The following is a 57671-nucleotide window of genomic DNA, read 5'->3' as shown; positions in this document are numbered from 1 at the left end:
TAGATTTTGGGAGACAAATTTCAGCATTTCAATGAGTTTTGAAATTGGAGCTTATTAAATTTAATTCTGTGCTAATTTTTGTAGATTTTATTTTAAACGCAAAGAACACAAAGTTTTTTTATCTCATACTGCATATTTTTCGTGCGCAAAGGCGTTTCACTCAACAAAGGCCTCAAAGCTTATTTTTCAATAAATGAAGCTGGATATTTGTGTCATTAAGAACGGAACGCAGTGAAGTGAAGAATCTCTATTCTCAATAATTTAAACTTCCAGCTTCCAACACCCAACATCCAGCTTATCAAATAATTCTGTAAGCCGTATCATAATTTTGAATATAGTTCTCCAAAGGTTTTGGAAATGATCTTTCATGAGAATCTTCAACGTCGGTTACAATGTAATTGTTTTGAGCAATAAAACTTTCCCAAGCTGTTTCAGAATCAACCTCAACATTAAAAATTTCTATGCTTAAATTTTTATGGGTGAGTTTATGATTGACGGTTTTTATACTTTTAATAAATGGATTTAATTCATCAGAAATCACCAGTGGAAATTCAAATAGTTTCTTCCAGATAAAATCGTCTTTTCTTTGCTGAATTAAAAACTGTCCGTTTCGGTGAACGAAATAATATTGTAATTGTAAATCTTGTGCTTTTACTTTTTTTGTTTTAACAGGAAATTCTGAAGTTTTATTTAATGAAAAAGCCAGGCAATCATCATTTACAGGACATTCTCCACATAAAGGATTTTTTGGTTTGCAAATTTCCGAGCCTAAATCCATCATTGCCTGATTAAAATCGCCCACATTTTCAGGCATAATTAAAGCTGATAATTCTGAAAAATAATTGAAAGCTCTCGAATTTGAAATATCAAAATCATCGGCAAAAATTCGACTTAAAACTCTGTAGAAATTTCCGTCAACGGCAGGCATTTTTCCACCGAAACAAATACTTGAAACTGCAGCAGCAGTATATTTCCCGATTCCTTTTAGCTTTAAAATTTCTTCATAATCGGAAGGGAAAATTCCGTTGTAATCGTGAATAATTTGTTGCGAAGCTTTATGAATATTGATGGCACGGGAATAATATCCCAAACCTTTCCAATACAATAAAACCTCATCTTCAGGAGATTCTGCCAAGGTTTTCACATCGGGAAATCTTTCGATGAAATTATTGTAATGATTTAAACCCTGAGCAATTCTGGTTTGCTGAAAAACAATCTCACAAATCCAAATTTTATAAGGATCTTTGGTTTTTCTGAACGGTAAATCTCTCGCATTTTTATCATACCACTTTAACAGCTTATTCCCGATGTGAAGAAAGTTTGAGTTTTTTTTATTCTTTTCCAAAAAACCAATTCATTTAGTGAGGCAAAGATAAAATTATTTTTTTGCGTTATCAAGAAGATAAACAGGTGCACCTTTCAACCATTGATATTTGATTTGTTTCGTCTCTGCAATAGATTTATACCCTTTAAGCTTTTCTAAAAAAACATACACCGAATCATTTTTTTCTTTTTTAAGATTTAATTTCTGATTCGAAAGAAACCGATAAGGATACGAAATTACAGAATCTCTTTTACTGAATAACAAATCTCCCGAATTGATACTGTAGATGTAAATTGCTTTACCTCGACCTGAAGAACTGTCGGTAACAGAAATGTCTGAACTTGCCACAACCATATCACTGATTCCGTAAGCTTCATCTTCGGACATTACATAAGCTTGGGCAGTATCTCTTTTTTCATTTTTAAAAAGATCAATCTCATATTTTCGAGGTCGTTGATATTCTTTTTCACAACTAAAAACAGAAAAAAACAGAAAAGCTAATAAAATGTAAAACGTAAAATTTTTCATTAAACCGTTTTTAAAAATAATTAGAAATAAAAAACCGATGTTTTTGACGCACCGGTTTCTATGTTAAATATTAGGAGATTTAATCCTGGATATATTCTGCATCCCACTCGTTACCGTCATCGCCTTTATGACCGTCAAGCTTGATCACAAAACTTTTTGTAGGGAAATAAGGAGTCAGTCTGATATCTAGCCAAACTCTGTCTTTATTTACTTTATCCTGCTCGAAACGGACAATTTTGAATTTCTCGATTAATTTATCAGCTCCTTTGATACCGTCTAAGAAACTTACAATCTGTTTTCTCAAATCGTCTTCGTTTCTTGCATTCCAGTTTTCGAATGCTCTTCTGTTTAAGAAATCAAGTAAAACTTTAGTCACGTAATCGAATACACGAACTACAGAGTACGTCTGAAGACCGATGTTATCTCCGGTAAACAATGTTTTCGCAGAGAATGCCATGATTTTTCCGTATTCGTTGACCATAGGAACTAATCCCATTTTTTCTAACTGAGAAATTTCACTTTTTTTCAATTCAAATTTCACAGCGTCTACTTCGTTGATGTTACCATGTTTTTTACCGGCAGCAACTTGTGACATCAATGTTTTGTGAATTTTTCCTGCCAATGAAGTTGACGGTGGAAGTTCCACGTTTTCTTCTTCACCTACTTCTTCTGCTCTGCCACGACCAACTAACCAGTTACACGTCATAATTACATTACTTCTGTGCAATTCGCCACCTGTAAGATTTGCAGAGTGGAATAAATCTACTACGTCATCCGGTTTATCAAGATTGGCAAAATCGGTAACCATCATAACTTTGTTTTCGTTACAAATTTTAGCCCATTTTTCAACGACTTTATTTGATCCCAAATATCCCGGAATTGCTAAAATAGAATAGTTATCTCTTAAATCTAAACGGTCGTAATAGTTTTTAAACTCTTCTGCAATGGCATCAATAAAAATAGGATTATCTAAATCTGAAACCTGATCTAAACTTGCATTAACAATGCTTACGTTATCTACTTTGTCTAATTCTGTATTTTTATAAAACTGAGCTACAGTTCTGTAAGAAGTTTCTAATTGACGAACAGCATCAAGAGAATTTTTAAGATTTACTTTTAAATTCTGATCTGCTGCCTGTGCTTTATTTTTGCAGGTATCTGCCATTTTTTCGGCAGAATCATTACTATTTAAAAGCTCTACCCACAGATTAATTTTCTGTAAAAGCTCTTTTCTTTCATCGGTTTTATTACCATCATTCAAGAAAATTTCTTTTCTTGCTTTTCTGGTTGGGTTCATATTGGCAATTCCGTCTACAACAGATTCTATAAAGCCAAAACCTCCGATTTTATTTAATTCTTCAAGCGGATTTCCTTTCGGTCTTCCAGCCTGCTGCTGTTGATTATGTTGTTGGCCTTCTGCAGCCTGTAATTTACTATCCATAATATTTGTGTAGGTACTTTAGATTATTTTTCAAGTTCTTGTGCAACATCTTTTAATGCTTCAATAAAAGCAGCTCTGGTCTGCTCATTTTCCAACATATTGCGAAGAATCTTATTGGTTTTCAGCTGACGTACGATTTTATTGTACTGCTCCTGCTCCATGCTGAGCTTCTGAAGGTAATCTGATTTCTGAACAAGATTTTTGGGAGTAAAGTCTGCAAGATTCTGAAAACGGAATTCTTCTTCTACCACGCTTCCCTCCTCTGTTTCGTGCTGTACAGCGACAGAAGGCTGAAAATGTCTGAAAACATCATCTACGGTTTTTAATCCTGTAACAATTTCGGGAACATAAGATTCGTCGGTTGTAAGCTGGCTTACGATAAGAGATTTGTTCTCCTGGATTTCCTGAATAGCTTCATTAGCGTCGACTTTGACTTCGTTTCCGCCAACACCATAATTAAACATTGCCATATTATTATTATTTTGAGATTGTTGATTTTGGTTTGGATTAGCAAATTTTTGACCAATCCATTGTTTAAATTTATAAAAAAACTATAACATACAAAATTTTGTGAAGATTTTTATTAAAATAAATCAATTCAACCATGATAATCGAATGATTATTAATATGTTTTGGTGTCACCAATCTAGGAAAAATAAATAAAAAAACGCACCGAAATGATGCGTTTTAACAGTAGATTATAGTCGTAAAATTACCAGATTTTAATTCTCTCCGCCGGAGCTTTATACAATTTATCCCCTAGTTTTATATCGAATGCTTTCATAAAAGAATCCTGATTTACCAAAGGTCCAAAAGCTCTGAAATATCCCGGTGAATGCGGATCTGTTTTTACCTGATTCATCATATACTGGTCAGTAGATTTGGTTCTCCAAACTGTTGCCCAACTCATGAAAAATCTTTGATCCTGATTAAATCCGCTGATTAATCCCGGATTTCCTTTATCTTTTAAATACATTTGAAGTGCATCATAAGCAACCGCCACTCCACCTAAATCACCGATATTTTCTCCGCTTGTAAATTTTCCGTTTACAAAACTTCCTTTTACAGGTTCGTAAGCGTTGTATTGAGCTGCTAATTGTCCTACTTTTGCATCGAAGTTTTTACGATCCTGATCAGTCCACCAGTTATTTAAGTTTCCATCTCCATCGAATCTTGAACCACTGTCATCGAAACCGTGTGAAATTTCGTGACCGATAACCGCTCCAATCCCACCGAAATTTACCGCAGCATCAGCTTTTGGATTGTAAAATGGTGGCTGAAGAATTGCAGCCGGGAAAACAATTTCGTTATTTGAACCGCTATAATATGCATTTACGGTTTGTGGAGACATTCCCCACTCTGTTTTATCAACAGGTTTTCCTACTTTTTCTAAGCTTTTTTGGTATTGCCAAGCCGAAACATTCTGTAAGTTTGAATATAAAGTTGCTCCTTGAGCCGGAGATTCTACTTTTAATTTAGAATAATCTTTCCATTGGTCCGGATAAGCGATTTTTACTGTGAATTTAGACAGTTTTTCCTGAGCTTTTACTTTGGTTTCCGGAGACATCCAATCCATATCATTGATATGTTTTTTAAATGATTTTAAAATGTAATCAATATACATTTCCATCTGCTGTTTAGATTCCGGACTGAAATATTGATCTACGTATAATTTACCGAAAGCTTCACCCAAAACTCCGTTTACAAGCGCCAAACCTCTTTTGTTCATCGCTCTCTGCTCTTTCTGTCCCTGAAGATATTTAGAGTAAAAATCAAAACGGATGTTATCTAAATTATCTCCCAAATTACTTGCATTACCATTGATAATATGATATTTCAAATAATCTTTCAACAACGGAAGATTTTTCTGATTAATAAACTGATCCATATTTTGGTAATATTTAAGTTCACCAACGATTGCTTTATCGGTATTTACTCCTGCATCTTTCAGATATTGAGCAAGATTTACATTTTTCACCAAACCGGAAAGCTCAGTGACATTTTTAGGATTGTATCTTAAATTGGCATCTCTGTTTTGCTCTAAAGTCAATAGATAATTAGCCAATTGTTTTTCGAAATCAACTACATTTTTTGCAGCAACATCAGAGTTTTTATATCCTAAAACGACAAACAATTTAGCTACATAATTTTGATATTCTGCTAAAGTTTTTGTGTTGGCTTCGTTTACTTTTTGGTAATAATCTCTTCCTAAGCCAAGATCCGGACCGCCAAGATAAACTGCATTCATTTTAGAGTTTTTCATATCTGCGCTTACTCTCCAACCGTAGAATGAATTGTCGCCCAATTTAGTTGCCTCTAAAAGATATTTCTGAAGATCGTTTACATTTTTAATGGCATCAATTTTAGCTAAATCAGACTTGATGGGAGCAATTCCTGCAGCATTTCTTTTTTCAACATCCATAAAAGATGCATAAAGATTCTGAATTTTTTGTCCTTCAGAACCTTCTGCATATTTTTCGGTTAAAATTTTATTTAAAATATCAAGCGAAGCATCATCTACATTTTCTCTCAATGCATTGAAAGAGCCCCAACTTGCTTTATCAGAAGGAATCTGAGTTTCTTTTACCCAATTTCCGTTTACGTAACTGAAGAAATCATCCTGCGGACGAACGGTTTTATCCATATAAGATAAATTAATTCCATTTTCAGGATAAATAGTGAGTGAAGAATTCTCAACAACGATATTTGTGGGAGCTTTTTCTACGGTTGCTGCTGTATTTTTGGTGGTTCCACAAGAGTTTAAGAATACAATACCGGAAAACGCAAGTACTGCAATATTTAGCTTTTTCATTAAAATAATTTTGATGTGTAAAACAGTTTGATCAAATATAAGCATTTATGTTAAATCTTACTCTGAACAATTAATCAACAAGAAGAGATAAATGAGTACATTTACAAATAATTAGAATTAAAAAAACATTTGCATTGAAAAAATTAGTTTTATTAGTAATCACATTCACAATACAATCTATTTATTCACAATCTTCTCAAAACTCTACAATTAATAATGATGAAAAAGAATATCTGAGAAAATTTGTTTATCCCTTACAATCTTATGAACCAGAAATTGGCTTTAAAGAAGATTCTTTAGTTTTTAATAAATTCTTTTCGAATGCTAAAATTGTTGGTTTAGGAGAAGCATCGCATGGATCAAGTGAAATTTTTAAGGTAAAAGATAAATTAACCCGATATATTTTACAGAAAAATAATGGCGGAGTTTTTTCTATAGAAGCATCCATGCCGAATTCTATTTTACTTAATAAATATATTATCGATGGTAATAAAACAGGTAAAGAATATCTGATGAATATTAAATCGTGGATTTATCAGACCGATGAAATTCTAAGTATGGTAGAATGGATGAAAAAATACAATGATAAACATACTCAAAAAATACGGTTTACAGGATTTGACAATACCACTTATACAGGTTCGGCTGTTCAGCTTAAAATATTGATGAGTAAATATAAAATTCCGGATGATGATTTAATTGCTTTATTTAAAAGCCTCAACGATTTCAGCAAGCTTGAAAGAAATCAGCTTTCAGAAAAGAAAAATATTAAAAGTGAAGCTTTAAAAGAGCTGAATAAGATAAAAGCACTTTCTTCAAATATATCGGATGAAGAAGATAAGTCTTGGTTTTTACAACATATCACTCTTTTAGACCAACATCTTAATAATACCTATTTGGATAGAAATCGATATATGACAGATAATATTTTGTGGCTTATAAATAAGTATCCAGAATCGACTTTTGTTTTGTGGGCACATAATTCACATCTAAAGAAAACGGATGAAGAAACAGGAAAATTTCTAAAAGAGAAATTAAAGGATGACTATGTGAATTGCGGAACATTTTTCTACGAAGGTTTTCATTCTGTAGTTGACCTGAATGATGATGATATTAAGCCTAATTATTTAGAGAAAAATTCTAAAAATTCATTAGAAGAACTGTTAAACTCTTTTGAAGTACCTGTCTTTATTTTAGATTTAAAAAACATAAAAAAAGAAAATAATAAGCTTGCAAAGAAACTTTTAAACAAAATTGATTACCGTACAATAGGAGCTGCGAGACATAAAAAAGATTTCAAATCAGGGAATGTTTCAGAAGATTTTGATTATATTATTTTCATCAAAAAATCCACAGCATCTAAGTTGTTAGTCAAATAAAAAAACCGCTCATTTCTGAACGGTTTTGAATATTTTAAATACTGATTACCAGATTTTAATTCTGTCTTCTGGTTTTTTGTAAAGTTTATCACCAGGTTTCACATCAAATGCTTTGTAGAAAGCATCGACGTTTGTTAACGGACCGAAACTTCTGAAATATCCAGGAGAGTGCGGATCTGTTTTTACTTGATTTACCATATATTTTTCACTTGATAAAGTTCTCCAAACGGTTGCCCAGCTTAAGAAGAATCTCTGATCTTGAGTATAACCGCTTATTGATCCAGGGTTTCCTTTGTCTTTTAAATACATTTGCAATGCATCGTAAGCAATGTTTACACCCCCTAAATCTGCAATGTTTTCACCGTTTGTAAATGTACCGTTTACGAAAGTTCCTTTTACAGGCTCGTATTTATCATATTGAGAAGCTAAAGCTTTAGTTGCTTTTTCGAAGTTGGCTTTGTCTTCTGGAGTCCACCAGTCAACTAAATTACCTTCTGCATCAAATTGTGCACCTGAATCATCAAATCCATGGCTCATTTCGTGACCGATAACCGCACCGATTCCACCAAAATTTACCGCAGCATCAGCTTGAGGATTGAAGAAAGGAGGCTGAAGAATAGCAGCAGGGAAAACGATCTCGTTATATACCGGGTTGTAATAAGCGTTTACAGTTTGTGGAGTCATTCCCCATTCTGTTTTATCAACCGGTTTTCCGATTTTTGCTAAATCTTTATTATACTGCCATTCACCAATATTTTGAAGATTTTGATATAAATTTCCGCCTTTAGATTCAGGAGTAATTACCAATTTAGAATAATCTTTCCATGTATCAGGATAAGCAACTTTTACTGTAAATTTATTCAATTTAGCCATTGCTTTTTCCTTTGTTGTTGCAGACATCCACGTTAAACCGTTGATGTGAACAGCAAAACTTTTCTTTAGGTAATCGATCAACTCAACCATCTGAGCTTTTGCTGAAGCCGGGAAATATTTCTCTACATATAATTTACCGAAAGCCTCTCCTAAAGAACCGTTGATCAACTCATACCCTCTTTTGTTTAATGCTCTCTGCTCTTGCTGACCTCTTAAATACTTACCGTAGAAAGCGAATTTCATATCGCCTAATTTTTCACTTAAATAAGAAGCACTTCCGCTAATCATGTGGAATTTCAAATAATCTTTGATAACAGAAAGATTTTTTTCATTTACCAATTGATCGAAGTTTTTGTAATATCCTAATTCACCGATGATTACTTTGTCTGTATTTACACCAACTTTTTTAAGATAAGCAGGAAGATCTACATTTTTAACCAAAGCTTTCAGTTCAGCCATTGTTTTCGGATTATACTGAAGCGTATTGTCACGGCTTTGCTCATTTGTCAATAAATGTTTTGCAATGCTTTTTTCGTAGTCTACAATTCCTTTTGCAGCTGCATCAGCATTTTTGTAACCCAATTCTTTCAGCATAGAAGCTACATACTTTTCGTATTCTGCAAGAGCTTCAGTATTTTTTGCATCTACTTTCTGATAGTAATCTCTACCCATTCCTAATGAAGCGTCACCAAGGTAAACCGCATTCATATTAGAATCTTTAAGATCTGCATAAACACCCCATCCGTAGAAATTATTTTCTCCTTCTTTGGTTACAGAAGCTAAATAATTCTGTAAATCTGTAAGGTTTTTAATTGCATCAATTTTGCTGATGTTTTCCTGAATAGGCTTGATTCCGTCTGCATTTCTCTTAGTCATATTCATGTAAGAAGCGTACAAATCCTGGATTTTCTTACCTTCACTTCCTTCTGCGAATTTATCTTTCAGAAGAGAGTTTAAGATCGTCATTGAATTGTTGTCGGTATCATCTGCCAATTTGTTGAAACTTCCCCAAGTTGGTTTATCTGAAGGAATTTTAGCAGTTTTCATCCAGGTTCCGCTCACGTAATTGTAAAAATCATCTTGCGGACGAACAGATTTATCCATCAAACTGATGTCTAAACCTTTATCAGTAGTAATTGTTTTGGTAGATTTAGTCTGAGCGCTCAATGTATTTTGTGAACAAACTCCAGCTAATAAAAACAAAGAAAGTGTTAATTTTTTCATTGTAATAATAATTTACACAATAGGTATATTTAATTTAAATTTTGTTACGGTAAAGTTAATTTATTTTGTGAATTGGTTTTTCGAAAAATAATGTGAGATATTTTTAAACGAAAATTCGCAGAGTTTTTTTGGGATTACTAAGACTTAGAAAACGGAGACGTTAAGAACTTTTGAAAAATTTTCGTTAAGAAATTACCACTGTTTGAGCACGGGATATATTTTGCTAAGAAAAACCAATAATGTTACCGTGCGAGTTTTGGAAATTTTAGAAAATTATTCGAAAGTTTAGTAGAGTTTTCAGTCTTGATTTTTTGGTACTTTTGCATCAAGGCAAAAGTACATAATAGAAAAAATTCAGCATTTTAAAAGTTTTCATCAAAGATCATATTTATTGATTAATTAAAATCCCCACCAAATCCTGAATGATCTTCTGAGAAACAAAATAAATAAAATCTTGTCTGTCTAAATGTGGCATATACAATTTAAAAGTTTGAGATTGATTTTTCACTTTTATCGTGTAATAAACCAATCCTACTTCTTTCCCGTCTTCCCCTTTTCCGGGACCTGCAACACCTGTTGTAGAAAGAGAAATATCTGTTTTGAATAAATTTTGGCAACCTTCTGCCATTTCGCGTGCAACTTCTTCGCTTACCACCGTAAAACGTTCAATAATCCCTTCTGAAACGCCAAGAATATCTATCTTTTTCTGCGTTGCATAAGTTACTACTCCACCAATAAAATATTTGGAACTTCCCGGGTTTGATGTAATTAAAATAGACAATTCTCCGCCTGTACAACTTTCAGCCGTTGAAATAGTTAATTTTCTTTCGCTTAAAATTTCACCTAAAATTTTCTCTATTTTATCTTCAGAAGTTGCAATGATATTTTCTCCGATAATCGGAAATAATTTTTGAATTTCATTTTCCAGTTGAGCCTGAAGCATATTTTCATCTGCTCCAGTTGCTGTCAATCTCAGTTTCACTCTCGTTCCAACAGGAAGATAAGACAAGGCAAGGTTTTCCGGCAAAGCTAGCTCCCAGTTTTCAATCTGATCAGCTAAAATACTTTCGGGAATTCCAACAACGGAAACAATTCTTGTAGAAATATGATTAAGATTAAATTTATCTTTTAAATAAGGAATAATCTGGTCTTTTATCAAAGGTTTTACTTCGTAAGGAACGCCGGGTAAACTGAAAGAAACTTTTCCATCTTTTTCCATCATCATACAAGGTGCCGTTCCGAAATGATTTTGAAAAACTGTAGATTTTGTAGGCACAAAAGCCTGTTCGCGGTTTCTTTCTAAAATTTCTATTCGTCCGCGTCTTTCCATGTAGGCTTTAAGATGTTCGAAAGTAGCTTCATCCAAAGCAATTTCATCATCAAAAAATTCAGCTAAAGCTTTTTTAGTCTTATCATCTCTTGTTGGGCCCAAACCTCCTGTAGTAATCACTAAATCGCCCATTTCAAAAGCTGATTTTAATGTGCTTTTTATGGTTTCTATTTCGTCTGAAATGGTAATAATCTGAGAAACTTTGATTCCTATATTTTTAAGTTCGGTAGCAATAAAATTTGAATTGGTATCAACTGTATTTCCTGAAAGAATTTCGTCACCAATGGTAATAAGGACTGCGTTTTGCATGCGTTTAATTTTGAATAAATTCCATACAAATGACGTGAAAATCTCTGTAGTGAACAAAAGAAAATGATTTTTTATATCTTTGATTTATTGGGTGATATTTTTTAACCGCAAAAGAGGCAAAAGATGTTGCTCAAATTTCAGATTTTCAAAAGCTAACAAAACCGATCTTACATTTTGTAAACTTTTGTAATTCTATTTTCAAATATTTCTTTTGATGCTTTTGTGGTAAAAAGAAATTTATTTTATACAACTACAATATAGGATATGACTAAATATGATGATGCTTCATGGCATTATAGCGAAGATTTCCCAGAAGGGATTCCCGAAAAAAACAGCGCTACTCACACCGGAATGTTCTTGAACTGGTGTATTAACAATGATTTAGTTTCGGAAGAATTTAAAGAAGATGCTGGAGAAGAAATCGAAAAATTAAAAAGAAGAGAAATCACCGGAGCAGATTTTGTCATCGAATCAATGGACGGAAAATTTTCTGAATATGATCTGAATGATCTGGGTAACAGTTTTGCCAAAGATTATTATGCTGACGAAACCGATTTTGCTGATAAATTCAGTTCTTTTGCCACCGATTATATCAACATTTTTGACACCTTAGCCGAAGAAAATGATTTTGAATATGAAACTTTTTATCATATTGAAGATACCTACGAAAATTATGACCTGATGAAGCAGATTATCGATCATCGTTTTCAAGAATGGAAAGAGTATAGGAATTTGAATTAAAAGTTTTGCACTAAAAAACGTAACGGGTTTTAAAAACCCGTTACGTTTGAATTTTTCAATTCTGTTAAAATCGATCCATCGATTCGATTTTCGCAATAACTAATCATGCTTTACCCAAATTAGATCATCCGTATTATAACCTAATTTCTGGGCTTTTACTAAAAATCTTTCTTTGATGCTATTTGGAATTTCTTTGTTTCGGGATAAAATCCAGATGTATTTTGTGCTGTTTCCTACGACCAGAGCATTTTGATAATCATCATCAATATCAATCACATTATAACCTGCCCAAATCGGTTTAAAAAAGGAAACTTTCAGTCTCGCTTCAGATTGATCGTTTACGAATCTTGCTTCTCCAATAGATTCTTTCCATTCTTTTTTTACATAATCGTAGCCTCGGTTTTGCACTTTGATTGTTCCGTCTGGATTGAGTGAATAATTGGCTGTCACATTATCCATATTTTTCTCAAATTTATAGTCGAAACGGGCAATTTCGTACCATCTTCCAAGGTATTTTTCTGAATTAAAATTTTTGATCGCTGTTGCGCCTTTTGGAATACCTACCGAACAGGAATTGAACATTAAAAATCCTATAATACCTAAAGAAACGGGAATGGCTATTTTGTGTAAGGTTTTCATAATACTAGATTTTGTGTATGATGAAAAATTCAAAAATGATGCCTTAATCAAATTTGAACATTGGATGATAATTTCAATTTTAAAAAATTTCATCCTTGAATAATTCTTTTTTAACCGTTAAGGTTTATTAAGAAGTTGAGAGTAATTAAGTTGAGCTTCGCTGTAAGAAGTGATTCATATAAAAATCTATTTGATTTTTCTTAATTAAACTTAACTCCTAAAATCTTCTTAATGGTTTAAGCAACTTTTGATTTTAAAAATTTTATGAAAAAACCTTTAAAAACTGGTCTTTAAAGCTTCCAGAAACTTCAATCTCAGAATTGTCTGATAAAGTTGCCGTGCCGCTTTTATGATAAGATTTTACAAAAAGGGTATTGATAATGTGTGATCGGTGAACTCTTACGAAAGGATTTTCAAGCAAGTCATCAAAGTGCTTTAAAAATCTGCAAACCATTTTTTTTGAACCGTCTGTAAGATATACCTGCGTGAAATTTCCATCTGCCTGAAGTCTTACAATATCTTCCGTTTTTACGACATCAAAACCTTGTAAAGTCGGGAGAATCAGCTGTTGTTTTTCTGGTTTTAATTTTAAATTTTCGAGAAGAATTTTGTTTCGGTTGAGTTCGTCCTTCTTTTCAATACTTTCTGCGACTTTATTCACTGCCAAGATCAATTCCTGAATGTCTATTGGTTTTAAAATATAATAACTCGCAGATTTGTTTAAAGCCTGCAGGGAATATTGCGAGAATGCTGTGATAAAAATAGTTTCGTAGGAAAATTCTTTGGTCGCTTCCAAAACGTCAAATGCATTTCCAAATGGCATCTCGACATCGAGAAAAACAAGTTGAGGTTGCTTTTCGGCAATTAAAGGTACGGCTTCTTTGATGTTTTCTGCCTCTCCTAAAATCTCAATTTGCGGACAGTATTTTGTGAGATAATTCCTCAGAACTTCTCTTGCAATTTTTTCGTCGTCTACGATTACTGATTTTATTTTCATCTTTTTAGATTAAAATTAAGTTGAGGTTAGCTGTTTATTAATTTGAATGAAACTTCAACAAAAACACCCGGTTCTTCTTTTTTATCAATGATTTTACATTCAATGTTTTGTTTATACAAATCATTCAGCAAAGCAATTCTTTCTAGTGTATTTTTCATTCCGCGACCTTTTCGGGATTTTTGGTGTTCGGTTTTCTGTTTTTTACTTTCTTCAATTCCTATTCCGTTGTCTTCGATGATGATTTTTAAGTTTTCACCAGATTTTTCAAAGTTTAATTTTAGAAACCCCTTTGTTGTTCTATACCTCAAGCCATGCCAAACCGCGTTTTCCAAAAAAGGCTGTATCAACATTCCCGGAACTTTTAAACTTTGAGTATTTAAACTTTCATCAACTTTAATTTCGTAATCAAATTTATCGGCAAAACGCGTTTTTTCTAAAGCAAGATAATTTTGGAGCAAATCTAATTCCTGCTGAAACGGAATAAAATCTTCACTTGAATTTTCCATTACGCCACGCATTAATTTTGAAAATTTGGTTAAATATTGATTGGCTTCAAGCTCATTATTGGTTGCAATAAAATGATTGACAGAATTTAAACTGTTGAAAATAAAATGCGGATTCATCTCACGACGCAACGATTGCAATGCAATTTTTTTGTTTTTGATCTGAACTTTTTTTAAGGTTCTGAAAATGAAAATTATTAAACCTATCAACAAAATTAAAGCACCGATTAAGCTGTAATTAAAAATATTTTTCTTGCGAATCAACTCGTCTTTCAGCTCTTTCTCTTTCATAAGCTGCGAAATTCTTTGTTCGGTATCTTCAAGAATTTTATTATCAACCAAACTTCTGTCTTTGGACACCAAATCTGGTAGTTTTCCAAGAAAATCACGATAAAGTTGTATGGAAGCACGAGTGTTTTCAGAAATATTGTAAAGACTGTCGAGTTTTTTTACGCTTTTCTGTGCTTCAAGAGTGTGACCTTTCTGTAAAGCAATATCATAAGCATTTTTAAATAACACAATTGCTTCTTTCGGATCATTTTTTTTAATATATATTTCTGCCAATTCCTGAATCTGCTCTACTTTTTTCTGAGAATTTTCTTTTACAAAATTTTCTTTTAAAACAGATTTTTTTGCTTCTATCGCTTTGTCAAAATCTTTATTGTCGACATAAAAATCGGTCAATTTTTGATTAATTGCCAAAGCCTGTTGTGGCGCCTGTTCTTTTGAAATTTGATAAGCCGTATTCAGGTTTTCTTCAGCTTTCGGAATATTTTTATTTTCAATATTCACATCTGCCATTTGGCTGTAACTTGCAGCAAGATCTTCTTTATTATTTTCTTTTTCATTGATCTGAATATTGCTCAAAATAGCATCAGCTTTATTTTCCGGAGTGGGAGAAGAAAGTCTTGAAGCATCATTCGCATTCAAACTCCTTTTTGACTTAGAATATCCAATTTTTGAGGCCTTTTGGTAATTACTTTGCGCAGATTTCAGCTTATTTTGATTTTCCTGAGATTGCGCCAGTTTTCGGATTACTTTTTCCAGATTTTGCTTGTCATTCAGCTTTTCGTAAATATTTTTAGATTTTAGAAAATACTCTTCACTTTTAGAAAAATTCCTGTTGTTAAAGAATGTTTCACCAATATTGTAGTAAGATTCGGCTTCTGCAGATTCGTTTTTTGTATCAACGGCTTTTTTCAGTTTTGAGGTTTCGGCTACAACTTCCTGCGTTTCTTTACTTTGCGAATAAAGATTACCCACAGAAAACAGCACAAAAACAAACGCAAAAAGCTTTATAAATTTCATAAAACAAAGATATACATATATATAGTTTACCCAAAAACTATTCACCAAGTGAAAAGCAAGATTCACCAAGTTGACTTTAAATTACTATGAAAACACGATTAAGTTTGTGATATAATTTAAACTTAATTCTCATGAAAAATTTATCCTATTTAGTTCATTTTGCTTTGGTATTTTCAAGTTGTCAGTTTTTTTCTCAGACCAAATTAATATCCTACAAAAGCCACAGCGGAAATATGGAATATTTTGAAAAAAGTATTGTGGAAAATAGTTTTAACACTAATTATTCTAATCTTGGAATGGCTCCACAAAGGTTTGTAACCAATTCAAAATTGGATAGCGTCATTATCATTGATGATAAAAAAAGCGTAATTGTTACCTCGAACTACTGTAAAATTAGGGGAAATGCAAATCCTGAAAAATGGAAACCTGGAAGAGATACCGTTTACAACCATCCTGTTTTTTCTGATGACAATATCGATAATGTAAAAAAAGTACTTAAAAGTGAGTACAACTTTCAAAATGATATTGATAGTACTGTTTTTCTAAAATACGACAAGAAAACGAAAGAATACAAACCTATTACCTCTAAAAAAGTAATTAAAACTGCCGAACTAAAGAGTTTTAAATCAAAAGAGGAAATATTGTATTTATTGGTTTTAAGTATCGCTGTGTTTGCGTCAGTTTTTATTTATAGAAAAAATAGTTAAAAGTATTTTTGTGAAATTTAAATCAATATTTTTTAGAAAGGTTACTGTTTTTTGCGGTTTTTTTTTTCTGCAGTTCATTCTATTTTTCCCGTTGAGTTTTTTAAACGATTTCCAGTTAAAAATTACGGATTTTATTTTTGGAGATTTTACTGGTTTTATTTTAGAATTTTTCTTCAATAAAAAGAATAGCAGAATAGATTACAGTTCAGATAGTTATTCGATGTTAGTTTTAATTATTGTTTTACTTCTTACATCGTTAATTTTTAGTTTTGTGATAAAGAAAAAATGGACGAAACATTTCTTATTAATAACAGAATATGTCTGCGTAATTTACATTTCTGTTATTCTTATAAAATACGGTGTTGATAAAATTTTTAAAGCTCAATTTCCCACACCTGAACCGAATATTCTGTTTACAAGATTCGGAAATTTAGACAAAGATATTTTATTCTGGAGTACGATTGGAACGTCTAAAATTTATAATATCATCATGGGTTCAATTGAATTTTTTTCAGGAGCTTTGTTGTTATTCAAACGCAGTCGGTTTTTAGGATCATTATTGGCGATCATTAGTTTTAGTCAAATATTGATCATCAATATCAGTTTTGATATTTCTGTAAAATTATTTTCACTGATTTTACTTTTAATGAGCTTGTTTTTGGTCAGAAAAAGCGGATGGGAATTTATTTTGAAGATCATTAGTCTACCGAAAAAAACTTTTTTTGACCAAACTTCATTTTTACCATATAAAACCTTTATTAAAATTCTGATTTTAGGAACTATATTTATAAAAATCGGAATACCATATTTCAATAATGATTTTGATGCAGAAAATAAAGATAATTCATTCAATTTAACGGGAGTTTATCAAGTAACTTCTTCCAAAAGTCCTTATCAATATTTATTCTTTCATAAAGACCAATATCTGATTTTAATGGAAAAATCTTCGGAAAAGATGACTTCTTTTCATTATGATATTTCTTTTGATAATCAAATTATCCTTCAAGATGAACAATATCGCATCTCCAAACATTTTTTTGTGAGAAATAAGAAAGACAACACCATTATTTTTTCTTTTGATCATCAAAAGATTCATGCTAAAGCTATTCAACACAATAAAATGAATGCACTGCAGGATAGATTTCATTTTTTGGTTGATTGAGCTTTCTTCCACCAAGTGAAAAGCTCAGTTCACCAAGTTTCCAAAATTTCAGTTTCAAATCGTGGTAATTTTACTTTAGAAATTTAAAATAAACAATATGAAATTTAAACACCTTTTATTAGTAGGAATCTTTGCAGCAGGAAGTTTGATGAATGCGCAGGAAGTAAAGAAAAATGCAATTGAAGTAACGGGAGTTGCCGAAATGGAAGTAGAACCGGATGAGATCATCTTTAGCATCGGTATAAAAGCCGATAACAAAAATCAATTGGCAGACAGTGAAAAACTTTTATTTGAAACACTGAAAAACAACGGTGTAAAAAATGAAGACATTAAATTTAAATCGATGTACCAGAATTTATATTCGAAAACAACGAAGTTTACCAAGAGTTTTCAATTTAAAGTAAATGCGAAAACCAATGTGAGTAAGCTTTTCGAAGATTTAAACCAAAAATGGGTAAGCAATCTGAATATTGCTGAAATTAAAAACACAAAGATTGCAGATTTCAGAAAAACGGTTAAAATCAATGCACTAAAAGCGGCGAAAGAGAAAGCAGATTATCTTTTGGGAAGCATCAACAAAAAGACGGGAGACGCAATTGAGATTACAGAAATTGAAGATTACATGAGCGATTCTATTATGCCCGTTGCTTACAGAAGCAAAATGGCGAATGTACAGTTGGAAGCAGCCGACCAAAGTATGGATTATTCGTTCGACAACATCGAAAATATCAAGCTGAAATACAGCATCAAAACAAAATACGAAATTCTTTAGTTTTTTAAGAGACAGTCAGAAATGGCTGTCTTTTTTTGTTTAAAAAACTTCCACCAAGTGAAAACCTCAGTTCACCAAGTCTTCAGATTTTCGGTGTCTAATCAAAGTAATTTTACTGTAGAACTTTAAAACAATAAACAATGCGACACTCTATTTTAATACTCATTTTTATGGTTTCGTTTTTTAAATCTCAGGAAATAAAAAAAGAGATCGACGTAAAACAAGCGACTGTATTTTTGCAAGGCGCGAAAGTTTTCGGAAGTACAAACGTTACGCTTCAAAAAGGAAGAAATACTGTGAAAATTATTAACCTTCCCAATGATTTGGATGAAAATACATATAAAATCAATCTTGAAAAAAACACTACCCTTTTATCAATCACTCCGCAAAGCAATTATCTAAAAAATGATGAATTGACCGATGTCGAAAAAAAACTGGATGATGAAAGAAAAAAAATTCAGAGACAGGTTAATTTATTGAATATTCAAATTAAAAATCTGACGGGCGAACAAAATATCATTAATGATAATCTTAAAGTTTCAACCAACGATAAATCGACTCCGCAAGAACAGTTGATAAAACTGACTGAATTTTACAGAAAAAGAATGCTGGAAATCGATAATCAGGTTTTTCTTCTGACTGAACAAAAAACTACGCTTGATGAAAGCATTGCTAAAATCAACAAGCAATTTTCTGAAGAACAGACTCATAAAACGCAAAACAGAAAAGAATTAATTCTTGAAATTCTTGCCGAAAATGAAATGAATCTGAATCTTGGACTAAGTTATATCGTTTCAAATGCAGGTTGGGTTCCTTCTTACGATTTGAGAGCTTTGTCAACTAAAAAGCCTTTAGAAATTGTCTACAAAGGAAAAATCTACCAGAAAACAGGACAAGACTGGAACAATGTGAAACTTTTCGTGTCTACTTACAGACCTTCCTACAACCAAAACAGACCCATTTTATCGCCATTGTACGTCGCAGAATATACGGCTTACAATAATGAGGATGTAAAAGTAGGTTATATGCAAAAAGCGAAAGCAGAAATGTCGAATTCTTATCAGATGAGAGCAGAAATTGCTGCACCAAGTCAGATTCCTGTTGCGACAGTTTCGGATAATCAGATGAATGTTTTGTATGAATTGAATTACAATCAAACCATCGTAAGTCAGGAAAAAGAACAATATGTGATTTTAGATAAGAAAAATGTCGAAGCTAATTATAAATATCATACGGTTCCAAAACTAAACAATCAGGTTTTCTTGATGGCTTTTGTGAAAAACTGGCAAAATTTAAATCTTATTTCAGGTGAAGCGAATATTTATTTTGAAGATAACTATATCGGAAAAGCCAATATCACAAGCAATTATGTGAAAGATGAATTCCCGATTTCTCTTGGTGTTGATGAAAGAATTGTGGCAAAACGTACCAAACTTGAAGATAAAACGGCTCAAAAATCCTTCAACTCTAATAAATGGGAAACAGAATCTTACGAAATATTCATCAGAAATAACACGAAAGAAAATATCGAACTGGAAGTTTTAGACCAAATTCCATTAAGTGAAAATCAGAAAATCACAGTGAAAACTTTAAACATTGGAGACGGAAATTTTGATGACAAAACAGGAAGTATTCTTTGGAACAGAAAAATCAACAGCGGAGCTTCAGAAAAAATCAATTTCTCTTATGAAGTAAAATATCCGAAGGAAATGCAAATTCAGTATTACAGTAGGTAGTTACGAGGTTCGAGATGCGTGATACGAGATTTATGATTCGAGGTTTTAGATACGGGTTAAACAATTTGAAACTCAATGTTCATGACTCAAATAATTAACCCCAGTAACCCGAAAGAAGTAAGTTGTTTTATCGCATCCCGCATCCCACAACTCGTAACTCGTAACTCGTAACTCATAACAAAATAAAAAATCATTAAAAACATACAATATGAACACTTTAAAAGTTTTAACAGTAACAGCAAGCGTATTCGCTTTTTTGAGTGCAGGTAAAATTTCAGACAATCGTTGTAGCAGCAAAGCCAACGAGAGAGAAATTGTAGAAAGCAACATTTCAAATCAACCGCAAATTTCGGTTTCAAAAGACAATAAAATTCAGGTTGCTTTGCTTTTGGATACTTCCAACAGTATGGATGGTTTAATAGATCAGGCAAAATCAAGACTCTGGAATATCGTCAATACGTTGACAACTTTGAAATATAACGGACAAGCGCCACAAGTAGAAATTGCTCTTTATGAATACGGAAATGATGGTTTAAAAGATGAAAATTACATCAGACAAGTTACTCCGTTGACGCAAGATCTGGATTTGGTTTCAGAAAAACTTTTCGCTCTCAGAACCAATGGCGGAAATGAATATTGCGGAGCTGTCATTCGTGATGCATCAGCTAATTTGAAATGGGACGGAAACGAGAAAAGCATGAAACTGATTTACATCGCCGGAAATGAACCTTTTGACCAAGGAAGAATCAGTTATAAAGATGTTATTTCTAAAGCTAAAACCAAAAACATTTACATGAATACGATCTTCTGTGGAAGCCGTGAAGAAGGTATTCAGTCGCATTGGCAAAACGGAGCAACTTTAGGAGACGGAAAATATTTTAATATCGACAGCGACCAAAAAGTAATCTACATTGAAACGCCTTATGATGTGAAAATTTCGCAGTACAATTCTAAATTGAATGACACTTACATCTCTTACGGACGACGTGGTTCTGAAATGAAAAACAAGCAAACTACTCAAGATTCAAATGCAGAAATGCAATCGGCTTCGAATGCTGTTGAAAGAGCAGTAAGTAAATCGAAGAAAAATGCTTACAAAAATGACCATTGGGATTTGGTAGATAAAGTTGAAAAAGACAAAAGCTACATTTCATCAATAAAAGAGGAGGAATTACCTTCTGAATTAAAAGGAAAAAGTAAAGATGAAATTCAAAAAATTGTGGCTCAGAAATCTGAGGACCGAGATAAAATTCAAAAAGAAATTGAAGTTTTAGCGAAAAAAAGACAGGAGTTTATCGATATAGAAACCAAAAAACGTGGAAATTCTGAAGGTGATGATTTGGGAAAAGCTATTGAAAAATCTATTGTAGAATTGGCAAAAAAGAACGGATATAGTTTTTAGTTTTGGGATTCGAGTTCCGAGATGCGGGGTACAAGATTCGGGTTTGAAATTATTTTTTATTTATTGATGTTCGGAAGTCCCAAAGGGACGACTTAGTAAAGGATAGGATAAAATCCTATCAACAAAAATATTACGTTTTTTTATCAGTTTTTTAAAATTAGGAAAGGAATTAGTCTCAAACACCAGTTCCGTGAAACAATGATGTGAACGTTAGTATTGTTTATTTTGTTTCGAGCTCGGTTTTGCCGAGCTTGAAACTTTTAAATCATTTTAAAATTATCTTCCAAATTTAAAATATTCAGAAAGCGGATGTGTTTCATTTTTCATAAAAGCAGACGCCATTTCCATTCCGGTAACAGAAAAAGTAATTCCGTTTCCACCAAATCCTAAAACAAAATACGAGTTTTTAAAACCTTCATGAGCTCCGATGTATGGAAGTCCATCTTTTGTTTCACCAAAAGTTCCTGCCCACACAAAATCGGTGTAAAAATGATAATCAGGTTTTATTCTTTTTAGATTTTTCAGAATTTCTTTTTCTTTTTTATTTAATAAAGAGTCGCGTTTTTCGGGATTAGAAAAATCTTCGTCTCCACCACCGATTAGTAGTCTTTCGTCGTCTGTAGATCGCATATAAATGTAGGGATTATCGGTATTCCAAACGAGAGTGTGTTCTATATTTTTAAATTTATCGGTATCAATTTCAGAAACTATGGCAAAGGTACTTTTAAGATCTACGAAATGTTCTTTTATCATTGTTGAACTTTCATAACCTACACAATAAATGATTTTTTTCGCTTTAATATTAAAACCATCCATCGTTAATGCCAAATTATGATCTCGTAAATATTTCACCGATTTCATTTCTGTTTTATCAAAAACTTTTAAGCCTTTATTGACGTTAAATCTCAGCAATTCGTGAGCAAATTTAAACGCATCAATACTTGCGCCTTGTTTAGATAAAATTCCACCATATGTATTTTGAAATCCGAACTTTTCCTCAATATCTTCGCTTCCGAGCCATGTCACATCAAATCCGGCTTTTCTTCGGGCTTCATATTCCTTTTCCAGCCAAATCGCATCTTTCTTTTTCGACGCAAAATATAAAGACTGCTTTCTCTTAAAACCAGATCGGGCTTTTATTTCTTTTGTCAGTTTTTCCAGATCATCTATAGATTTCGAACAAGCTTTGTAACTTTCTACCGCACCTTTTTCACCAATCATTTCAATCAATTCGTACAGCGGAGTATCAATTTCATACTGCAACATTGAGGTTGTCGCTGAAGTGCTTCCGTTACATATTTCACGTTTATCAATTAAAATAGTTTGGTATCCGTCTTTTATCATTTGGTGAGCAATAAGACTTCCTGTAATTCCGCCGCCAATAATAAGAACATCGCATTCTTCATCAGATTTCAGGGAAGGATAGGAAGATATTAAACCATTTTTTAAAAGCCAGAAAGGTTCGTTAGATTTCAAGTCCATAGTTTTATTTTCAAAATCTCAGCAATAATTGAGCCTTAAATGTACCTATTCATTAATTATGGTTTAATTATTGATAAAATAAAATCACCAAAACCACTTAAAATATAAATTATGATAACAATACTTAATGATGCTCCGGAAAATGTAGCAGCTTTCAATGCAACTGGTGAAGTAACCAAAGAAGATTTTGAGAATCTTGTCATTCCTTACGTGAAGAATAAAGTAGAACAATTTGATGAATTAAATTACCTCCTTTATCTGGATACCGATTTAAGCAATTTTACGATGGGAGCCTGGCTTCAGGATGCTCTTTTAGGTATAAAAAATATTACGAAATGGAACAGAGCTGCCATTGTAACAGATGAGGAAGGAGTTCAGAATTTTACAGATATTTTTAGTGTTTTGATGCCCGGAGAATTTAAATCTTTTCCAAAAGAAAATCTCTACAATGCTTTGTATTGGTGTCAAAACGGAAATGAAGTTCATAAATAATTAACAAAAAAGAGAAGCAATTGCTTCTCTTTTTTTATTGGTCACAGGTAGCACATTCTACCGCTATTTCTTTTTCTTCTCCATCTGATGAACGGTACAGATAAAAATAAACAATACTAATAATTAACCCAATCACGGTCATCCCAACTCCTACAAGCGAAGGATAATTGTAAGACAAACCGTGTTCTAAAGGAATTCCGCCCAAGAAAGCACCCATTGCATTTGCAATATTAAATGCAGCCTGCATAAAAGCAGCAGCCATCATTTCACTTTTTGGAGCTGCTTTCATCATCATGATATTAATTGGTGCTGCAACCGACATTGATAAAGCTCCGCAAATAAAGGTTAACACCAACGAAATACTTTGATATTGAGAAAGGAAAAATACTCCAGCCAATGAAGTCATCATTAAAAACAATAATAACGAACAGGTTTTTTCCGGACCTAATCTGTCTGAAAGAAAACCTCCTGCTAAATTTCCAACAACCATTCCTGCACCTGCAAGAATCATCACATAAGCCATATAGCCACTTTCAATTTTTGAAACCACCGTCATTAAAGGGGTAATGTAGCTAAACCAAGTAAATAATCCGCCAAAACCAATTGCCGTAATCATTAAAACCAACCACGATTGTTTCCCTTTCAAAAATTTTAATTCTTCCAAGAAATGACTATCTTCCTTTTTTTCCATTGCAGGAAGCCAAAGTTTTAAAGCTAATAAAGTGGCAATCCCAATCACAGCAACAATTGCAAAATACCAACGCCAGTGAAATTCATGTCCGATGTAAGTTACCAAAGGAACCATCGCCAAATTGGCAACCGTTAATCCAGTAAACATTAATGAAATGTATAATGCTTCCTTCCCTTTTCCTGCCATTCTTGATGCAACCACAGTTCCTACTCCGAAGAATGCACCGTGTGGCAAACCAGACATAAATCTGATAATCAGCATCGAATTATAATCGGGTGCAATAGCAGATAATGCATTGAAAATTGTGAAAATCACCATCAAAGCAAGCAATACTTTTTTAGGGGGAAATTTTACGGAATATCCGATCAAAATAGGTGCTCCAATTACAACTCCTAAAGCATACGCCGCAATTAAATGACCAGCTTGTGGAATGGTAATCTGTAGTGTTTTTGCAATATCGGGAAGCAATCCCATAATTGTAAATTCTGTAGTTCCGATTGCCAAACCACCGATTGCCAAAGGCAAAATTCTTTTATCAAACATCATTAATCAATAATTATTTAAAGCAATATTTCCATTGCTTCTTTTAAAAGCACAAAAGTAATTATAATTGGAAAGAAAATGTTGAAAGGTTTGATATAAATTTTATATCATCACTATAATTAAATCAACTTAAACAATCTTTGAATCAAAAAAATCGCCTCAAAAATTGAAGCGATTTATATTTTAATGAATATGTTTTTCTGCGTGGTAAGAACTTCTCACCAAAGGCGAACTTTCAACGTGTCTGAAACCTAAACTTCTTGCAAAATCTCCGTATTCATCAAACTCTTCAGGCGTGATAAATTTCTTTACTGGGAGATGTTTTTTTGTAGGCTGTAAGTATTGTCCCATTGTAATAACGTCAACATTCGCATTTCTGATGTCTTCAATCGTTTGGAAAACCTCATCTTTCTCTTCACCTAAACCAAGCATTAATCCAGTTTTTGTTCTGTTTTGTCCGGCTTCTTTTAAGTATCTTAAAACTTCAAGACTTCTTTCATATTTCGCCTGAATTCTCACTTCTCTTGTCAAACGTTTTACCGTTTCCATGTTGTGAGAAATTACTTCCGGTGCAACATCTACCAATCTGTCTAAGTGTTTTGTAAGACCTTGAAAATCCGGTATCAAAGTTTCCATTGTCGTTCCCGGAGAAATTCTTCTTACTGCATTTACAGTTTCACCCCAAAGAATAGAACCCATATCTTTTAAATCGTCACGGTCAACAGAAGTTAAAACAGCGTGTTTGATCTTCATTAATTTAATTGAACGGGCTACTTTTTCAGGTTCATCCCAGTTTACATCCATTGGTTTTCCGGTTTTTACACCGCAAAATCCACAACTTCTTGTACAGATATTTCCTAAAATCATGAAAGTTGCCGTTCCTTCTCCCCAGCATTCACCCATATTTGGGCAGCTTCCACTTTGGCAAATTGTATTTAATTTATATTTATCAACCAAAGTTCTCAATTCTCTGTAATTCTTTCCGGTAGGAAGTTTTACACGAATCCATTTTGGTTTTTGAACGGTAGTATCTTGAACTAAATTCTCCATTTATCTCTCAAATTGAGGGTCAAAGTTAGTGATTTTTTTATCGACTTCATCTACGATGCAAATTGATGGAAATGATAATTTATTTTACCTCGAATACAATTACTAATGAGTGAATATTTTATTCTTTGCCACGAATGAAATAATTTCACTGCAACTTATAACAAATAATTCGTGTATTCGCGGCACAAAATATTAGTTGATAAAACTAATTATCCTCAAATTCATTATTTTTCAACAACTCAGCTAAAACTTTTTTCGCTCTCATTACACGAACTTTCGTGTTGGCAACAGAGATTCCAAGCTCTTCGGCGATTTCTTTAATGCTTTTTTCTTCAAAAAATCTCAATCTGATAATATCCTGATAATTGGCATCTAAAGATTCAATTGTTTTGATGATTTTCTTTTGTTCTTCCTCAGAAATCATCAACTCTTCCGGAGATTTTGCATAATGATTTTTTACTTCATCCAGATTTTCGGTAGGATCTTGATTTTCACGACTTTTTCTACGCCAAAAATCAATAATTGTATTTTGAGCAATGGTCAAAATCCAGGTTTTAAACTGAAAATGAGGATCGTACAAATCCAATTTCGATAAAACTTTTGAAAAAACATTTACCGTAATTTCATCTGCATCATTTTCGTCATGCACCTTCTTCATCACAAAAGAAAAAACATCCAACCAAAAAACATTGATCAGTTTAGTTTGTGCTTTCTGGTCTTTTTCCTTTGCTTTTTGGATGAGAGGAAATAATTGCTCGTCTTTCATTATTAACAAATATAATTGAATTTTATTTAAAATTCAATATTCAAGGTTTAAAGTTCAATGTTTAAGATTTGATTTTGAATAAAAGAAATTCTCTCTTTTAAAACTGACAACATTGAACACGAAACTCGAAACCCGAAACTCAAGTGATTTTCTTATCTTTGCGTATTAAATTTTAAACTGAAAAAAATAATGAACTCTTTTATTGAAGAACTGAAATGGCGCGGTCTTTTTGCCGATATGATGCCCGGAACAGATGAACAACTGAATAAGGAAATGACAACTGCCTATATCGGTTTTGATCCTACTGCAGATTCTTTACATATCGGAAGTCTTATTCAGATTAAAATTCTGGCTCATTTTCAGCAGCATGGTCATAAACCTATCGCTTTGGTAGGTGGCGCAACAGGAATGATTGGTGACCCTTCAGGTAAATCTGCAGAGAGAAATCTTTTGGATGAAGCAACGCTTTTACATTATGTTGACTGTTTGCAAAACCAACTTTCCAGATTTTTAAATTTTGATGGAAATGAAACCAACAAAGCCGAATTGGTCAACAATTACGACTGGATGAAAAATATTTCTTTCCTTGATTTTGCTAAAAATGTTGGAAAAAACATCACGGTCAACTACATGATGGCAAAAGATTCTGTAAAGAAAAGACTTTCAGGAGAAGCTGGTGTTGACGGAATGAGTTTTACAGAATTCACTTATCAATTAATCCAAGGTTTTGATTTTCTACATTTATATCAGAATAATGGTGTAAAACTTCAGATGGGAGGTTCTGACCAATGGGGAAATATCACAACAGGTACAGAATTGATCCGTAGAAAAGCTCAGGGAGAAGCATTTGCTTTAACAGTTCCTTTGATTACAAAAGCTGACGGTTCTAAATTTGGAAAATCTGAAAGCGGAGAAAATTATTGGTTAGATAAAAAGAAAACTTCACCTTATAAATTCTATCAATTTTGGTTGAATGCAACCGATGATGATGCTGAAAGATTCATTAAATTCTATACTTTTTTAGGAAAAGAAGAAATTGAAGCTTTAATTGAAGAACATAAAACAGCTCCTCACGAAAGAAAACTTCAGAAAAAACTGGCTGAAGAAGTTACCGTTTGGGTTCATGGAAGAGAAGAATACGAAAGAGCTTTAAAAGCTTCAGAAATTCTGTTTGGAAAATCTACTGCAGAAGATTTAGTCAGTCTCGATGAAGAAATTTTCTTAGAAATTTTTGACGGAGTTCCTCAGAAAGAAGTGGCTAAAGCGGATGTTTTAGGAATTAACATTGTTGATTTACTTTCAGAAAAATCAGGTTTCCTGAAATCTAAAAGTGAGGCTACAAGAGAATTGAAAGGAAATTCAATTTCCGTAAACAAAGAAAAAGTAAACGACGTTTATACGGCAAACGAAACAGATTTGATTGACGGCAAATTCTTATTACTGCAAAAAGGAAAGAAAAGTTATTTTATTGTAAAAGTGATTTAATCGTAGAACCTATTTAAATTTAATATTAATTCTTTAACATTAAGAAATTAAGACCATTAGCTTAAAAACTTAATCAAAATCAATATATTGATTTCTTAACATCATTTAGCTTAATGAACTAAAAACCTTAATGTTAAAAATAGAATAAACAAAGTTTATTTAAATTAAGAAAATTAAGATAAAGAAAATAATCCGACTCATTTTTTGAGGCGGATTATTTTTTTATAAAAGTGGATAGTTTTTAAAATGTATAACTTGTAGAAGCCGATAAGGTCATTCCGCTCGAGACACTTTCTTTTTTAAGCTGACCATCTACCCAAATCTGGACTTTCAAAGTAGATGCAGCATCAACTCCTGTTGCATTTACCACAACATTGGTATTATAAACTACGCCTTCTGCAGTGAGTTCCGGGCTACTCCATGTTGTTCCGCTCAAACCAGTTACAGTGATAGGGTTTCCGTCGATTCCGTAAACGGCTTTACTGATATTAACTCCGGATGAACCTTCTGCCTTGAAAATTATTTTTTGAGTTTTAACATCTTCAGAAGCATCATCATCTTTGCGACAAGATTCAACAAAACTCAAAACCATTACTGTCATTACAGCGACAAATAATCCTTTACATACACAGCTCAATTTTATTTTTTTCATAAATTTATTTTGTTAATAGTACTCAGAATCTCTTGATTTAGCAGTAGCAAAGATAATATAGATTCAAAAATACTGTCAATCCTCAAATTTAAAAAAAATATCCTACCCTATTTTAGATATTTTTCAATTCTATTTTCATAAACCGACTTCGTTAATTTCCATAGAAAGGATAATGATTTATTCTGTCAAAAAAAGTCCGATTCAGAACTGAACCGGACTTTTTTTCATCATTAGTTTATATTTAGAATGTGTGACTTGCTGAAGCTGATAAATACTGTCCGCTTGAAGTTCCTTCTTTTTTAAGTTCACCATCTACCCAGATCTGAACCTTCAAAGTAGATGAAGCACTCGCTCCTACCGCATTTACAGCAACATTTGCGCTCATTGCTCCTGCTTCAGTAGTGATTTCCGGGCTTGACCATGTTGTTCCGCTTAAACTGGTTGCAGTAGTAGGATTTCCATCAATACCGTAAACAGCGATCTCAATATTGCTTCCTGCAGATGCTTCTGCTTTGAAAACTACTTTATGCGTTTTGTTGGTTCCGGGAATATTGTCGTCGTCATCATTGCTGCACGATGTTACAAAGCCAAGAACCAACGCCACCATCACCATTACAAATGAGCCTTTCAATACTTTTTTCAATTTCATTTTTTTCATAATTTCTCTTGTTAAATATTACTGTTAATTTTTATTTGTAATCTTTCTGATTTAGTACCTGCAAAGCTATGACTGTCTGAAAAGGCAGTCAATCCTTAGAATTAAGGAAAATATTCTACCTAATTTTAGGTATTTTTCAGTTCTTAATTTTTCACTAAATTGTGGAGTTTTATTTTCAATAATGAAATTGATATAATGAAGAACCACCTCATCACTATTTGTATATTTTTATTTACTTATGTACAATCGCAGCAACTCATTCCACTGAATGAGAAAAGCTATTCAGACAGTCTGAAAACTGTTGTAAACAGCAAGGTTGACAACAATGCGAAAGCGAATTCATATTTCTTATTATCCAACTTTTACAGAAATACAGACTCTCTTTTAAGTAAAAACTATTTAGAAAAAGGGAAAGCTTTAAGTGCAAAAACACCTTTAAATACAGCAAAATATCATTATTATGAAGGTTGGCATTTTTTAGAAAGCAATAAAGATAAAGCAGCAGCCTCATTTCAAAAAGCCATACAGGAATTTTCTAAAATTAAAACCGAAGAAGCGGATTTTTATATCGCTTCATCGTGGTACAACTATGGCGTTACCCAGAAAAACAAAGAAGGCTACCCTTTTTTGGTGAAAATTTTGGTTGAAAAATGCATTCCTCAGATTGAAAAATATAAGAATCATAAAACTTTAGGACAATTCTATTCTCAGCTTGCTATCATTCTTACCTATAACGCCGAATTTCCAAAAGCCTTTGAATACAATACAAAAGCAATTAAAATATTAGAAAAAAATGCACCTCATTCTCCGGAATTGTTTTTTGCATACCTCAACACCGCAAGCAATTTTTGTTATCAGGCAAAAGGTGATGAAGCCAAAAAATATTTAGACAAAGCAGAAAAACTTATTCAGCCTTATCCGGAATCTTCTTCCAATGCTTCTTTCTATTATGGAAAAACGCTTTACTTTATTACTAAACAGAAAAATGAAGAAGCACTTCCAATGATTGAAAAAGGTTTGATTTATGCTAAAAAGTCTAACCAAAATCTGTTAACGCAAATGTTTTACATGAATAAATATGATATTTTAAGGAAACAGAATAAACTGAATGAAGCGAAAAATGTTCTGGAAAATATCTTATCCGAAAAGACACTCATCATTGATGCCAACAACAGAAAAGCTTTTTACAACCAGCTTTCGAGCCTTAATGAACAAATGGGAAATCTGAAAGAAGCTTTGGTCTGGGAAAAGAAATATTCAAAATTAAACGACAGCTTAAGCTCTGAAAATGTAAAGCTCGAGCTCAATACATTGGAAACAAAATTCAGAACTGCAGAAAAGCAAAAAGAAATTGCCAACCTGAATACCGAAAAAGCACAAAAAGAACTGGAGATCAATAAGAAAAATCAGTATTTATGGTTATTGATTTTTGCATCATTATTCCTTCTTATTTTAATTATTTCGATTTATTTCTACACTAAAAAATTAGCCAAAGAAAAAGAGATTAACCATTCTCAGAAGTTGAAAGAAATCGCACAACAGGAAGAATTGAAAATAACAAAAGCAATTCTTGAAGGTGAGGAAAAAGAAAGAGAAAGAGTGGGAAAAGACCTTCACGACGGACTTGGAGGAATGCTTGCCGGAGTGAAAATAAATTTTTCAGCGTGGGCTTCACAAAATTTAGAACAAGAAAAAAAACAAAACTTCAACGGAATTTTAAATCAATTGGATCATTCGGTGACCGAGCTTAGAAATATTGCCAGAAATCTGATGCCCGAATCTCTTTTGAAATTTGGTTTAGAAACCGCTTTAAAAGACTTGGCTGAATTCTACACCAGAAAAGATTTACATATTGACTTTCAGCCTATTGATATTAATACCAATCTTCCTTTGGCGGTACAGATCAATATTTTCAGGATCGTACAGGAAATTCTGGCTAATGCCGTAAAACATTCCGAAGCTGAAAACATTCTGCTACAATGCTCTCAATCGAAAGAAGTATTTTTAATTACCATTGAAGATGATGGCAAAGGTTTTTCACAAGATCCTTCACCAACCAAAAGTATGGGACTTCATAATCTCAAAACCCGAGTAGATTATTTAAAAGGAAAAATGGAAATCAATTCTGATGATGAAGGAACGGCAATTAATATAGAACTCAACACCCATGCAATCTCATAAAATCAACATCGTCATTGTAGATGACCATCCTATCGTTATCGAAGGGCTGAAGATCATGTTATCTGACAAGCCTTTTTTTCATATTGCAAAAACGTTTACCAACGGTGGTGAGGTCATTCAGTTTATTACATCTAATGAAGTGGATATTATTCTTCTCGATATTTCTCTGCCCGACATCAGCGGAATTCAGTTATGTGAAGAAATTAAAAAAATTTCTCCGAATACGTCGGTCATTATGTTCAGCAATCGTTCTGAAAGAAGCATTATCATGCAGTGTATACAAAACGGAGCCAGCGGTTATTTGTTGAAAAATGTTTCTCTGGAAGAATTGATGGAATGTTTTCACGGCGCACTTTCCGGCAATATTGTTTTCTGTAACGAAACCAAAAACATCATCAGTAAACCTTCACCACAGGAATTAACCACTACTCCACGCTTAACAAAACGCGAAAAACAGATTCTACAGTTTTTAGCCAAAGGAAAAACAAGCAATGAGATCGCTGATGAACTTTTTTTAAGCCCTTTAACTGTTGATACCCACCGTAAAAATATACTTCAGAAATTTGGTGCTAAAAATTCGGCTGAGTTGGTGAATATGGCGATACAGCAGAATATGATCTTGGAATAAAAAAACCTCTGAGATTTTCAGAGGTTTTAGTTTATATTTTAGTGCATTGCTTCACTCAAATCTATTTTTTCTTTGCTTTTCCGTTCTCTGATAAATAGAATAAACGGAATACAGATCAGGAATGCTACCCCAAGATAAAGGAAAACATCCATGTAAGATAAAACGGTTGCCTGTTTGGTGACAGTCATATCCAAAACTTTGTAAGCGGCATTCATCGCTGCATCAGGAGTCATCCCTTTAGCTATAAAATTAGCTTTTAGACCGGCCAATCGCTGTTGAACATCAAAGCTGTCTCCATCTAAATGCGAAATTAAATTCAGCCTGTATTTCTGACTGGCGTTTGCAATAAATGTTGTAATCGCTGCAATTCCAAAAGAACCACCAAGCTGTCTCATCATTCCTGTAAAAGCTGCTCCCTGCCCAATTTCCTGACCTTTCAATGTGCTTAATGATAAAGATGTGATTGGAATAAACAATAAACCAAGTCCCATTCCTCGTACAATCAGCATCCAGAAAAAGGCTTCTTTACTCGTATCTGGTGTCAGAATTTTGTATCCCCAGAAACTGTAAACAAAGAAGATAAATAATCCCAGGGAAACCAAAATCTGCTGTTTTGCACCTTTTGAAAGCAATCTTCCGATAATCGGCATCATGAAAGCTGTTGTAAGCGCCGCCGGAATCATTAATGCTCCTGACTGAAGCGCCGTCCAACCCAAAATACTCTGCGTATATAAAGGAACGATAAACGTTGAACCATATAAACCGAATCCTAATACGAAGGACATCACGGTTCCGATCCTCAGATTTCCGTTCTTTAAAACCCGGAGCTCCACAATCGGATATTTAAAGGTGAGCTCTCGCCAGAGGAATAATATAAATCCTAAAACAGCTGTTGTGGTGAAGGTTACAATCATTCCGCTTTCAAACCAGTCTTCTTCATGGCCTCTTTCCAAAATAAACTGCAGAGATCCTACGGTTACTGCCAATAAAGCAATTCCGAGCCAGTCGACGTCTGAAGCTTTTCTTTTTTCGGAGAATTTCGGGCTTTTTACAAACTGTAAAGTCATTAACGTCGCTGCAATCCCGATTGGAATATTGATGTAAAAAATATACGGCCAACTGTAATTATCAACGATATAACCTCCCAAAGGCGGACCTAAAGTAGGACCAATAATTACTCCCAAACCGTAAATTGCCTGCGCCATACTACGTTTTTCAACAGGATAAGATTCGGTAATAATGGTTTGCGAGGTTACGAGCAATGCTCCACCGCCAATTCCCTGACATAATCTGAAGAACACCAGTTCCCAAATATTTTCGGCATTTCCGCATAAAAATGAAAATACAGTAAATATAATAATGGAAGCTGCGAAATAATTTCTTCTTCCGAACTGCTGTGAAAGCCAGCTCGTCATAGGTACAATGATTACGTTACCAATAGCATATGCTGTGATTACCCAACCCACTTCAGAAAGTGTGGCACCCATGTTTCCCTTCATTTCGTTGAGGGCAACATTTACAATCGTGGAATCCACAATTTCTAGCAAAGCACAAAGAATCGCTGTAATCGTGATGATTACTCTTCGGGCTCCATATTCTACTAATGAATCTTGCATTGATTTTTTAATGTGTTTTAAAGAACGTTGAGGTTAAGATTTAGCTTGAGAATAAAACATTTCTAAAGCTTAAAATCATTACTCCTCATCTTTAAGAATTATAAAAAGTGAATTGTCAATAGTTTATCAACTTCATGGCCAACTTTACTACTTCATTTCCAATCTGTCATCAGTCATCATCAAAACCTTCATCAATCTTCGTGCATCTAATTCTTCAACATTCATAATTGACTTGCTTCCGCAAAACTGACAATTCACTTAACTAACTTTTTCAATATTATTTTAAAGAAACCTCTGCTTTCACATTCATCCCTGTTCTTAATCTTTTTGCAATGTTTGGATCAAGTTTTACAAAATCGATTTTTATAGGAAGTCTTTGTACAACTTTTACAAAGTTTCCGCTTGCGTTATCCGGAGGCAAAATAGAGAATGTAGATCCTGTTGCCGGAGAGAAAGAGCTTACTACTCCTTCAAATTCTATATCAGGAAAAGCATCAATTTCTATTTTCACTTTTTGTCCTTCAACCATTTTAGCAACCTGAGTTTCTTTAAAATTGGCAATTACCCATTTCTGATCATTTTTAACCAAGCTAAATAACTGTGCACCTGCCTGTAAAAACTGACCTGTCTGGATAGGAACTTTCCCAACAAAACCATCTTCCGGAGCTGTAATTACTGTATAGGAAAGATTTAATTTTGCACTTTCCACATCTACTTCTCTTTGCTTCGCAACCGATCCTGCAACTGAAATCTGTTGAGAACTAGCTTCCGTTTGAGAAGAAGCGATTCCTGTTTGTTGTGCAATCTGATTTCTTGTATCTACTAAAACCTGCAATTGTTTATCTGCAGACTGTTTTGCAGCTAGAGCCTGTTCGTACTGCTGTTCTGTAATCGAGTGATCTTTTACAAGAACTGAATATCTTTTTAAATCCTGAGAAGTTTTCCAAACGTTTACTTTTGCTGCTTCAATTTGTGCATTTGCTGTTGCTACAGCAGCCTGAGAGCTATTTATATTCTTTGAAGTTGCATTAGTAGAAGACTTTGCAGAAGAAATATTGCTTTGTGCAGTTGACAAAGCTGCCTGAGCTTGTTCTAAAGCCATTTTCTGATCTTTATTATCTAAAATAACCAGTGTATCACCTTTTTTTACAAACTGATTGTCTTTTACTTTTACTTCTGCTACATATCCTGAGATTTTAGAAATTACAGGATTCATGTTAGAAGCGATCTGAGCATCATCCGTTTCTTCGTGAAACTGACCATACGTGTAAGATCTGTAACCGAAAATTCCGCCACCGATTACTACTACCGCTAATATTATTGGGAAAACTAAACTTTTTTTCTTTTTTGGTTCAGTTGCTTGAGTATTGTTATTTTCCATTTTGGATATTGTTCTGTTTTTATTTAATTGTTAAAGTTCCTGTAGTCTGCAATAGTTTTCTGTAAGCCAATGCAGCATCTGCTTTTGCATTAATAACGCCTACGTTTGCAGCAATCTGAGCTGCATCAGCATCCAATAATTCAGTCATCGTTGCAAGACCGTTATCATATTTATTTTTTGTAATTCTGTAATTTTCGTTAGCTTGTACCGCTGCTTTTTCGAAAACTGTAATTCTTTTTTTAGAATAATCTGAATTTTGATATTCTCTGTTGACATCTAATTTAATATTGTCATTCAACAGTTCGTTGGTTGCAGACAATTGCATTTCTCTGGCTTTTGATTGCTTCAAAGCTGAATTTTCTTTCCAAAGATTTGATAAGTTGTAAGAAATTCCTACTCCAACATTTACGGCATTGTAAATCGTTAAAAATTTCGGAATATCTGCCGCTACATAACCTCCTGTAAATGCAATAGAAGGAAGGTTTTCAGCTTTTGCAGATTTCGTTCCCAATTCTGCAGCTTTTCTTTGCTGATCTAAAGCTTGAAGATCTTTACGGTTTTCTCTCGCTTCATTCAGATAAAAATCAACAGGTTTTACATCATCAGATTCGTCTAAATAGTTTTGATCAACTTCGATCTCCGTAGTTTCCGGAAGACCAAGAAGCAAATCCATATTGATATTGGCAATGTTGTAATTGTTTTTAGCTTCTAATAATTGCAGTTCTATATTTGAAGTCTGTAGGTTTGCTTTTAAACGGTCGTTTCTAGCAATCACTCCGTTATTTTCAAGCTTAAGAAAAGTTTCGTCTCTTTTTTGAGAAGCGGTAAGATTTTCTTCTAAAACTTTAATCGATTGGTTGGCTTTAAACAAATTATTATAAGCCTGAGCAACGTTATAGGCAATTGCAATTTTATCATTTTCGGTACTCAATTTTGATGCTTCCACCAAATATTTTGCGGACTGAATTCCGTATTTTATTCTTCCACCGCTGTAAATAGGTACGCTAAGATTTGCCGAACCATAGGCAACCTGATGTACTTCCGGTCCGCCTGCTGCAGAAACTCCGGGAAGTTTCAGATCGATGTTTGGTTTTATCGGAAGATACATATAACTCCCCGAAACTTTCAACTCCGGAAGCTGTCTGTTTTTTGCTTCCAAAAGATCGGCTGTAGCTTCTTCTATTTTGGCAGCATCTATTTTTAAATTTTTACTGTTCTGGATTCCCAACTGTACCGCCTCATCAAGACTTAACTGTTTTTTCTCCTGAGCATTGGTGTACATCATTCCTACGAAAAGGGACAGTACAATAGCTGAGTTATTTATTCTCTTCATAACCTAAAAGGTCTTTTAGTATATATTTAATATGTTCTTTGAGTTCTGAATAATATTTTTCCTCAAAAGCCTCCTCATCTTCAGTATTATTAAGAAATTCTTTATACATTCCTTTGGCATTTGATGCGTAAAACAATGTTCCGCTTACCGTAGAATGTAATAAATAGATGGGTGGGTTTTTGGTAAAAATTCCTTTTTGGATTCCGCTTTCCAGAATTTTAGAATACATGGAAATGAAACTCATTTTTGTTTCCTTTAAAAATTCCACAATCTGAGGGTTTTCTGTATGAAGCTGCTCTCTCTGCATTATTCTGTAAAAGCATTTGTGATGTCTTACTCTTCCTGCAAACTGATCTACAATTCTTTCAATCTTTTCCCATTCATTGATGTCTGTTCTTTCTAAAAGGTCTTTAGAAAAAAACTGTCCTTCATTCATTCTGTACTCCACCAATTTCTCATAAAGCTTTTCTTTAGAACCGAAATAATAAGAAATCATTGAAATATTTACATTGGCAGCTTTAGAAATCTCTCTAGTAGAAGTTCCCTGAAAACCATTTTCCGCAAATAGTTTTTCTGCAGCGAATAATATATTTTCTTCTTTTGAAATCATCTTTAGTAATTTTCGGGTGCAAATGTACAACGCTTTTTTGTTAAAATCAAACGATTGATTGATTTTTTAATTTATTTTTAATTTTCTTTAAGGAAAACCGTTCAATTATGTTAATAAAAAAACGCTTTCAATTTCTTGAAAACGTCTATAATACTCTATTACAAAGCAATTATGTATTTTTATGAATATATCTTGATAATTTAATTCCTAAATCTGTCCATACAATTTTAGGATTTCCGTTTCTTGTTAAATGTAAATCGGCTGTATTTATTTCTTCTAAAATGTTAATAATATTTGCCCCACTGATGAATTTTGAAAAACCTGTCCAGTTGAAACCATTGGCATCAATCTTTTTATACACTAATTCTTCCGACTGATAATTTTGCAACAAAGCCAATCTGAAAATTTCTGAGGCATAGTTGAGAAAGTTTTTTTGCTTTTCTCTGTTCCAACCTGCAATTTCTTTTGCCCAAATAATGATATTTTTAAGATATTCCGGTTTCTTTTTCACCATAAAGGCATCACGAACCCACTGAACAAAAAGTTTCTCAAACTCAGGATTTTTATCTTGAGAACTTAAAAATTTTACGGCATCATTGAGGTTTCCTTGTGACTGATGCACAACCTCCTTCCCTTTTTCAGTTGAAACATTAAATTTATTTTTCAAATAAGCTTCCAAATCTTCATCATTGATTCTGGGAACTTCAATTAGCTGCGTTCTTGATAAAATCGTTGGTAAAATATCGTCACTGCTTTCTGCCGTTAAAAGAATAATTGTTTTTGCTGGCGGTTCTTCCAAAAATTTAAGAAACTTGTTGGATGCCGCTGTATTCATTTTATCAGCACGCCAAACGATGAGAATTTTGGTTCCGCCTTCAAAACTTTTTAAAGCAAATTTTTGATTTTGCTCATCGATTTCATCTGCAGAAATAAAGAATTGTTTGTTCTCAGATTCCAGAACGGCGGTCCAATCGTCAAAACTCGCATAAGGAAAATCTAAGATCATTTCTCTGAATTCCTCAAATTTATTTTTACTTAATGAGTTTCTGTTATCAGTAAAAACAGGAAAGCTGAAATGTAAATCTAAATGATTGAGATGTTCTACTTTTGAAGCAGCATGTTCGTTCTCACCTTTCAATATTTCTTTTGCATAAGCTAAAACCAAAGGCATTGTTCCGTAGCCTTCTTTTCCTATGAAAAGCTGGGCGTGGCTTACTCTGTTTTCGGTGATGCTTTCTTGAAGAAGTTTTTTAAGGTTTTCTTGTCCGGCGATGTTTTCCCAATTCATGTTTCAAAGATAAGAGTTTTGTCGGAAAAGGATTGTTTGTTTTAAGCTGATAATTTGTAGCCGAAATTATATTTTTGTAATTTTAGCATGAAAAAAATAAAAAAAACAAACACAAAATGAAGGAAAAAAAAATATCAAAGATAAAGAACATCATCACAAAAAATTTAAGCAAAAAGAAGATTTTATTACTTTTTATTCTGACAAATATTGTATACGCAATCATGCTAACAATAACAATTCCCAAAGTATTGGTTTATGCAAATGGGATGAAAATTTTAGATATGATTCCTGAAGGGTATAATAAGGATTACATTAATTTTTTGTTTAGCACATTAGGAACGGAAGGAAGAGATGCTTATTTATTTAAACAAATTCCATTAGATTTAATTTATCCTAGTTTATTTGGTATAACATATTGTTTATTATATGTATTCATAATAACAAAACTCAACAAACAAGACACTCCATTATTTTATCTTTGTTTAATCCCAATTTTTGCAGGTATGTTTGATTATTTGGAGAATTTTGGAATAATCATCTTACTAAACAGCTATCCAAATATTAGCATAACAATATCAAAATTAACAAGTTTTTTTTCAGTTGCCAAAAGTGCATTAACTCTAATATATTTTGCCATAATATCAATTACTTTAATAGCTCTTTTAATTAAATTTATAATTTCAAAAAATAAAAAAAGCAATCGGTAAATAACATTTTATATTATGAATTCACTTTTCTCAAAAAAATACGATATTATTAGCCTTAACAAACTTTAACCTCAGTAAATTTTTACAATTCATTAATATTTAAGATATTTGCGCATTATTTTAAAAATCTAGAATGAAAAAAATTTTTGTACTATCATTCATTTCAGTGGGGTACTTCCTTAACGCGCAAAGTTTGAGCAACTCGCCTTATGCAACTTACGGAATTGGTGATGTAAAATATGATAATACGATTGAAACTTCCTCTATGGGAGGGATCTCAACTGCTTTTATAAGTGATTTCAGCAGTAATTTTAACTTCGGAAACCCTGCTAATAACAGTAATTTTGAGTTAACGAGTATTAAACTTGAAGCTACTAACGAAAACAATTACTTCAAAACTGATTATAATAATACGAAGTCTACCAAACATTCTACGTATTTATCTAATATATCTATCGCTTTTCCTATTTCATCAAAAATAAAAATGGGATTCCTTTATCAACCATACAGTTCTAAGAGCTATGAAGTACTTCATACTGAAACGATCGCTGATGGAACTGTTTATGGAAATAAATTCAAAGGTAGCGGAACTTTAAATACGGCTCAATTAGCTTTATCTTATAAAATAAATTCTCAATTTGCTGTAGGAGCAAGAGCCAATTATTATTTTGGTAATCTTTATGATTTAAATGAATTTTCAACTTCTACTGCAGAACTGATAAATGGCTACGAAACCAAAAACAGCATTAAAAACTTCAACTTTACATTAGGTACAAGCTATCAAAGTATAAATACACGTACCGATCGTAAATTGACCATTGGTGCAACTGCTACATTTGGTAATACAAGTAATATGACGACTAATTACATTAATAGTACTTATTATTACAGTGATGTTGATGTAAAAGGTGGGGAAACAATTATTGACCAAAAGAATACAAGCTCAAACAACCTACTTCCTCTTCAGGCTTCTGTCGGTGTAGGATACGGAAGCGAAAACCATTGGTTCCTTTCAGGGCAGATTGATTATAAAAAAGGAGAATCTATCAACTATTTCGGTAATACTTTTGATTACCAAGATTCTTACAGAATTTCTGCCGGAGGTTGGTATTTACCAAACTACAACAACTTCAGAAGCTACTTCTCAAGAGTTGTTTATCGTTATGGAGCTTTCTATGAAAAAGGAAGCCTTGAAATTGCAGGAAACAGCATTAATAAATTTGGTATATCGGGAGGGGTAATGCTACCATTCAAAAACAGCAGTATCACAAGAATGAGCGGTCTTGAAATTGGTATAGAATTAGGAAAAAGAGGAACGCTTAAAAACAATCTGATTAATCAAAATTTTGTTAATCTGAAAGTTGGTTTCAATTTTGCTGACAGATGGTTTAGAAAACAGCTTTACAACTAAGAATGAATTTTATTTCAAACATAAATTTTAAAAATATAGCATACCTTTTTAGTTGTGCTATATTTTTTATATTCACATCCTGCGAAGAAGACCTCACAAAACCAAAAGGAGGTGACGAAAAAAATTTTCCATCGCAGATTATTCACAATGCAAAGATTATACAGAGAGATTCTGGTTTTATTACACTAAAAGCAACGGCTCCGATTATTGAGAAATACGAGTTGATCGACAGCCCGTATACTGTTGCCAAAAAAGGAATGAAAATAGAATTTTTCGATAAAAAAAATCCTAAAAAACCGGGAAACATTACTGCAAAATATGCAAAAATGTACGACTATAAAAAATTCTACGAAGCAAGAGGTGATGTAAGAATTCTTACAAGTGAAGGACAAAGGTTTGCTACGCAAAGTGTTTTTTGGGATCAGAAAAAAAACAGAATCTATACAAGAGATACTGTTTATGCAACAATGGAAGATGGTTCTACGATGGTACATGCAAACGGAATGACTGCTAAAGATGATTTCTCAGAATATAAATTTTTCAACAATTCCGGGGATCTTGATGTAAGCAAAGCTAAAATTGCACAACCAAGACCTTAAACAATGACTGTTTATAAAGCAATAGGATTAATGTCGGGAACCAGTTTAGATGGTTTAGATATTTGCTTTGCAAAATTTTGGAAAGAAAATTCTTCTTGGAAATTTGAAATCATCAAAGCTGAAACGATTCCTTACCCTAAAGTTTTAGAAGAACAGCTTAGAAATTCTATTCACTTATCTTCACAGGATTTATTAACCCTACATTCAGAATATGGATTTTATTTAGGTGAAATCACCAAAGATTTCATTATGAAAAATCAGCTTTCAGATATTGATTTGATTGCTTCTCATGGTCACACTGTTTTTCATCAGCCTCAAAGAAAATTTACCCTTCAGATTGGTGACGGAAGAGCTATAAAATTACAAACTCAAATTCCAGTCATTTACGATTTTCGGTCTCAGGATGTTTTATTAGGCGGAAACGGAGCGCCTTTGGTTCCGATTGGTGACGAACTTTTGTTTTCGGATTACGATGCCTGTCTTAATTTAGGTGGATTTTCGAATATCTCTTTTAAAATTAATGACGATAGAATCGCTTTTGATATTGCTCCGGTAAATATTGTTTTAAATAAATTAGTTCAGGAGTTTGGTCAAGATTACGATGAAAACGGTGATTTAGCAAGAAAAGGAAATATTAATCCTCAATTATTAGAACAGCTGAATTCATTGGAGTTCTATGCTCAATCTCACCCAAAATCGTTGGGAATTGAATGGTGCAATGCAAATGTATTCCCTTTATTTTCAGGGATTGAAAATTTAGATGTTTTAGCGACTTTTACAGAACACGCTGCCGAACAAATTTCTAAAATCTTCAATATTCATCAGTTTAATAAAGTACTTTTTACAGGAGGTGGAACTTACAATCAATTTCTGATCGAAAAAATAAAACAAAAAACAAATACGGAAATCATGATTCCCGAAAAACAGATTATTGATTTTAAAGAAGCTTTAATCTTTGCTTTTATGGGCGTTCTCAGGTTAAATAACGAAAACAATGTTCTTGCTTCTGCTACAGGAAGTTCACACAATCACAGTTCCGGAATTATCGCATAAAAAAACCTTCATTTCTGAAGGTTTTCGTTTTATTTATAAGCTTCTATTTTATCGGTCAAAGTATTTATGAAATTCTGAAGCGGTTTTTCAACCATCATTTTGATAAAAGGATTAAATTTCCCTTCAAAAAGCATCTGTACTTCAGTCTGATTTTCGTTCAAAGGCTTCAAAGTTGCTGTAAGGGCAAAGTCTAAACTTGAGCTAGCCGATTTCAAAACAGCTTTTTCATCTGTAACTTCATCTATTTTGAGTGCAATTTCAGGCATTCCTTGAAGTCCGAATTTAAAGCCATCTTCTCTGGTTTCAAACTTTTGAAGACCATCCGGCATAAATTCTTTATAATTTTCAGGAGATTTCAGCAACTCAGATAAATCTTTAGATGATTTATTGACAATAATTTTTCGTCCTTCTAAATTCATTTTTTATTTTTGTATTTAAATTCTTACAAATGTATAAAGTTTTTGTGAACGAAAAAAAATTATTGATATCTAAGAACCCTGAAAACTTAGAGAAAGTCTTAAATTACGAAAGTTTCACAACTTTAGAAATTGCCCTTGATCTTTTGCAGAATACATCGACTTCCGAGCTGAATGTGTATGGCGAACAGATTGATGAGATCTGGAAAGAATTTAAAAAACTTTTCAGAATTATTGAGGCTGCAGGAGGAATTGTAAATAAGCCAAACGGAGATACCCTTTTCATCAGAAGATTAGGGAAATGGGATCTTCCGAAAGGCAAGATGGAAAAAGGTGAATCTCGTGAAGAATCTGCGATAAGAGAAATTGAGGAAGAAACCAATCTACAAAGTGTAGAGCTCAGAGATTTTATCAATACAACCTATCATATTTACATTGAAAGAAACGGAGACCGTGTTTTGAAACACACTCATTGGTTTGAAATGTTTTTTGATGGTGAAGACACTTCAAAACCTCAGTTAGAAGAAGGAATTACAGAAGTTGCCTGGAAAAACACCACTCAGATTGAGAATGAAGTTTTTCCAAACACTTTTCAAAATATAAAATTGATTATTAATGAATTTTGGGATACAAAATCTAAATAAAATCGATTGCTTTTTCTAAGGAAATCCCTCTAGAAGCTTTAAGCAGAATATTTTCTGACTGAATTTTGTTGTCTTTTAAATATTGAATTAATTCATCTGTACTTTCAAAAGCCGCAGAATTTTTGTTGACGTTTTTAAATTGTTTTCCAACAGTAATAATTTCGTTGAAACCTAACTCCTGAGCTAATTTAAGAATACTCTGATGTTCTTTTTCGCTTTCGTCACCTAACTCAAGCATATCGCCGATAACGATTGTTTTTGAGCCTTCAAAAGTAACAAAATTATGCAGTGATGCAGACATCGAACTCGGGTTTGCGTTGTAAGTATCTAAAACTAAAGTTTTATCATCTTTTTTCACAACCTGAGATCTCATATTGGTTGGAGTATATGATTCTAAAGCCGATTGAATTTGTTTAAAATCTATTCCGAAGTGCATCCCTAAACTTGCTGCAGCACAGAGATTGGTAAAATTGTACTCTCCTGTCAGTTTTGATAAAGCTTTTTGATCTTGGTATTGTAAACCGACAAAATTATTTTCAGAAAAAGCCTCAAAATAATAATCAGAATCTGCTTTTCCAAAGGTTATTTTTGGTGTGTAATCCTGAGTTTTTTCAACCTGAACAGGATCATTTTCATTAATTAAAACAGTTTGATTGGTATTTTTAAGATAGTCGTACAACTCAGATTTTCCTTTTATAACGCCTTCAAACCCTCCGAAACCTTCTAAATGTGCTTTCCCAAAATTGGTTATATATCCGTAATCTGGGCGTGCAATAGTACAAAGTAACTCTATTTCTTTCTGATGATTGGCTCCCATTTCTATAACAGCCATTTCATGTTCCGGCTTAATGGAAAGGATAGTCAACGGAACACCAATATGATTATTTAAATTTCCAAAAGTGTACTGTACATTATATTTTTCTGAAAGGACGGCGTGAATAAGCTCTTTCGTAGTAGTTTTCCCATTACTTCCGGTAAGACCAATAATCGGAATATTCAATTGATTTCTATGATGTATAGACAACTCTTGTAAAAACTCTAAGGTTGAAGGAACATGAAAAATATTTTTTTCTGCATTTTCAAACTCTTTATTTTCAACAATGACAGCTAAAGCGCCTGAATCAACAGCTTTTTCAGCTAAAGTTGCCGCATCAAAATTATCTCCGGAAAATGCAAAGAAAATATCATTCTTCTCCATTTTTCTACTGTCAATAGTTATTTTTTTTGATTTTAAAAAGATAGGATAAAACTGTTCTGTATTCATGTGAAAAATATATGTTTTTATATGTAATTGCCAACTCTGTATTAATTATGATAGAGCAATTTCATGGTTCAAAAATAAAAAACCTCCCGAAAATACGGGAGGTTTTTTTTAAGTATTTTGATAAATATTATCTTCTCGTTCTAGCTTTGTCGCTTACTCTAGCATCTTGTGCAACACGGAAACCGATCCAACCATAACCAGCTGACTGATTTTTGTATCTTCTTTGTCCCGGATCCAACCAATATGCTGAATCTTGCCAAGAACCACCTTTCACAACTCTGATGTCGTTAGAAATAGCTGATGTTCTGTCTTTAGTATCTTTTTGCAACACTACTTTACCATTTGCATCAACGATAAATTTCTTAGCTGGAGCATTATACATATTATAAGAAGCAGCAGAATCGCTTGCATTTCTATAATCTAATGAAGATTGTCTGTCACCATCTAAGTAATTTCTGTAATCTGCAACAGTTTGTCTCTCGAACTGACCAGGTAAGTTTTTGTAAACCAATCTTCCGTCAGCTAAAGTGTCATATTTCATATTACCTTCTTCTACCATTTTGTAAGTTCCGTCACCGTTTCTTACGATAGCTTGAGGCATATTTCCTCTGTAATAGTTGAAGTCGCTTCCAGATTCGTCAATAATTGGTCTGTATACATCTGCTGTCCATTCAGCAACGTTTCCGAACATACCATAGATACCAAGATTATTTGTAGGGAACTGTCTTACATCTGAAGTCTGAGCAGCACCGTCATTTTTCCATCCTGCAGGTCCTGAGTAATCTCCTCTTCCTTGCTTGAAGTTTTCAAGGATCATTCCTCTATTTTTACCTTTGGTACCTCTAAGAAGATCTACCTGAGGTTTTTTCTCTAAATAATTGTTGTACTCTCTGTTTTTTTCCATACCAAGAGCAGCAAATTCCCATTCAACTTCTGAAGGAAGTCTGAATTTGGTAACCATCGCAGCATTAGGAGCTCCGTTTGCAGCCTGAATTCTTTGATTGGTAGTTTTCATACCAGTTCTTTGATTCATTCTTTGCTGATTGATGTACCCTTGCATTTCCGGATCATTCGATTTGAATTTATCCATATTAAATGCAGTTCCACCTTGGTTATTAGATTCGTTGATGTACAAATCTTTTGCAATAATACCTGCTTGCATCAAAGCTTTTTCGTTTGCTCTGTCTGTCAACCACTCACAATATCTGTTTGCTTGAGTCCAAGAAACTCCTACTACCGGATAATAATCATAGTTTTGATCTCTGAAATAAGTTTCGTTAAGATCATTTCTAGATAATTTATTATCCCATAACAAAGTATCCGGTAAAGCACCGTTGTAAATTTCTTTATAACTAGGATCACTTGGAGGGAATACATACTTCAACCATGTAAGGTATTCGCGGTATTCGTAGTTAGTAATCTCAGTTTCACCGATAAAGAACGAACTAACCTGCATTCTGCGAGGCGAGTTATTCCAATCGTGCATTACATCATCTTTCACTAATCCCATTGTAAAAGTTCCTCCTTCAACATATACCATTCCCGGCCAACCTTTTTGCTTCTGTTGCTTTCCTGCAAAAAACCAACCCTGTTTTTCGTTTGGTTTCCAACCTGTCTTACTGACAAATTTTTTGGTACCCCCGCCTCCGGAAGTCCCAGAACCACCACAGCTAGTTAATGCAAGTGTAGAACTCAATGCTATTAATGAAAACAACTTTAGTTTTTTCATAGTCGATATAAATATTATTCAAAGTACAAAGAAAAAATAAATTATTCAATAAATCAAATAAAGATTTGATTTTTTTGAAAAATCTTAACAAATTAATTTTATGGTATCACATATTAATTATAAAATTTTCATTTATTTTGTAATTTAGAAATTTCAAACATCAACATGAGACTAAAAATCACTCTCTTACTTGTATTTGCTTTTGTATCAACCTCTTGGGCTCAGCGAGTACCCATTAATTGGGACGGAGCCAAAATTCAAGATTATGGTGATACCAAAAAGAATCTTCCAAATTTCAAAAACGAAGGTTTTTCGTACAGCCAAAATAATATTTTTATATTTAATAAACAAAAAGTAGGTGAAAAGCAGCTTCGTGTTTCTAATCTTATTTGGGAACCTGTTTCTGCTAAGGATTTATTTGAACTGAATAAAGATCTTCTTCAGGATTTTGACATTTCAACTATCAGTTATTACTATTCTAAAGGAGAGAGATATGCGAGTATACAGGTAGGATTGTTCAAAAATGTTAAAGGAAAAGTTTTAAGACTTTCTTCTTTCGATATTTCTGAAAGCAATTCATCAGCTCCTTTATCTGCCAGTAAAGTAGGAACTACTCAAAACCCTTTATCAAGTGGTGGTTTTTATAAAATCAAAGTTGATAAATCGGGGATTTTTAAAATAACTGCTCAGTTTTTGAGAGATAATGGAATGAATCCGGCCAATATCAATCCGAAAAATTTCAGAATCTACGGAAACGGAGGGGTAATGCTTCCTGAGTTTAACCAAGATCCAAAATACAGTGCTTTACAGGAAAATGCCATTCAGGTGGTTGGTGAAGATGACAACGTTTGGAATGATGGTGATTATGCACTATTTTATGCTCAAGGACCAAATGGATACAACCTCTACAACAAAACAAATGGAAATGGTTTTAAAAGAACCGAAACAAGGCTGACTGATCAAAGTGAAAACGTAAAAAACATCTACGAAGATTTTTCTTACTACTATATTAATTTTGATAAAGGAGCGGGAAAAAGAGTACAAAACATAGATCTAAATCTTCCTGCAACAGCACCTATTTCAAGATTTGATAATTATCAGGTGATTAATAATGATCAGAAAAACTTACTAAAAGTAGGAAGAGTTTGGGTTGAAGACCAAAATTTCACAACCGACAAAGCGGTAACTTTCAACTTAGGTTCGGCTATTCAGGGAACTGACGTTATCCGTTACAGAACGCAGGTTGTAGGATGGAGGGCTCAGCAAAACTCTATTGCATTTAATATCAATACCCAAAACCCATCTACACCACAAATTGTACCTCAAAATGATCAATTCAGTAATTTTGATTTTTTTCCTGTAAGATACAGCGGAACTATTTCCAATCTATCAGGAAATCAGGTTACAATCAATTATGCACCCAATATTTCGACCAATCCAAATGGATCTTTTTATTTGGATTATGCGGAGATACAATATAAAGACGATTTAAGATTCAACGGATCTCAGATGAACTTCAGAGATTTTTCTTTAGCGAGTGGAACCAACACGAATTATGGTTTTAGCATTTCAAATACAGGAAATTTAGAACAGGTTTGGGATGTAACTGACATTACAAATGCCAACAGAAGAGTTAATAAAGCTCCTGGAAGTGGAAATTTTAATTTTGGATACACTACTTCTGATCCTAATTTCAATAATGAGTTTGTAGCTTTCAGAGCCGATGCTGCGTTTTCACCTCAATTTGTGGGAAGAATAGCCAATCAAAACCTTTCAGCATTACAAAATGTAGATTACTTAATTATTACAACGCCTCAAATGATGGGTCAGGCTCAGAGAATTGCCAACTATCATCAGACTAAAAATAACTTTAGCGTTCAGATTGTAGACACAGATAAGATTTACAATGAATTTGGTAGTGGAAGCAGAGATCTTACTGCTATAAGAGATTTTGTGACTAAACTTAATAATCCACTGGGAAGCCTTAAATATGTATTTGTACTGGGTGATACATCTTATGATTATAAAGACAGAGTTTCGGGCAACTCAAACGTTGTTTCAAGTTACCAAAGCGAATCTTCTTCTGATTTTGTGAACTCGTTTGTTACAGATGATTATATCGTAATGAACAAGCCACAAACTGCAGCAGAAATAACAAATAACCTTCCTGATGTACCAGTAGGTAGAATTCCGGCAGCCAATCCTACTGAAGCAGCCAATATGGTTGATAAAACATTGGCCTATTATAATTCATTATCCGGACAATCTACTCCTTTTGGAGAATGGAAAATGAAATTGGATTTCGTAGTTGATGATGACAGAGATGGAGGGCAGCCTTTCCATAACATTATGGATAATGTTCTTAAAGATATTTTTGAAATCCCTGCAAGCAATTTGTTAAAAGAATATAATGTAAGAAAACTTTATTTGGATGGTTTTCAAGCACAAAGTACTGCAGGAGGACAAAGATATCCACAAGTAAATCAGGCAATTTCTAATGATATAGGAAACAGTTTATACTTGTTCTATTTCGGGCATGGTGGTATTAACGGATGGGCTCAGGAAAGAGTTTTAACAACAACTGAAATTCAGAATTCTAATAATTTTTCTAATGTTTATAGCCGTTTCCCTTTTGTATCAACCATTACTTGTGAGTTTACACTTTGGGATGAGCCTTCAACGTTTTCTGCCGGAGAACAGTTTATAAAACTAAAACAAGGAGGTCCGGCAACAATGATTACCTCTAGCCGAGCTCTAGGTGTAGGCTACGGTATAGAATTTACAGATATTCTTACGCATGAAATGTTTGATCTTGATAGTGACGACTTCAAAACACTTGGAGATGTACACTTGAATGCAAAAAAAACAAGAGGACCTTATCCTGATCATTTGAAAGTAAACTTACTTGGTGATCCTGCAATGAAATTGAGCAGACCAGCAAGACGTTTAGCCATTGATCAAATCACAACTCCTGTTCCGGGACTAATAAGAGGTTTAGATTTTGTGAAAATTACGGGGCATATCAATAATGCAAGCGGTGTTGTAGATACCAGCTTCAATGGAAGGGTTGTTATCAATATTTTTGATAAAAAATTAAATAAAACGACCTTAAATAATGATGGCGGGATGACTCCTGTTTTAAGTTATAAAGAAGAAGGAAGTGCTATTGTAAAAGCTTCTGGAACAGCAGTAAATGGGGTTTTCACTGTAGAGTTTTATGTACCTAAAGACATCAATTATACTGTAGGAGAAGGTAGAATCTTAGGATATGCAGATAATAAATCGATTGATGTATTTAATAACCAGCCTGTACAAGTGGGAGATATTAATCCTAACGGAATTAACGATAACGAACCTCCAAAAATAAAATTGTATATGAATAATACCAATTTTGCAAATGGAGGAATTACAGATCAAAACCCTATGCTTTTGGCATGTTTGAATGACGATACAGGAATAAACTCTACAGGTTCTGGAGTTGGTCATGACATTACCGTATATTTAGACGGTCAAATTATTAACACCATTGTTTTGAATGATTTCTTCTCTTCAGGTGAAGGAAACGGATGTATCAACCCTGCTTTGGCAGACTATCAAAAAGGAAATGTAACCTACCCATTCAGAAACTTGGCGATTGGTCAACATCAATTAACATTTAAAGTTTGGGATATCAACAATAATTCGACAACTGAAACGTTAAACTTTGAAGTTAAAGATGAAGCCGATCAACATTTAATTATAAACAGACCGTTGAACTGGCCAAACCCATTTACCAATAAAACGTATGTTCAATTTGAACATAATTGTGATGATATTTTAGATGTAAACGTTCAAATTTATACAATTACAGGAAAATTGGTAAGAACTTTAACAAATGTTGTAGTTGCAGAACCGTTCCTACAGGGCTTTAGAACGCCACGTCAGGCAATTGAGTGGGACGGAAAAGACGATTTTGGTGACACAGTTGCAAAAGGTACGTATATTTTTAAGATATTTGCAAAAAGTCAAAATCAAGAAAAATGCAAAGGAAGTGCTACAGCTGTAGAAAAAATGGTACTTTTGAAGTAAATAAATAATTAATCAACAATATCAATAAAAAACTGATAATATATAAAAGACAACATATGAATTTAACTACTAAACTGCTTTTAGGGATTGGTTTGAGTGCTGGTTTTTTAAGCTACGCACAAGATTTGAGTCAGGTAAGACCTGTATTAACCGGAGCTCCATTCCTTAGAATCGCACCAGATGCAAGATCAGGAGGTATGGGAGATCAGGGTGTGGTAACTTCACCTGATGCATTTTCACAATTCTGGAATGCGGCAAAATATCCTTTTAGCAGAACTAGTTCTTCTGTAGGTTTGAACTACACTCCATATATGGGAAAATTAACCAATGATGTATTTTTATTGTACGGTGCTTTCCATAAATTTTTAGGTCAGGAAGAAAGATCTACTATTTCTGCAAGTATCTATTACTTCAATATGGGGGAAGTAGAACTTACTGAGCTTGGTGTAGACAATACAGTAACATCTAATGGGGTTTCAAAACCAAACGAAATGTCAATCGACGTTGCGTATGCTTTGAAATTATCAGATTCTTACTCTATGGCGGTTACAGGTAGATTCATTCGTTCAGATTTATCTGGAGGATTCAACACAGATACTACACTGAAGCCGGCAAATACTTTTGCGGTAGACGTTTCTGGTTACTATACATCTCCAAAGTTTTCTAGCTTCGGAAATATGGATGGTAAAATAAATGGAGGTTTCTCAATTACAAACTTAGGTCCGAAATTAGACTATACAGGTGATGAGGCTTCTAGATCTTATCTTCCTACAATGGCTAGAATTGGTGTGGGTTACGATATGTATCTTGATGACATGAACAAAGTAGGTCTTTCTGTAGAAGGATCAAAAATCTTGGTTCCTGGATCAGAATATGTAGGTATGGATCCTAATACAAGACAGCCAATTTATCAGGTTCCTAATGTTGGAGTAATGGCAGGTATCGGAAAATCTTTCAAAAATACCAATTCAATTATGTATAGTGGTGCATTAGAGTATTCTTATGACAATGCTTTTGCAGTTAGAGGAGGTTATTTCCATGAAAGCGAAGAACAGGGAGCAAGACAGTTTGCAACTGCAGGTATCGGTTTAAAATACCGTTCTTTCGGTCTTGATGTATCTTACTTAATTAATATGTCTAAAATTAATACAGCATTAGATAACACTATTCGTTTCGGTTTAACTTGGAACATTGGTGACGAAACTTCAAATGTAGATTATTAAAAAAACATACTATAAAAGTTTTGAAAAAGTCTCATTTTTATGAGGCTTTTTTTGTTTGAGTACTTTGCTGTCATTTTATGTCTGCTTTAACAAAATATTTAAATAAAAATTCACAATTCACTTACCAAGTAAACCTGCCAATTCACATTTAACTCTTATTTTTGTAATATGAACTATTCTACGGAGCTCAAAAAAATCGTAACCAGCCAATATGTATATTCTTCCATAAGAATTACATTGGCGACGGTGATTCCGTGTTTAGTTCTCTCCTATTTTGGTTTGCTCAAAGAATATTTTCTTTTTCCTTTGGGAACCAGCTTTGTAGCATTAACCGATCAACCGGGACCATTTATCAGACGTAGAAACTCATTAACCTTTGCTATTTTCTGCTTTGTCGTTGTTGCGTCAATTGCGAGTCTGGTGAAAGGAATTATTCCGCTTGTACTCTTGGAAGTCATTGTTTTCGGAATGTTTTTCTCATTAATCGGAGTTTACGGGCAAAGGCTTGCCGCCGTAGGTTCATTAGCCTTAGTCGTTTTAGCCATCTTTATTGATGGTCATTTAACCGGAGCCAATATTCTGAAAAGCTTACTGATTTTTGCAGCAGGATGCATTTGGTTTCTACTGATTTTCCTTATCGTAACTACGATTCAGCCCTATAAGTTAGCAAGTCAGATGATTGGTGAAAATTATCTTCAGCTTGCAGAATTTCTTAAAATTAAAGCAAATTATTACCAAAAAAACCCTGATTTTGATAAGCTCAGTTTACAAGTTATAACAAAGCAAATTGGAATTAAAAACCTTCAGGAAGAAACCCGTGAAACAGTTTTTAAAACAAGAACTCTCGTCAATGAATCTACAACAATAAGCAGATTATTGATGCTGATGTTTCTGAATTCAATGGACCTTCACGAAAAACTAATGACCTCTGAAAGCGATTACAAAAAGCTCCAGGAAAGTTTTGAAGACACCGAGATTTTAGTTAAAATTCATGATTATTTAAATATCCTTTCCGAAGAAATTGCCAACATTGGTATTTCTCTGCAAAGTAGCACACGAGCAAGACCAATATTCAATCTTGAAGTACGCTTTCATGAGCTTAATGTACATTATTTCGAATTAAGAAATAAGGAAATGACTCCTGAGAATTTGGAAAATTTCATGATTCTACGCCAAATTATGATGCGTATCAACGAAATTACCAAAGAAATCAATGAGATTTATAAAGTTTTTTCTCAGAATGTAAAACTGGCGAAAAGTCTTTCTACAGGTTTAGATTTAAAGAAATTTATGCCTAAAGAAGAGAAAATTAATTTTAAGGTTTTAAAAAGTAATATTTCTCTTACCTCATCACATTTTCGTCATGCGATAAGAATTACTATTGCGCTTTTATTGGGATATTTAGTTTCTTTGCTTCCGTTCGTAGAGATTGGTCATACTTATTGGATTTTAATTACCATTGTTGCTATTTTAAAACCGGCCTATTCTATTACCAAACAGAGAAATCTTCTGCGTTTCTACGGAACGGTTGCAGGAGCAGTGATTGCTTATGGTTTATTGCATTTTATCCACATTAATGCTGTGCTTTTCGCTATTCTTTTATTGAGCATGATTTTATGTTTCAGTTTATTGAAAGGAAAATATTTTTGGGCGGTTTTGTTTATGACAATTTATGTTTTTATGAGTTTTAATTTCTTAAATCCGGGAAATGTAAATGTTATTTTTAAAGACCGAATTGTAGATACTTTCATCGCAGGAATTATCGCTTTTCTTGTTTCATATATCGTACTTCCTGTTTGGGAACATACACAGAATTTAGATTTAATGAAAAAATCTGCAGAATCTAATCTCACGTATTTTCACAGCGTAATGTCTAAGTTTTTGAATGATGGTTTTAATGTAGAAGACTATAAAGTAAAACGTAAAAATGCGATCATTTCTTTAGCCAATCTTTCGGATAATTTCCAGAGAATGATTTCTGATCCAAAAAATCAGCAGAAAAAACTCGAAGTAGTACATCAGTTTGTGGCAACTTCACATTTGATCACAGCTTATACGGCTTCATTATCTCAATATGCCAAAAGCGATCAAGAATATCCGGAAATAGACTCTGAAAGCTGGAGTAAAAAAATAGAATCTGAAATGAATCAGGTTTCAGCAATATTAAATGGGGACAAGATCACCGAAAGTTTAAGAATGGACAGCCGTCTTGAACCCGAAGATTCTTCAATTGAAAATATGCTTCACAAAAGAAAAACCGAACTTCTGGAAAAAGAACATTTCGACACAAGAGATCCTAACAAAATTTCTCACTTAACCGAGCTGAAAAATATCCACGATGTTTTGGAGTTGATTTATGATGTTGCCAAAGAACAGCGAAAAGTAATCGAAAAGTACAGAAACGAAGAAAACTCTACTCTTCCACAATCGTAAAACAATATTCATCGAAAAATTCCACTCTTGCTTTGAGTTCGTCTGAAATCTGATCATCATGAACTCTGCATTTTATTGAGTGAAGATGTTTTAATTCAAACGGTCTTACTTCGTAATGCTTTTTCAGCGACCAATGTTTAGAATGATGAATTTTGTACATGCTTTCCTTCACGCTCCAAATAATAGTATAAAAAACAACTTCCGTATCAAAAGGAATAAAACCTCTTTCATTTTCGTACGTAAATTTGTCTATTACCCTTAAAATTTTAGGATTAAATTTTTCAATATCAATTCCTATTTTATTTTTAGAAATGGCAATCGCTGCAAAAGGATAAGAATGGGTGATAGAAATTTCGGCATCTTTCGGAGACAAAAATGGCTCTCTTTCTTTGTACAGAATTTTCGAATTAGGTTTTAAACTTTTCAAAAGTTTTCTGACCATTAAAACTTCCAGCAATTTTTTAGGATGATAATCTTTTACTTTTTCGGCATTTTCGGGCTCTAAAAGCTCGTCAATATTGAGTTCATCATTCTCGTCATATTTCCAGACCAGAATGGTTGCAGTATCATCAGAAAAATCTCGGTAAAGAGGCATGGGTTTGTTTATTGGGTAAAATTAGTGAAAAAATTTTGGTTGGAAGTTGAAGTTGGATGATGGAAGTCTCAAGATAGATTACTGTTTTTTTAACGCAGAGATTTTATTTTTTTAATTAATTATTTTAAGTGAGCAAAAAAATTGCGACAAGTCGCTGATAAAGCTTTCGCATAGACGTTCGCTTTATCAAATCAACTTTGTTGATTAAACTTTGCTCCCCTAAAAATTTTAAAAAAACTTATAAATCTTTGCGTTAAAAAATTTAATGAACAAAAAAATTCACTTAAATCCTAAGACTCAAGTGAATTCAATATTATTTAAAGCTAAAAAAAACTAAAGCAGTTAGTAGTAAAACTTCTCGCATCCAGATTCCAGCAAATTACTTCGCTTGGTGATTCTGGTCGTTTCTGTGCTCCATAATCTCAAGATTTTCATCTACGAAATAAGCACTTCCGAAACCATTAACATAAGAACCTTTTGTTGGATGAAGACCGATTAAGATAAAATCTTTCATTTCAGAAATTACGTCAACCACTTTTCCGTGAGTTTCTTTTAATTGAGAAACAACAGTATTCCAGGTTTCAGAATCTCTTTCAACCTGAGAAGTAGAAGCTTCAATCGTTAATCTTTCTCTTGCATAAATTTGCTTTGTAGCAGACTCATCTTCGATGAACATGATTGACGTTTTTCTACCGTCAGCAAGATTCTTTGTATGTTTTGCCATGAAAGAAACTAAAATATAAAAAGTATTTTCTACCTGTACAAAAGGAGCGTAACTAGAATTAGGCGTTCCTTCAGCATCTACTGTTGCCAAAATGATACTTTTAGTTCTTTCTACCAATTCTTTTACTTTAGGAGCAAGAGGTTTTGCCTGTCTTTGAGCTTCTTCCTGAGTATTTGTATGATTCATAATAGAGATTTATTTTATGCAAAAATACATTATTTAGATTTAAAATAAATAAAATTAACTCTGTAATATCTCATAAAAAGGAAGTTGAAGGCTTGTTTTTGTATCTAAATTATATGTTGTAATTTTGCACTTTATAATTAGAAATTAAATTATTCATAAGATATGAGTACAACAACACAATACGTTCCTTATAAAGTTAAGGACATTTCCTTAGCAGAATGGGGAAGAAAAGAAATTACCCTTGCAGAAGCAGAAATGCCAGGTTTGATGTCAATCCGTGAAGAATACGGACCATCTCAACCACTAAAAGGAGCAAGAATCGCAGGATGTCTTCACATGACGATCCAGACTGCAGTTCTAATCGAAACTTTGGTTGCCCTTGGTGCTGAAGTTACTTGGTCTTCTTGTAACATTTTCTCTACACAAGATCACGCTGCTGCTGCAATCGCTGCTGCAGGAATTCCGGTTTATGCTTGGAAAGGTCTTAACGAAGAAGAATTCGACTGGTGTATTGAGCAGACTCTTTTCTTTGGTGAAGACAGAAAACCATTGAACATGATTTTGGATGACGGTGGAGATTTAACAAACATGGTTTTTGATAAATACCCAGAATTTACAAAAGACATCAAAGGACTTTCTGAAGAAACTACAACTGGTGTTCACAGATTGTACGAAAGAATGAAAAACGGAACTTTGGTAATGCCTGCAATCAACGTAAATGATTCAGTTACTAAATCTAAATTCGACAACAAATACGGATGTAAAGAATCTGCAGTAGATGCTGTAAGAAGAGCGACTGACGTAATGCTTGCCGGAAAAAGAGTGGTAGTTTGCGGATACGGAGACGTAGGTAAAGGTACTGCTGCATCTTTCAGAGGAGCTGGTTCTATCGTTACGGTTACTGAAATCGACCCGATTTGTGCGCTTCAGGCTGCAATGGACGGTTACGAAGTAAAAAGATTAGATACTGTAGTTGATAACGCAGATATTATCATCACTACAACCGGTAACTTCAACATCGTAAGAGGAGAACACTTCCTTAAAATGAAAGATAAAGCGATTATTTGTAACATCGGTCACTTCGATAACGAAATCGATATGGCTTGGTTGAACGAAAACTATGGTTCTACAAAATCTGAAGTGAAGCCTCAAGTTGACATCTACACCATCGAAGGTAAAGAAGTAATTATTCTTGCTGAAGGTAGATTGGTAAACCTTGGTTGTGCTACAGGTCACCCATCTTTTGTAATGTCTAACTCTTTCTCTAACCAAACTTTGGCTCAAATCGAACTTTGGAACAATTCTGAAGCTTACGGAAACGAAGTGTACATGTTGCCAAAACATTTAGATGAAAAAGTAGCTGCTCTTCACCTTAAGAAATTAAGCGTAGAATTAGAAACTCTTTCACCAGAACAAGCTGAGTACATCGGTGTTGACGTGAAAGGGCCTTTCAAACCAGAGTATTACAGATACTAAAAAGTCATGCTTCGCAAAGCTCAGCATTTCAAATCCCATTATTCAAAATAGTGGGATTTTTTATTATTGTAATTTTTTGTTACTTTTGTCCTATAAAAATTCAAGTATGAAAAAAAATATTTTCCTTAGCTTAATGGGAAGTGCATTTATTTTTAATAGTTGTAGCGATACTGTTGAAAATGAGACAATCACAGATCCTGTACAACAAAGAACATTGTTAAGTAAAATTACGACGGTTTATTACGATAATCCTGCAAGTCCTCAAACCACAGTTTCAACTTTGGAATATAATAGTCAGGGGCAATTGATAAAAACCTTGTCTGATGGAAGATCATCAATCAACGAATACGATTCTTCCGGAAAGCCGGTAAAAACCAATTATTATAAGACCGATGGTACGCTAGAGTATTATACGCTTTACTCTTATAATAATGATCAGCTTCAAAATGTAAAAGCTATTTACAGTGACACAAGCTTAAACCGAACAATCAATTATACCTATAGCAACGGAAAAGTAGCGACCTCTACCCTTTGTCAAACTGCAAACTGCAGCAATCCTAGTATCTCTTCATATACTTACAATGGAGACAATATTACAGTGGAAACTTCAGAATTGGGTGGTACGATTACTTTTTTCACAAAAAATGAATATCTATATGACAATCAGCTCAATCCGTATACTTTTACCAACAAATATTTTAGAATAATGATGGGTGGCGCTTATGCATTAAGCAAAAATAATTACACTTCAGAAAAAATCAGCTTTAAAGACAGTGCAGGAAACTGGGTGCTAAATCAAAATCTGGTGTATGAGATTACATATAATAGTGCTCAATTACCCACACAAGTCATTGGAAAAAGCCTAAGTGGAGCTAATTACGTAAAGTATAATTACGAATATATTACTCAATAAAACCAGTCAAAACTTTCCTTTTTGGAGAGTTTTGTTTTTTTAGAAGCTATTTCCCGCTATCCGCTGTATCTTTTTTTCTCCAAAGCTAAACCTCATAGGTTTTGAAAACCCATGAGGTTTCTCCATTCCAAAAAAAGGATGTCGCTTCTATGGTAAGTTTGTATTAAGAAAGACAGATTTATAAATT

Annotated in this window: 47 protein-coding genes; 21 read left to right on the top strand and 26 right to left on the bottom strand. The window is 33.3% G+C overall.

Annotated elements, in window-relative coordinates; all coding sequences use genetic code 11:
* Positions 1 to 298: 298 nt before the first annotated feature.
* The 5 genes from mutY to OEW74_RS03745 all read right to left on the bottom strand — a co-directional run bounded on the left by mutY (position 299) and on the right by OEW74_RS03745 (position 6105).
* A complete protein-coding gene (gene mutY / locus OEW74_RS03765; RefSeq protein ID WP_265427224.1) occupies positions 299 to 1345 on the bottom strand; it encodes an A/G-specific adenine glycosylase in 1047 nt (348 codons plus the stop codon).
* Positions 1346 to 1378: 33 nt separating this feature from the next.
* Positions 1379 to 1852, bottom strand: a complete 474-nt coding sequence (locus tag OEW74_RS03760) for a hypothetical protein (RefSeq protein ID WP_265427223.1) — start codon at positions 1850 to 1852, stop codon at positions 1379 to 1381.
* A 79-nt stretch (positions 1853 to 1931) separates the two neighbouring features.
* A complete protein-coding gene (locus OEW74_RS03755; RefSeq protein ID WP_265427222.1) occupies positions 1932 to 3293 on the bottom strand; it encodes a DUF5458 family protein in 1362 nt (453 codons plus the stop codon).
* A gap of 23 nt (positions 3294 to 3316) precedes the next feature.
* On the bottom strand, positions 3317 to 3763 hold the full coding sequence (locus tag OEW74_RS03750; RefSeq protein WP_265427221.1) for a type VI secretion system contractile sheath small subunit: 447 nt from the start codon (positions 3761 to 3763) through the stop codon (positions 3317 to 3319).
* A 242-nt stretch (positions 3764 to 4005) separates the two neighbouring features.
* On the bottom strand, positions 4006 to 6105 hold the full coding sequence (locus OEW74_RS03745) for a M13 family metallopeptidase (protein ID WP_265427220.1): 2100 nt from the start codon (positions 6103 to 6105) through the stop codon (positions 4006 to 4008).
* Between the two features lie 134 nt (positions 6106 to 6239).
* On the opposite strand from OEW74_RS03745, the gene OEW74_RS03740 reads away from it, so the two are divergent.
* Positions 6240 to 7484, top strand: coding sequence for an erythromycin esterase family protein (locus tag OEW74_RS03740; protein ID WP_265427219.1), 1245 nt, complete (start codon positions 6240 to 6242; stop codon positions 7482 to 7484).
* Positions 7485 to 7529: 45 nt separating this feature from the next.
* Here OEW74_RS03740 and OEW74_RS03735 read toward each other — a convergent pair whose 3' ends face one another.
* Both OEW74_RS03735 and OEW74_RS03730 read right to left on the bottom strand, forming a co-directional pair.
* Positions 7530 to 9581: a M13 family metallopeptidase gene (locus OEW74_RS03735; protein ID WP_265427218.1), complete on the bottom strand. Its 2052-nt coding sequence runs from the start codon at positions 9579 to 9581 to the stop codon at positions 7530 to 7532.
* Between the two features lie 388 nt (positions 9582 to 9969).
* Positions 9970 to 11220, bottom strand: a complete 1251-nt coding sequence (locus tag OEW74_RS03730; protein ID WP_265427217.1) for a CinA family nicotinamide mononucleotide deamidase-related protein — start codon at positions 11218 to 11220, stop codon at positions 9970 to 9972.
* 264 nt (positions 11221 to 11484) lie between these two features.
* On the opposite strand from OEW74_RS03730, the gene OEW74_RS03725 reads away from it, so the two are divergent.
* Complete coding sequence (locus OEW74_RS03725; protein ID WP_265427216.1) at positions 11485 to 11961, top strand: hypothetical protein; 477 nt, start codon at positions 11485 to 11487, stop codon at positions 11959 to 11961.
* A gap of 99 nt (positions 11962 to 12060) precedes the next feature.
* On the opposite strand, the gene OEW74_RS03720 is transcribed toward OEW74_RS03725, so the two are convergent.
* From OEW74_RS03720 to OEW74_RS03710, 3 genes are all read right to left on the bottom strand, one after another.
* The gene (locus tag OEW74_RS03720) at positions 12061 to 12600 is read right to left on the bottom strand and encodes a lipocalin family protein (protein WP_265427215.1); all 540 of its coding nucleotides are present in this window, start codon (positions 12598 to 12600) and stop codon (positions 12061 to 12063) included.
* Positions 12601 to 12862: 262 nt separating this feature from the next.
* Positions 12863 to 13597 (bottom strand): LytR/AlgR family response regulator transcription factor, encoded by a 735-nt coding sequence (locus OEW74_RS03715; protein WP_265427214.1) that lies wholly within the window; start codon positions 13595 to 13597, stop codon positions 12863 to 12865.
* A 26-nt stretch (positions 13598 to 13623) separates the two neighbouring features.
* On the bottom strand, positions 13624 to 15408 hold the full coding sequence (locus OEW74_RS03710) for a histidine kinase (protein ID WP_265427213.1): 1785 nt from the start codon (positions 15406 to 15408) through the stop codon (positions 13624 to 13626).
* Between the two features lie 131 nt (positions 15409 to 15539).
* Between OEW74_RS03710 and OEW74_RS03705 the strand changes: the two genes are divergently transcribed.
* The 5 genes from OEW74_RS03705 to OEW74_RS03685 all read left to right on the top strand — a co-directional run bounded on the left by OEW74_RS03705 (position 15540) and on the right by OEW74_RS03685 (position 21187).
* Positions 15540 to 16115, top strand: coding sequence for a hypothetical protein (locus OEW74_RS03705; RefSeq protein ID WP_265427212.1), 576 nt, complete (start codon positions 15540 to 15542; stop codon positions 16113 to 16115).
* A 91-nt stretch (positions 16116 to 16206) separates the two neighbouring features.
* A complete protein-coding gene (locus OEW74_RS03700; RefSeq protein ID WP_265427211.1) occupies positions 16207 to 17277 on the top strand; it encodes a hypothetical protein in 1071 nt (356 codons plus the stop codon).
* A 97-nt stretch (positions 17278 to 17374) separates the two neighbouring features.
* A complete protein-coding gene (locus OEW74_RS03695; protein ID WP_265427210.1) occupies positions 17375 to 18049 on the top strand; it encodes an SIMPL domain-containing protein in 675 nt (224 codons plus the stop codon).
* 140 nt (positions 18050 to 18189) lie between these two features.
* Positions 18190 to 19785, top strand: a complete 1596-nt coding sequence (locus tag OEW74_RS03690) for a DUF4139 domain-containing protein (RefSeq protein WP_265427209.1) — start codon at positions 18190 to 18192, stop codon at positions 19783 to 19785.
* A gap of 208 nt (positions 19786 to 19993) precedes the next feature.
* Positions 19994 to 21187 carry a vWA domain-containing protein gene (locus OEW74_RS03685; RefSeq protein ID WP_265427208.1) on the top strand — a complete coding sequence of 398 codons (1194 nt, stop codon included), beginning with the start codon at positions 19994 to 19996 and terminating at the stop codon, positions 21185 to 21187.
* A gap of 276 nt (positions 21188 to 21463) precedes the next feature.
* Here OEW74_RS03685 and OEW74_RS03680 read toward each other — a convergent pair whose 3' ends face one another.
* Positions 21464 to 22669, bottom strand: a complete 1206-nt coding sequence (locus OEW74_RS03680; RefSeq protein WP_265427207.1) for an NAD(P)/FAD-dependent oxidoreductase — start codon at positions 22667 to 22669, stop codon at positions 21464 to 21466.
* A gap of 111 nt (positions 22670 to 22780) precedes the next feature.
* Here OEW74_RS03680 and OEW74_RS03675 point away from each other — a divergent pair, with 111 nt between their 5' ends.
* The gene (locus tag OEW74_RS03675; RefSeq protein ID WP_102978394.1) at positions 22781 to 23161 is read left to right on the top strand and encodes an STAS/SEC14 domain-containing protein; all 381 of its coding nucleotides are present in this window, start codon (positions 22781 to 22783) and stop codon (positions 23159 to 23161) included.
* Between the two features lie 34 nt (positions 23162 to 23195).
* Here the strand turns inward: OEW74_RS03675 and OEW74_RS03670 are convergent, their stop codons facing one another.
* The 3 genes from OEW74_RS03670 to OEW74_RS03660 form a co-directional block, all read right to left on the bottom strand.
* Positions 23196 to 24398 carry an MFS transporter gene (locus OEW74_RS03670; RefSeq protein ID WP_265427206.1) on the bottom strand — a complete coding sequence of 401 codons (1203 nt, stop codon included), beginning with the start codon at positions 24396 to 24398 and terminating at the stop codon, positions 23196 to 23198.
* 180 nt (positions 24399 to 24578) lie between these two features.
* Positions 24579 to 25445, bottom strand: coding sequence for a lipoyl synthase (lipA, locus tag OEW74_RS03665; protein WP_204536737.1), 867 nt, complete (start codon positions 25443 to 25445; stop codon positions 24579 to 24581).
* A 205-nt stretch (positions 25446 to 25650) separates the two neighbouring features.
* On the bottom strand, positions 25651 to 26211 hold the full coding sequence (locus tag OEW74_RS03660) for an RNA polymerase sigma factor (RefSeq protein WP_265427205.1): 561 nt from the start codon (positions 26209 to 26211) through the stop codon (positions 25651 to 25653).
* A gap of 189 nt (positions 26212 to 26400) precedes the next feature.
* Here OEW74_RS03660 and tyrS point away from each other — a divergent pair, with 189 nt between their 5' ends.
* Positions 26401 to 27696, top strand: coding sequence for a tyrosine--tRNA ligase (gene tyrS, locus OEW74_RS03655; protein WP_265427204.1), 1296 nt, complete (start codon positions 26401 to 26403; stop codon positions 27694 to 27696).
* Positions 27697 to 27937: 241 nt separating this feature from the next.
* On the opposite strand, the gene OEW74_RS03650 is transcribed toward tyrS, so the two are convergent.
* Complete coding sequence (locus tag OEW74_RS03650; protein WP_265427203.1) at positions 27938 to 28348, bottom strand: hypothetical protein; 411 nt, start codon at positions 28346 to 28348, stop codon at positions 27938 to 27940.
* Between the two features lie 241 nt (positions 28349 to 28589).
* Entirely contained in the window at positions 28590 to 28997 is a 408-nt protein-coding gene (locus OEW74_RS03645) for an MmpS family transport accessory protein (RefSeq protein WP_265427202.1), read from the bottom strand.
* A 204-nt stretch (positions 28998 to 29201) separates the two neighbouring features.
* On the opposite strand from OEW74_RS03645, the gene OEW74_RS03640 reads away from it, so the two are divergent.
* Together OEW74_RS03640 and OEW74_RS03635 are read left to right on the top strand one after the other, a co-directional pair.
* Positions 29202 to 31187: an ATP-binding protein gene (locus OEW74_RS03640; RefSeq protein ID WP_265427201.1), complete on the top strand. Its 1986-nt coding sequence runs from the start codon at positions 29202 to 29204 to the stop codon at positions 31185 to 31187.
* Positions 31174 to 31815, top strand: coding sequence for a response regulator transcription factor (locus OEW74_RS03635; protein ID WP_265427200.1), 642 nt, complete (start codon positions 31174 to 31176; stop codon positions 31813 to 31815). The genes OEW74_RS03640 and OEW74_RS03635 overlap by 14 nt, the downstream gene beginning before the upstream one ends.
* Positions 31816 to 31853: 38 nt before the next feature.
* On the opposite strand, the gene OEW74_RS03630 is transcribed toward OEW74_RS03635, so the two are convergent.
* From OEW74_RS03630 to OEW74_RS03610, 5 genes are all read right to left on the bottom strand, one after another.
* Complete coding sequence (locus OEW74_RS03630; RefSeq protein ID WP_265427199.1) at positions 31854 to 33431, bottom strand: DHA2 family efflux MFS transporter permease subunit; 1578 nt, start codon at positions 33429 to 33431, stop codon at positions 31854 to 31856.
* 277 nt (positions 33432 to 33708) lie between these two features.
* Positions 33709 to 34812 (bottom strand): HlyD family secretion protein, encoded by a 1104-nt coding sequence (locus OEW74_RS03625; protein WP_265427198.1) that lies wholly within the window; start codon positions 34810 to 34812, stop codon positions 33709 to 33711.
* Positions 34813 to 34831: 19 nt separating this feature from the next.
* Positions 34832 to 36145: a TolC family protein gene (locus OEW74_RS03620; RefSeq protein WP_265427197.1), complete on the bottom strand. Its 1314-nt coding sequence runs from the start codon at positions 36143 to 36145 to the stop codon at positions 34832 to 34834.
* Positions 36129 to 36755 carry a TetR/AcrR family transcriptional regulator gene (locus OEW74_RS03615; protein ID WP_265427196.1) on the bottom strand — a complete coding sequence of 209 codons (627 nt, stop codon included), beginning with the start codon at positions 36753 to 36755 and terminating at the stop codon, positions 36129 to 36131. Before OEW74_RS03615 ends, OEW74_RS03620 begins: the two co-directional genes overlap by 17 nt.
* 169 nt (positions 36756 to 36924) lie before the next feature.
* Positions 36925 to 38043 (bottom strand): ATP-binding protein, encoded by a 1119-nt coding sequence (locus tag OEW74_RS03610; RefSeq protein ID WP_265427195.1) that lies wholly within the window; start codon positions 38041 to 38043, stop codon positions 36925 to 36927.
* 116 nt (positions 38044 to 38159) lie between these two features.
* On the opposite strand from OEW74_RS03610, the gene OEW74_RS03605 reads away from it, so the two are divergent.
* The 4 genes from OEW74_RS03605 to OEW74_RS03590 all read left to right on the top strand — a co-directional run bounded on the left by OEW74_RS03605 (position 38160) and on the right by OEW74_RS03590 (position 41813).
* Positions 38160 to 38750, top strand: a complete 591-nt coding sequence (locus OEW74_RS03605) for a hypothetical protein (RefSeq protein ID WP_265427194.1) — start codon at positions 38160 to 38162, stop codon at positions 38748 to 38750.
* 133 nt (positions 38751 to 38883) lie between these two features.
* Positions 38884 to 40161, top strand: coding sequence for a hypothetical protein (locus OEW74_RS03600; protein ID WP_265427193.1), 1278 nt, complete (start codon positions 38884 to 38886; stop codon positions 40159 to 40161).
* Positions 40162 to 40163: 2 nt separating this feature from the next.
* Positions 40164 to 40760 (top strand): LPS export ABC transporter periplasmic protein LptC, encoded by a 597-nt coding sequence (gene lptC, locus OEW74_RS03595; RefSeq protein ID WP_265427192.1) that lies wholly within the window; start codon positions 40164 to 40166, stop codon positions 40758 to 40760.
* Between the two features lie 3 nt (positions 40761 to 40763).
* Positions 40764 to 41813, top strand: coding sequence for an anhydro-N-acetylmuramic acid kinase (locus OEW74_RS03590; protein ID WP_265427191.1), 1050 nt, complete (start codon positions 40764 to 40766; stop codon positions 41811 to 41813).
* 29 nt (positions 41814 to 41842) lie between these two features.
* On the opposite strand, the gene OEW74_RS03585 is transcribed toward OEW74_RS03590, so the two are convergent.
* Positions 41843 to 42232: a hypothetical protein gene (locus OEW74_RS03585; RefSeq protein WP_034674362.1), complete on the bottom strand. Its 390-nt coding sequence runs from the start codon at positions 42230 to 42232 to the stop codon at positions 41843 to 41845.
* Between the two features lie 29 nt (positions 42233 to 42261).
* On the opposite strand from OEW74_RS03585, the gene OEW74_RS03580 reads away from it, so the two are divergent.
* Entirely contained in the window at positions 42262 to 42873 is a 612-nt protein-coding gene (locus OEW74_RS03580; protein ID WP_265427190.1) for an NUDIX hydrolase, read from the top strand.
* On the opposite strand, the gene OEW74_RS03575 is transcribed toward OEW74_RS03580, so the two are convergent.
* Positions 42866 to 44137, bottom strand: a complete 1272-nt coding sequence (locus OEW74_RS03575; RefSeq protein ID WP_265427189.1) for a UDP-N-acetylmuramoyl-tripeptide--D-alanyl-D-alanine ligase — start codon at positions 44135 to 44137, stop codon at positions 42866 to 42868. The two genes, OEW74_RS03580 and OEW74_RS03575, sit on opposite strands and share 8 nt — an antisense overlap.
* 127 nt (positions 44138 to 44264) lie before the next feature.
* A complete protein-coding gene (gene gldJ / locus OEW74_RS03570; protein WP_265427188.1) occupies positions 44265 to 45866 on the bottom strand; it encodes a gliding motility lipoprotein GldJ in 1602 nt (533 codons plus the stop codon).
* Between the two features lie 165 nt (positions 45867 to 46031).
* Between gldJ and porU the strand changes: the two genes are divergently transcribed.
* From porU to OEW74_RS03555, 3 genes are all read left to right on the top strand, one after another.
* Positions 46032 to 49934, top strand: coding sequence for a type IX secretion system sortase PorU (porU, locus tag OEW74_RS03565; protein WP_265427187.1), 3903 nt, complete (start codon positions 46032 to 46034; stop codon positions 49932 to 49934).
* Between the two features lie 56 nt (positions 49935 to 49990).
* Positions 49991 to 51157: a type IX secretion system outer membrane channel protein PorV gene (gene porV, locus OEW74_RS03560; protein WP_074229775.1), complete on the top strand. Its 1167-nt coding sequence runs from the start codon at positions 49991 to 49993 to the stop codon at positions 51155 to 51157.
* Between the two features lie 168 nt (positions 51158 to 51325).
* Positions 51326 to 53590 carry an FUSC family protein gene (locus OEW74_RS03555; protein WP_265427186.1) on the top strand — a complete coding sequence of 755 codons (2265 nt, stop codon included), beginning with the start codon at positions 51326 to 51328 and terminating at the stop codon, positions 53588 to 53590.
* On the opposite strand, the gene OEW74_RS03550 is transcribed toward OEW74_RS03555, so the two are convergent.
* On the bottom strand, positions 53571 to 54185 hold the full coding sequence (locus tag OEW74_RS03550; protein WP_265427185.1) for a 4'-phosphopantetheinyl transferase family protein: 615 nt from the start codon (positions 54183 to 54185) through the stop codon (positions 53571 to 53573). The two genes, OEW74_RS03555 and OEW74_RS03550, sit on opposite strands and share 20 nt — an antisense overlap.
* Positions 54186 to 54564: 379 nt before the next feature.
* Positions 54565 to 55095 (bottom strand): HugZ family protein, encoded by a 531-nt coding sequence (locus OEW74_RS03545; RefSeq protein ID WP_265427184.1) that lies wholly within the window; start codon positions 55093 to 55095, stop codon positions 54565 to 54567.
* Between the two features lie 162 nt (positions 55096 to 55257).
* On the opposite strand from OEW74_RS03545, the gene ahcY reads away from it, so the two are divergent.
* Both ahcY and OEW74_RS03535 read left to right on the top strand, forming a co-directional pair.
* The gene (gene ahcY / locus OEW74_RS03540) at positions 55258 to 56571 is read left to right on the top strand and encodes an adenosylhomocysteinase (protein ID WP_265427183.1); all 1314 of its coding nucleotides are present in this window, start codon (positions 55258 to 55260) and stop codon (positions 56569 to 56571) included.
* Between the two features lie 106 nt (positions 56572 to 56677).
* Positions 56678 to 57484, top strand: a complete 807-nt coding sequence (locus OEW74_RS03535) for a hypothetical protein (protein ID WP_265427182.1) — start codon at positions 56678 to 56680, stop codon at positions 57482 to 57484.
* Positions 57485 to 57671 lie beyond the last annotated feature (187 nt).

Source organism: Chryseobacterium sp. YIM B08800 (assembly GCF_026163565.1).
Taxonomy (GTDB): domain Bacteria; phylum Bacteroidota; class Bacteroidia; order Flavobacteriales; family Weeksellaceae; genus Chryseobacterium.
Note: the sequence above shows the minus strand (reverse complement) of the source record. Positions and strands in the feature narration are given on the sequence as shown.

Excerpts from the sequence above, each read along its gene's own strand:
- OEW74_RS03760 (WP_265427223.1), bottom strand. The coding sequence starts at position 1,852 with ATGAAAAATTTTACGTTTTACATTTTATTAGCTTTTCTGTTTTTTTCT.
- OEW74_RS03755 (WP_265427222.1), bottom strand. The coding sequence starts at position 3,293 with ATGGATAGTAAATTACAGGCTGCAGAAGGCCAACAACATAATCAACAG.
- OEW74_RS03750 (WP_265427221.1), bottom strand. The coding sequence starts at position 3,763 with ATGGCAATGTTTAATTATGGTGTTGGCGGAAACGAAGTCAAAGTCGAC.
- OEW74_RS03745 (WP_265427220.1), bottom strand. The coding sequence starts at position 6,105 with ATGAAAAAGCTAAATATTGCAGTACTTGCGTTTTCCGGTATTGTATTC.
- OEW74_RS03735 (WP_265427218.1), bottom strand. The coding sequence starts at position 9,581 with ATGAAAAAATTAACACTTTCTTTGTTTTTATTAGCTGGAGTTTGTTCA.
- OEW74_RS03730 (WP_265427217.1), bottom strand. The coding sequence starts at position 11,220 with ATGCAAAACGCAGTCCTTATTACCATTGGTGACGAAATTCTTTCAGGA.
- OEW74_RS03725 (WP_265427216.1), top strand. The coding sequence starts at position 11,485 with ATGACTAAATATGATGATGCTTCATGGCATTATAGCGAAGATTTCCCA.
- OEW74_RS03720 (WP_265427215.1), bottom strand. The coding sequence starts at position 12,600 with ATGAAAACCTTACACAAAATAGCCATTCCCGTTTCTTTAGGTATTATA.
- OEW74_RS03715 (WP_265427214.1), bottom strand. The coding sequence starts at position 13,597 with ATGAAAATAAAATCAGTAATCGTAGACGACGAAAAAATTGCAAGAGAA.
- OEW74_RS03710 (WP_265427213.1), bottom strand. The coding sequence starts at position 15,408 with ATGAAATTTATAAAGCTTTTTGCGTTTGTTTTTGTGCTGTTTTCTGTG.
- OEW74_RS03705 (WP_265427212.1), top strand. The coding sequence starts at position 15,540 with ATGAAAAATTTATCCTATTTAGTTCATTTTGCTTTGGTATTTTCAAGT.
- OEW74_RS03695 (WP_265427210.1), top strand. The coding sequence starts at position 17,375 with ATGAAATTTAAACACCTTTTATTAGTAGGAATCTTTGCAGCAGGAAGT.
- OEW74_RS03690 (WP_265427209.1), top strand. The coding sequence starts at position 18,190 with ATGCGACACTCTATTTTAATACTCATTTTTATGGTTTCGTTTTTTAAA.
- OEW74_RS03685 (WP_265427208.1), top strand. The coding sequence starts at position 19,994 with ATGAACACTTTAAAAGTTTTAACAGTAACAGCAAGCGTATTCGCTTTT.
- OEW74_RS03680 (WP_265427207.1), bottom strand. The coding sequence starts at position 22,669 with ATGGACTTGAAATCTAACGAACCTTTCTGGCTTTTAAAAAATGGTTTA.
- OEW74_RS03675 (WP_102978394.1), top strand. The coding sequence starts at position 22,781 with ATGATAACAATACTTAATGATGCTCCGGAAAATGTAGCAGCTTTCAAT.
- OEW74_RS03670 (WP_265427206.1), bottom strand. The coding sequence starts at position 24,398 with ATGATGTTTGATAAAAGAATTTTGCCTTTGGCAATCGGTGGTTTGGCA.
- lipA (WP_204536737.1), bottom strand. The coding sequence starts at position 25,445 with ATGGAGAATTTAGTTCAAGATACTACCGTTCAAAAACCAAAATGGATT.
- OEW74_RS03660 (WP_265427205.1), bottom strand. The coding sequence starts at position 26,211 with ATGAAAGACGAGCAATTATTTCCTCTCATCCAAAAAGCAAAGGAAAAA.
- tyrS (WP_265427204.1), top strand. The coding sequence starts at position 26,401 with ATGAACTCTTTTATTGAAGAACTGAAATGGCGCGGTCTTTTTGCCGAT.
- OEW74_RS03650 (WP_265427203.1), bottom strand. The coding sequence starts at position 28,348 with ATGAAAAAAATAAAATTGAGCTGTGTATGTAAAGGATTATTTGTCGCT.
- OEW74_RS03645 (WP_265427202.1), bottom strand. The coding sequence starts at position 28,997 with ATGAAATTGAAAAAAGTATTGAAAGGCTCATTTGTAATGGTGATGGTG.
- OEW74_RS03640 (WP_265427201.1), top strand. The coding sequence starts at position 29,202 with ATGAAGAACCACCTCATCACTATTTGTATATTTTTATTTACTTATGTA.
- OEW74_RS03635 (WP_265427200.1), top strand. The coding sequence starts at position 31,174 with ATGCAATCTCATAAAATCAACATCGTCATTGTAGATGACCATCCTATC.
- OEW74_RS03630 (WP_265427199.1), bottom strand. The coding sequence starts at position 33,431 with ATGCAAGATTCATTAGTAGAATATGGAGCCCGAAGAGTAATCATCACG.
- OEW74_RS03625 (WP_265427198.1), bottom strand. The coding sequence starts at position 34,812 with ATGGAAAATAACAATACTCAAGCAACTGAACCAAAAAAGAAAAAAAGT.
- OEW74_RS03620 (WP_265427197.1), bottom strand. The coding sequence starts at position 36,145 with ATGAAGAGAATAAATAACTCAGCTATTGTACTGTCCCTTTTCGTAGGA.
- OEW74_RS03615 (WP_265427196.1), bottom strand. The coding sequence starts at position 36,755 with ATGATTTCAAAAGAAGAAAATATATTATTCGCTGCAGAAAAACTATTT.
- OEW74_RS03610 (WP_265427195.1), bottom strand. The coding sequence starts at position 38,043 with ATGAATTGGGAAAACATCGCCGGACAAGAAAACCTTAAAAAACTTCTT.
- OEW74_RS03605 (WP_265427194.1), top strand. The coding sequence starts at position 38,160 with ATGAAGGAAAAAAAAATATCAAAGATAAAGAACATCATCACAAAAAAT.
- OEW74_RS03600 (WP_265427193.1), top strand. The coding sequence starts at position 38,884 with ATGAAAAAAATTTTTGTACTATCATTCATTTCAGTGGGGTACTTCCTT.
- lptC (WP_265427192.1), top strand. The coding sequence starts at position 40,164 with ATGAATTTTATTTCAAACATAAATTTTAAAAATATAGCATACCTTTTT.
- OEW74_RS03590 (WP_265427191.1), top strand. The coding sequence starts at position 40,764 with ATGACTGTTTATAAAGCAATAGGATTAATGTCGGGAACCAGTTTAGAT.
- OEW74_RS03585 (WP_034674362.1), bottom strand. The coding sequence starts at position 42,232 with ATGAATTTAGAAGGACGAAAAATTATTGTCAATAAATCATCTAAAGAT.
- OEW74_RS03580 (WP_265427190.1), top strand. The coding sequence starts at position 42,262 with ATGTATAAAGTTTTTGTGAACGAAAAAAAATTATTGATATCTAAGAAC.
- OEW74_RS03575 (WP_265427189.1), bottom strand. The coding sequence starts at position 44,137 with ATGAATACAGAACAGTTTTATCCTATCTTTTTAAAATCAAAAAAAATA.
- gldJ (WP_265427188.1), bottom strand. The coding sequence starts at position 45,866 with ATGAAAAAACTAAAGTTGTTTTCATTAATAGCATTGAGTTCTACACTT.
- porU (WP_265427187.1), top strand. The coding sequence starts at position 46,032 with ATGAGACTAAAAATCACTCTCTTACTTGTATTTGCTTTTGTATCAACC.
- porV (WP_074229775.1), top strand. The coding sequence starts at position 49,991 with ATGAATTTAACTACTAAACTGCTTTTAGGGATTGGTTTGAGTGCTGGT.
- OEW74_RS03555 (WP_265427186.1), top strand. The coding sequence starts at position 51,326 with ATGAACTATTCTACGGAGCTCAAAAAAATCGTAACCAGCCAATATGTA.
- OEW74_RS03550 (WP_265427185.1), bottom strand. The coding sequence starts at position 54,185 with ATGCCTCTTTACCGAGATTTTTCTGATGATACTGCAACCATTCTGGTC.
- OEW74_RS03545 (WP_265427184.1), bottom strand. The coding sequence starts at position 55,095 with ATGAATCATACAAATACTCAGGAAGAAGCTCAAAGACAGGCAAAACCT.
- ahcY (WP_265427183.1), top strand. The coding sequence starts at position 55,258 with ATGAGTACAACAACACAATACGTTCCTTATAAAGTTAAGGACATTTCC.
- OEW74_RS03535 (WP_265427182.1), top strand. The coding sequence starts at position 56,678 with ATGAAAAAAAATATTTTCCTTAGCTTAATGGGAAGTGCATTTATTTTT.